Below are 41,068 nucleotides of genomic sequence, written 5' to 3'. Positions count from 1 at the left end.
GCGCAGCGCCGGCGAACGCCTGGGTGATCGGTGGCAACGGCCACTCGCCTGGGATCGCCGCATCGGCGGCGGGCAACTTCGGCGCCAGGCTGACGCAGCCGGTCATGGCCAGCGTCACCGCGAGCGCCAGGGCATGGATGGCGAACTTATTCATGGCTCTGCGCTCCTTCCGCGGCAGGCTGCGAGGGCGCAGGGGTGTCCTTGGCCGCATGTTTCTTCTTTCTCACGAACAGCTTCTCGACCACCACGAAGAACAGCGGCACGAAGAAGATACCCAGGAAGGTGCCCACGACCATGCCGCCGAGCACGCCGGTGCCGATCGCGCGCTGCGCGCCGGAACCCGCGCCGCTCGCCAACGCCAGCGGCAACACGCCGAGACCGAATGCCAGCGAGGTCATGATGATCGGGCGCAGACGGTCGCCGACCGCGGCCAGGGTCGCCGCGATCAGGTCCATGCCCTTCTCGAGGTTTTCCTTGGCGAACTCCACGATCAGGATCGCGTTCTTGCTCGACAGGCCCACGGTCGTGAGCATCGCCACCTGGAAGTAGACGTCGCGCTCCATGCCGCGCATCCAGGTCGCCAGCACGGTGCCGAGGATGCCCATCGGCGCGATCAGCAGCACCGAGGTCGGGATCGCCCAGCTTTCGTACATCGCGGCCAGACACAGGAACACGATCAGCAACGACAACGTGTACAACAGCGGCGTCTGCGCACCGGCCTGACGCTCCTGGTACGACAGGCCGGTCCATTCCAGACCGATGCCCGCCGGCAGTTGCGCGACCAGCTTCTCGACTTCGGCCATCGCCTCGCCCGAGCTCACGCCCGGCTTGGCTTCGCCGTTGATTTCCAGCGCCGAAACGCCGTTATAGCGCTCAAGACGCGGCGAACCGAACTCCCAACGCGTGGTGGCGAACGCCGAAAACGGCACCATCTCGCCCTTGTCGTTGCGCACGTACCAACGGTTGAAGTCGGTCGGCGCCATGCGGAACGGCGCATCGGCCTGGATGTAGACGCGCTTGACCCGGCCGCGGTCGACGAAGTCGTCGATGTACTGGCCGCCCCAGGCCGCCTGCAGGGTCGAGTTGATGTCGGCGATGTTCAGGCCCAGGGCCGAAGCCTTCTGGTTGTCGACGTCGACGCGGAACTGCGGCGTGTCTTCCATGCCGTTCGGACGCACGTTCTGCAGCAGCGCGCTTTGACCGGCCGCGCCGAGGAACTGGTTACGCGCGGCGACCAACGCATCGTGGCCGAGCGCACCGTTGTCCTTGAGGTAGAACACGAAACCGTTGGAGTTGCCGAGTTCGAACACCGCCGGCGGCGCCAGCGCGAACACGAACGCGTCCTTGATCTGCATGAAGCTGCCCATGGCGCGGCCGACCACGGCGTTGACGCTGTTGTCCGGCATCGGCGTCTTGCCGAAGCTGGTCAACCAACGCCAGCGGTCGCCCCAGGTCGCTTCGCGCTCTTCCCACGACTTGAGCTGCGAGAACGCCATACCGGCATTCTGGCCGTTACCGGCGAAGCTGAAGCCCTGCACGGTGAACAGCGAGTCCACCGCCTTGTCGCCGAGGAACTGCTCTTCGACCTTCTTGAGCACTTCGCCGGTGCGTTCCTGGGTGGCGCCGACCGGGGCCTGCACGATGGTGAACAAGAAGCCCTGGTCTTCCTGCGGCAGGAACGAAGACGGCAGACGGAAGAACAACACCGCCATCAAGGCCGCCATCGCCGCGAACACCATCATGAAGCGGCCGGTGCGGGTGACGATGCCGTGCACCGCGCCCTGGTACTTCTTGTTGCCGCGGTCGAACTTGTCGTTGAACCAGCCGAAGAAGCCCTTGTCGGAAGCGTGGTGCCCCTTCTCGATCTGCTTGAGCATGGTCGCGCACAGCGCCGGGGTCAGCACGATCGCGACCAGCACCGACAGCGCCATCGCCGAGACGATGGTGACCGAGAACTGGCGATAGATCACGCCCGTCGCGCCGCCGAGGAAAGCCATCGGCACGAACACCGCCGACAGCACCAGGCCGATGCCGACCAGCGCGCCGGTGATCTGGTCCATCGATTTGCGCGTGGCTTCGATGGGCGACAGCCCTTCTTCGCTCATCACGCGTTCGACGTTCTCGACCACGACGATGGCGTCGTCGACCAACAGGCCGATCGCCAGCACCACCGCGAACATGGTCAGCATGTTGACCGAATAACCGAACAGCGCGAGCAAGCCGAACGTACCCAGCAACACCACCGGCACCGCGATCGTCGGGATCAAGGTGGCGCGGAAGTTCTGCAGGAACAGGTACATGACCAGGAACACCAGCAGGATCGCTTCGAGCAGGGTCTTGACCACTTCCTCGATCGCCACGCGCACGAACGGCGTGGTGTCGAACGGGGTCACCGCCTTCAGGCCCTGCGGGAACGAGGGCTTGAGCTGCTCGAGTTCGGCCTGGATGGCCTGCGCGGTGGCCAGCGCATTGGCGCCAGTCGCCAGCGAAATGGCGATACCGGTGGCCGGCTTGCCGTTGAAGCGGGCGATGGTGCTGTAGTCCTCCTGGCCCAGTTCGACCCGGGCCACGTCGGACAGCTTCAACACCGCGCCGCTGCTGTTGGCGCGCACGACGATGTTCTGGAACTGTTCGGCCGTCTGCAGGCGATCCTGCGCGGTGACGGTGGCGTTGAGCTGCTGGCCCTTCACCGACGGCGTGCCGCCGAGCTGGCCGACCGCGACTTGGGCGTTCTGCGCACGCAGGGCGTTGATGACGTCGGTCGGGGTCAGCTTGTAGGTGTTGAGCTTGTCCGGGTCGAGCCAGATGCGCATCGCGTACTTGGTGCCGAACAGCTGGGTGCTGCCGACGCCGTCGACGCGGGCGAGCGGATCGACCAGGTTGGCGGCGACGTAGTCGGCGATGTCGGCGCCGCTCATGCTGCCGTCTTCGGACACGAAGCCGATCACCAGCAGGAAGGCCGAGTTCGCCTTCGACACGCTCACGCCCTGCTGCTGCACGATCTGCGGCAGCAACGGCGTGGCCAGCTGCAGCTTGTTCTGCACCTGCACTTGGGCGATGTCGGGGTCGGTACCGCTTTCGAAGGTCAGGGTGACGCCGGACTGGCCGTCGGACGAACTGGTCGCCGACATGTACATCAGGCCGTCGATGCCCTTCATGTTCTGCTCGATGATCTGGGTCACCGAGTTTTCGACGGCCTTAGCCGAGGCGCCGGGGTAGGACGCGTTCACCGATACGGTCGGCGGCGCGATGGTGGGGTACTGCGAGATCGGCAGCTGGGTGATCGCAATCGCGCCACCGAGCATGATGATGATCGCCAGGACCCAGGCAAAGATCGGGCGATCGATAAAGAACCGTGCCATGAATTTCTCCGATTACTGCTTCGGCGCGGCGGCGGCCGCGGCCGGCTTGGCCGGCGCTGCGCCCTTTTCGGTCGCGTCGACCGGCATGCCGGGGCCGATTTTCTGCAGGCCTTCGACGATGACCTTGTCGCCGGCCTTCAGGCCGCCTTCGACCAGCCACTTGTCGCCGATGGCCTGGCTGACCTGGACCTCGCGCGGCTCGACCTGACCCTTGGCGTTGACGACCATCGCGGTCGCCGCGCCCTTGGGATCGCGCGAAATGCCCTGCTGCGGCACCAACAACGCGTTCTGGCGCACGCCGGTACCGACCAGGGCCCGCACGTACATGCCGGGCATCAGGATGTTGTCGGGGTTCGGCACCACCACGCGCAGCAGGAAGCTGCCGGTGCCTTCGTCGACGGTGACTTCCGAGAACGCCAGCTTGCCTTCCAACGGGTACTTGCTGCCGTCTTCGAGCAGGATCGTCACCGGCGTGACCGCCTCGGTCAGGGTGCCGGCGGCGATCTGCTTGCGCAGGGCGAGCAATTCGGCGCTGGACTGGCTGATGTCGACGTGGACCGGATCGAGCTGCTGCACCACCGCCAGCGGTTCGGCTTGGTTGGCCGTGACCAGCGCGCCCTGCGTCACCGCGGACTTGCCGATGCGGCCGCTGATCGGCGAGGTGATGCGCGCACGGCCGAGGATCACGCTGGCGCTCTGCACCGAAGCGCGGCCGGCGGACACGTCGGCCTGGCTCTGCTTGAGCGTGGCGACCGCGGTTTCATCGTCCTGCTTGCTGACCGCGTCGATCTTGACCAGGTCGCTGGAGCGGCGCGCGTTGAGGCGCGCCGAATTCAACGCCGCTTCGCCGCGGGCCAGGGTGGCCTTGGCGGTTTCGAGGTCGGCGGCATAGGTCTTGTCGTCGAGCTGGTACAGCGGCTGCCCGGCGCGGACCAGGCCGCCTTCGGTGAACAGACGCTTCTCGACGATGCCGTTGACCTGCGGCCGGACCTCGGCGATCAGCGAAGCGCTGGTGCGCCCCGGCAGCTCGCGGGTCAGGGTGATGGTCTCGGGCTTTAGGGTCACCACCGTGACCTGGCCCTTCTGGCCGCCGGGACCGCCTGGGCCGCCTTGTTGATCGCCGCCCTTGCCGCAGGCGGCGAGCGCCAAAGCGAGCACGGAGACAGTGAGAATTGCCTTATAGGACATGGACTTGCGCGACGGCATGGGGGAGCCTCAGGACGTTGTGGCGGTCGGACGGACCGCGGCCACTTCAAAGAATGAACGATCATTCTCTTTTCTAAGCCAACCGAGGTCAACCCGCCCCCAGCCCGTTCAGGCGGGTTTTCCATGCGTTTTTCGGGCTTCCGGCGCGTTTTTGTGCAGAGCAGCGCCGAAAACGCTCGATCTGCAAGGTCAGGCGGTCGCGAGGGCTTGGGCTTTCGGCCGAGTCGGCAAAGGCCGGATTGCGGCGGAGCAGACATGCCGGCATCGGACGCCGTGACGCGGGACCGCGGGCGACTACCGGCGGCGAGCCATCAACTCAGTGAACGGTCGAGCGCGTCAGCGCGCTCGCGCCGCGCGAGCAGGACATGCATGACGACGGGATTGATCAACAGACAGAGCACGAGCAAGTGCGTGTCGATCAGCCCGAACAGCGGCGAGGTGTAGGACGCGCCGATCAACAAGGACCACAACCGGCTTGGTCGTTTCAGCCGAGGCAGCAATCGTCTTGCCACGAGCTCGGCCAAAGCGGCGACGAGCATGAAAGGCAGAGCCACGATAGGCGCAAAGACGATGAACATGATCGGCGACATTTCGGGTTGCCGGTCGATTGCGAAGTAGTAGAGCGTCCTCGCAATGGACAGCACGACCGTAGCCGTGGCTACGCCAAGCATGAGCAACAGGTAGTAGTTGATGGAACGTAGGCGCACTACGCAAATCCGTCTTGGGCCACTGCCGACGAAGTCATCGGTATGCGGGTGTCTCGCCCTAGCCCCCAGACAACGAAAAAAGAAGCTGGCAGGCGCGGAGCCGTGGCTGGCAAAGAGGGGATGCGACCCTGTTGATCGCGAGGCGCATGCTACGGATCGGACGGAATCAAGACAAGGCTTGATGGCATACACCCTCGCCACGAGCCGACGGTGCTTCGATGACCGGTACGACCTTGGCAGACTCGCTCAACCCGGCGCATCCCACCCCAGGAATCGGGATGGAGCTTGAATCAACGATGCTGGCGGTAATGGCGATAACGACAACGCGATCCCCGATAGCGCACGGGATGGCGCTGCCGGAGGATTCAACGAACCACAACGAACAAGGGCGCCATCGCGCCCCTGTCCGCCGATAACACCGGCGATCAGGCCTTGCCGGACACCGGCAAGCCCGCGATCTGCCGCAGCGCGGCTTCGAACTGTTCGACCGGCTGGCCGCCCTGGATCAGATGGCGGTCGTTGATGATCACCGAGGGCACAGCGCGGATGCCCTGGCTTTGGTAGAAGCGCTCTTGCTCGCGGACGTCGTCGGCGTATTCGTCGGACGCCAACACCGCGCGTGCGCGCGCTTCGTCGAGCCCGGCTTCGGTGGCGGCACGGGCGAGGATGTCGTGGGCGGACACGTCCTGGCTGTCGGTGAAATAGGCCTTGAGCAGCGCGTTCTTGAGCGCGTGTTCCTGGGCGGCGCCTTCGGTGGCGGCCCAGTGCAGCAGGCGGTGGGCATCGAAGGTGTTGTAGATGCGGTCGCGCGCGTTGAACTCGAAACCGACCGCGGCGCCGCGCTGGCGCAGGGCATCGCGGTTCTGGGCGAGCTGCTGCGGGGTGAGGCCGTACTTGTGCGCCAGATGCTCGTCGATGCTCTCGCCTTCGGGCGCCATCTGCGGGTTGAGTTCGAACGGCTGGAAATGCAGTTCGACCTCGACCTCGTCGCCGATCCTGGCGATGGCTTGCTCCAGCGATTTCAGGCCGACCGCGCACCAGGGGCAGACCACGTCGGAAACGAAGTCGATCTTGACGCGCGGCGCGGGTTGGAGGCGGGCTGGGTCATGGGAGGGCTGCGCACGAGGCGGTTGGAATGAACCTTCACGATGCGGCCTGAACCGATGAGGTTCAACCGGCTCCGTGCCGCACCAGCGGATCGGAGCGTTCCATCGGCTCAGCCCAGCGCGGCCTCCGTATAGCCCTTGCGCAGCTTTTCCTCGACCAGCTTGATGACTTCGCGCTCGGCGCGTTCCGGCGTGTCGAACTGCTTGATCAGTGTTTGCCCGCGCGTGCCGACCCGGCCGAACACCACGGTCATCTCGCCCTCGTGCTGACCGATGCGCCAGAACTTGTTCGAGCTGCCCTGTTGCAGCAGGAACTCGCGCAGGACCGGTGCGGCCGTCGGCGTCGACACGGCCGCCTCCGGCACAGCCGTGTCCATCGGCATCGAAACGGTCTCGACCTTGCTGGCGGTATCGTCGGCCACGGCTGCATCAGCGGCCGGCGCTTCCTCGGCCGCACCGTGATCGGCCTGCATGCTGGCTTCGATGCGTTCCAGCATCGCCTGCGGGTTGCGCAACCACTCGCTCGATGGCAGGTCGATCACCCGCCAACCGAAGGCGCGCAGGATGCCGGGGCGGAACACATAGCGTTCGCGCACGTCCACGGGCACCGCCTCGCCGTCGACATCGGGCGCATCGAGCAGGATCGCCAGCGCATAACCTTCGCCGCCCGGGTCGGCGATGCCCAGGTCGCAGCGGAACTGCGAGCGCCCGACATGTTCGTGGACGACATGGCCGCGTTCGCGCAGGGCGCGCAACAGCGCGGCGCGGAAGGCGTCGCGCTTCGGCGCACTGGCGAAGGCCCGCTCGGCGCCGGGGTTCAAGGCGCCCAGCACGGTCTGCGAGCGTTCGGATTCGCCGCGCGCGCTGGCCTCTGCGAACTGCAGGAAGGCGCGCAAGGCGGCGGCGCCGTCGTTGTGGGTGTTGGTGATCGCGTCGGCGCGGATCGTGCTGACCACCGCCATGCGGTGCTTGGCACGGCTGAAGATCACGTTGAGGCGCTTCTCGCCGCCGCGCTGGTTGATCGGACCGAAGTTCATCAACATACGGCCGTCGGCGCCGGGCGCGTAGCAGATGCTCAGCAGGATCAGGTCGCGTTCGTCGCCCTGTACGTTCTCCAGGTTCTTGACGAACAAACCGCAGAACTGGTCGTCGTCTTCGCGCAGGTACTCGCGCTCCAGGCGCACGGCGAAGTCGGCGTCCTCGGCCGCCAAGGCCTCCAGCGCCGATTCGATCTCGCCCTGTTGCGCTTCGGAAAAGGCGACCACGCCCAGGCTCAGGCCGGTCTCGCGGCGCAGCAGCTCGCGCACCAGGCCTGCGATGTAGCGCGCCTCGGCCAGGTTGCAGCGGTTGGCGTAGACGCCGTCCTCGACCCGGTGGTGGCTGATCGGCCGCGCCAGCAGCGCGTCGACGCCGGCCACCGCGGCCTGCGCTTCGGCGGCGCGTACGCTCAGGGACTCGTCGACGCGCGCGTCGAGCCGGCGATCGGGGATGGTGATCAGGCGGCCATCGTAGAAAGCGGCGTTGGAGAAACTGATGAGCGCCTCGTGACGGCTGCGGTAATGCCAGGCCAGCAAGGTCGCCGGCAGGTTGCGCGCGGCCTGGTTGAGCAGGCTGTCGGCGTCGAGATTGATCGCGATGCGCTCACCGTCCTCTTCGGCGACGACCTGCATGTCGTCCTCGTCGCCGGCCGTGGAGAAGAAGCTGGTCGGCGGCAACTGCATCTCGTCGCCGACCACCACCGCCTGGCGCGCGCGGCTCAGCGCCGGCACCGCTTCTTCGGTCGGGATCTGGCTGGCTTCGTCGAAGATCACCACATCGAACAGATCGGCGGCGAGCGGCAAGGTGTCGGATACCGACAACGGGCTCATCAGCCAGATCGGTTTCAGGTCGTTGACGACCAGCCCGGTATCGCCGCCGGCGAGTTCGCGGATCGAGCGGTAACGCATGCTCTTGCCGAACTCGTGTTCGAGCTCGCGCCGGCCGGTCGCGTAGCGTTTTTTGAACAGCTTGCCGTCGCTGTCGAGCTGGCTGGCCGACAGCGAGGACTGGCGCACGTGTTCGAGGAAGCTGCGGTGCAGGGTCGCCCGCACCACCGCGGCATTGCGTTCGAGCAACTGACGCTCGGCGCGGGCGACGCGCTGCGCTGCGTCGGCCAGGGTACGGCCGTCGAAGCGCGCGAGTTCGGGTTGCTCACGGTACAAGCGGGCCAGCGCCTCGTCGGCGACCAGGGCTTCGAGTTGCGGTGCCGGCAGATCGACCTGCTGCATGGCGTGCGCATAGGCCGGACCGGCCTGATGGACCGCGCGCAGCGACGGCAGGAAATCCGGCAAATCGTCGAGGCTCTCGCGCAGGTCGCGGGTCCATTCCGCCAGCTCGCCGAGACTTACGTTGTTCGGCATGTCGAGGCGACCGTCGACGATCTCCTGCAGGCGCACCAGCGGGGCGGCGTACTCGGCTTCGCGGGCGGCATGGGCGAGCGGGTCCGGCGCCGCGCGTAAGCGTTCGAGCAACTCGCGCAGCACCGGCGAGGCCGCCGACGCGCTGGTCCATTGGTCGAGCGTGGCCAGACAGGCGGCCGCCGCGGGCGTGTCCAGGCGTGCGCGCAGGCGCTCTTCGGCCTGCACATAAGCCGCGTCCGCCTGATGGTGAGCGGCCTTGGCCTGCAGCACCTGGCTATAACTCGGATGCACCGCGTGCTGGGCGAAGTCGTAGCTGCGCGACAGCACGCCGCGCAGGCGCCACCACGACGGCTTGAGCCAGCGCAGCAGCGAGGCTTCGTCGCGGCGCGCGATCGCCAAGGCCGCCTCGGTGTCCTGCACCGAGAACGGCGCGCGCCAGTGCACGGTGCCCTGCCCGGCTTCGGCGCGGCGCCGGTCCAGGCCGTCGAGTTCGTCGCGCTCGCGCCGCAGTTGCGCGCTTGCGGTCGAACCGGCATCGAGCAAATCCGGATGCGCCGCCAATCGGGCATCGCGCAGTCGCCGGGCCATCGACGACGCCTGCACCGCGTCGGCCAGACCCCGCTGAGGATTCAACAGGCTGCTCTCGTCCTCGAATGCGGCATCGAGGCGGTCGAGCAGCGGCTCGCACTCGTCGAGGCAGGCCACGGTCTGTGCATAGGCGCGTTCGTCGCCGAGCAGACCCGCCGACAGGCGCGCGAACGGATGACCGGCGAGGCGATCGAGGCCGAAGCGCTCCTGCAGCAAGGCGCGCAAGCGCTCGCCGGATTCGCGATTGCGCTCCCACACCGCGTAGTCGGGCAGACGCTCGCGTTCGGCCGCACCGATCTCGGCCTGCATCGGCGGCAGCTCGATCGAACGCCGCAACAGGCTGCGCACGCTGCAGGCCAAGCGTTCCGGCATCTGCGTCATGCCGCGCTCGTAGCCTTCGATCCGGCCGAGTTGCCCGGCCAATTCGTCCAGGCTCGCGGCGCGCGACTGACTCAGGCGCTCGTGCTGATGCGGCTGGGCGACCCAGCGTTCGTAACCCTCGCGCAGGTTCTGCACGAAGGCCTTCTTGTCGGTCTGCGAATCGTGGATCAGGCAACACAGCTCATCCAGGCCGGCCTGCTTGAGACGATGGAACACCACGTCCAGCGCCGCGCGCTTCTCGCACACGAACAGCACGCGCTGGCCGCGGCCGGCATAGTCGGCGATCAGGTTGGTGATGGTCTGCGACTTACCGGTGCCGGGCGGCCCCTGGATGATGAAACTGCGGCCGCCGCGGGCCAAGGCCACCGCGGCGGTCTGGGTGGCGTCGCTGGCGATCACGTTCCACTGCTCCGCCGGCGCAATCGGCGGCGGCGCGGCGATGTCGACCTCGCGCGGCTCGATCGAGAACACCTTGTCGAAGGCCGGGTTGGCGGCGCCTTCTTCGATCAGTTGCGCGTAGTCGCGCACCAGCGACATCTTGCGGTAGTTGAAATTGGCCAGGGTGACCTGGGTCAGGTCGAAATCCCAGGCGTAGGCATGGCCGTTGTCGTCCTGCAGGGCGTAAGTCGTGTGCTCGACCTCGTCCGCACTCGCGCTCATGTGCAGCGGAGTCGGCGTCGGGGCCGCACCGACCGCGCCGCGCAGCGGCAAGGGGCTCGGCTGGACGTGCTGGCGGAACAAGGCCAAACCCAGCGGACGGTAGTCGTCGCGTTCGTAACTGAAGTCCGGGCGCTGACCGTCGCTGCGCACGCGTCCGCCGCTGCGACGCTGATACTGCTGCAGGCGTTGCACCGCCTTGCGGCGGATCAGCTCGATCGCCGGCTTGCGTTGCAAGCGCAGCTCGACCCCGGGCTCGGAGGCGCGGATCTGCGCGGCCAGATCGGCATGGATCGATTCCAGCGAGACCTTCTGCAGGTCGACGGTCTCGGGCAGGCGGATGTCGTAGAGCTGGCGCAGGTAATGGCGCAGGGCCGGGTTGAACTCGGCTTCGCCGTCTTCGCACTGGATGACGTACTGATCGCGCACGCCCTTCTTGCGCACCAGCTCGACCGGCAGCCACAACAGCGGCGAGACCATGCGCTGTTCGGGATCTTCCTTGAGGTTGTGCCAGCGCAGGAACGCGACCACCAGGCGCAGATGACTGAAGCCGTACTCGGCGCGGTCGCGCCGGGTTTCCTGGGCGATGCGGTCGAGCGCGCCCGGCAGATACGGCTGGTCTTCGAAACGCAGCCAGCGATGCAGGCTGACCGCCTTGCCCGCGATCACTTCGTCGGCGAACTCGCCGCTCCAGGTGCACAGCTGTTCGGGACGGATGCTGCCGAGCTGCAGCACGATCGGCACGCTGGCGATGGTCAGGTTGACGCTGGCCTGGGTCGGGCGGAACTGCAGCAGGCGATTGCGCCGCGACAAGTCGAACAAACGGTCGCGCAGATGCGACAGCACCGCGACGCGGCGCGAGACCTCGCCCTGGGCGCCGGACAGGACGCGCTCGACATCCAGGCTCACCGGCTGATCGCGATAAGTCTCCAGGCGGCGCACGATCGAGGCCAGGTCGGTAGCGCGTTCGTGGCGATTCAGGGCGGTCATCTCGACCACGATCGCGGCGAGCACCGGGTTCAGGCGCGGGTTGATCCGGAACAGGTTCTGCCGTTGCGCGGCGAACAGTTCCAGGTCGTCGCCGTCGTCGAAGTCGAGCCCGCAAGCCAGGCTGGCGAGCACTTGCCCGAGTTGGAAGATGTCGCCGATTTCGTCGTGATGGCCGAGCGCCAGTTCCCACGAGGTATAGCCCGGCAGGTACACCGGATGCTCGATCGGCTGCGCGGCATCGCGCTGGGTCTGCAGGTTCTCGACCCGTGCGCCGTGTGCGGCGTCCTGGGTGACGCGCAACTCGCCGACGATGTTCAAGGTCGAGCCCGGCGGCGGTTGCAGGCGTCGTATCGCGTCCAGTTCGAGCCGCGGCAGGCGTCCGTCGGCTGCGCGCAGGCTCAGGCCCTGGCCGGCGACCTGGACGATATCGTCGGCGCCCAGCGCGGCGACGCGTCCGTGCGCATGCAACTGCGCGACCGTACGGAACAGCGGCAAGGCCAGGAACAAAACGTCGTCGGTGGCCAACCCGGCACCGCGCTGGGCTTCGACCACCGCACGCAGGCTGCTCGCCTGGGTCGGCAAGGCCGGCTCGTTCGCCGGTCCGTTTAGCGTCTCGTTCTCGGGCTCGTTCATGCGCTCGGTTCCTTGTCGAGGCGGCGCGCGAGCTTGTCGAGTTCGCGTTTGCCGAGCCCCGCGTCGCGCTTGAGCGCAGCAATGAACTCGCTGCGGCCGCCCATCGTTTCGGCCAGGCGCGCCGCCTCGAATACCGCCGCTTCGCGCTGCGCTTCGTCGATCAGGGCGAAATCCAGCATCACGCAGTGCAGGTAACGGCGCACGCTGTCGTCGATGCGTTCGGCGCTCAGTTCATCGTCGCTGGCGGCCGCTTCGTCGGCGCCCCAATCGGGAAAATAGGCGCGTGCCTGCTGTTGCGCGAGTTCGCCGCCCAAGGCTTCCAGCCGCAGCAGACGGGCGATGAAGCGCCGGGTGAGCGCGCTCAATGCGAGTTGGTCGAGCAGATCGAGACGATCGGCCGACAGCGGGCCTTGCAGGCGCCGGCGCAGCCAGGCATCGGTATCGGCGGCTCCATGCCACCAGCGTTCGACCGCCTGCGCGCGCAGATAGCTTTCCGGATGCGAATGGCCTTCGCAGCGGCGCCCGTCGGTCGATTCGAGCTCCTCGGCCTGGCGCAGGTAGGCCGCCGGATCGACGCTGCCCAGGCCGGTGTGCACCTTGACCAGGATCGCGATCGCCGGCGTCGCCGACTGCGCGGCGATCGCCGCGCCGCGGTCGGCGTAGATCTCGGTGTAGAGGCTGTACAGGCGCGCGCTCTCGGCATGGCTGGCGGCGGCCTGAGGGTCGGCCATACAGTGATCGAGGATGCGCTGCGCGGTGTAGTAGTCGCCGCCGTCGAGCGCCCACAGCCGGTAATGCGCGAGCTCGTGACCGAGCAAGGCGCTCAGTTCGGTCGCGTCGAGACGTTCGAGCACCGGCCCTTGCAGAACCACATGCGCTTCGCCGGGCAGGTACCACAGGCTGGCGCCCATCGCGCCGTCGCTGGCTTGGTACAGGGTCGTCGCCGCCTCGATGCCGAGCCGTTGCATGACCGTGGCGCAGATCGCATGCGCCTGCGGGTGCGATTCCGGCGTCAGGCGGTAGGTCTTGCGCAACAGTTCGGCGCGCAGTCCCTGGGCGTGCTGGGCCTGCACGCTGAGCGAGGACGCCCAGGCCCAAACCTCGGCTTCGGCGCGCTTGAGATGCGCGACCAGGGCCGCGTGATAAGGCAGCGGCGCCAGCGCGGGCGCTGCCGGCGGCACCGTCGCACTGTGCGTGTTGCCGCCGTCGGCTGTGCCGATGCCGTCCTGGACCTCGTTGCTTGCCACCACGATCCCGCGCTCCCTCGAATGTCTGAACGCCGCCCCGCGGATCGCGCCGCAGGGGCGGCGGCCCGATCACGATACCTCGCCTCGATGCAGGATGGTCGCCGCAGCGCAGCGCGCGTGACGGGGCTGCGAAGCGGGCGCGACTTTGCCGCAACTGACCGTTGCCGCGGCGGTGCTGGCGCCGGCGGGTACGACTGGCCACACTGTCCGCTCACCATCGCCTGTCCGCGGCTGCGGACGCGCCGTCCACGACGGCGCCGACGATTCCAGTTTCCCGCGCGGCCGCATGCATCGCATGCCGGCGCGTTTTCTCCGACGAAGCTTGCCATGAGCGCCACCGCCGCCGTTTCCGCCCCGATCGCACGCCCGCTGTGGCAGGGACGCGCCTGGGTGCTGGTCGGCATCGTCCTGTCGGCGTTCACCCTGCGCACCGCGGTCACCTCGCTGACGCCTTTGCTCGACGCGCTCGGCCGCGAGTTCGGCTTCGGTTCGACCATGACCGGCGTGTTCGGGATGGTGCCAACCGCTGCGTTCGCACTGTTCGGCGTGGCGACGCCGGCACTGGCCCACCGCATCGGCCTGGAACGCGCCGCCCTGCTGGCGATGGCGATGGCCGCGCTCGGCCTGCTCGCGCGCGCCTTCGTCGGCAGCACCGGGCAATTGCTGATCGCCTCGGCGTTCGCCTTGGCCGGCATGGGCATCGGCAACGTCGTGCTGCCGCCGCTGGTCAAACGCTATTTCGCCGATCGCGTCGGCACGGTCAGCACCGCCTACATCACCGTGCTGCAGCTCGGCACGATCCTGCCGGCATTGGCGGCGGTGCCGCTGGCCCAGGCCGCCGGTTGGCGCACTTCGCTGGGCTCGTGGTCGCTGGTGGCGGTGGCCGCGGCGCTGCCGTGGATCACGGTGTTGTGGATGGAGGCGCGCGGCCGCTCGGCGCAAGCGCGCGCGCTGGCGCGGGCCCACGACGATGCGGTCTGCGTCGGCGACGAAGCGCCCGAACTCGGCACGCCCGCGGCCACCACCCCGCCCGGCCGGGTCTGGCGTTCGCCGGTCGCCTGGGGCATGGCGCTGATGTTCGGCATGACCTCGCTGGTCACCTATTCGATGTTCACCTGGCTGCCGAAGCTTCTGATCGAAGCCGGCGGCAGCCCCGCGCTCGGCGGCAGCATGGTCGCGCTGTTCTCGACCCTGGGCATGATCAGCGCGCTGTGCATGCCCGCGCTCGCGGTGCGCATCGCCAATCCGTTTCCGATCGTCATCGCCTGCATGCTGGCCTACCTGGGCGGCTTCGCCGGCCTGCTGCTGGCGCCGATGCACCTGACCTTCCTCTGGGTCGGGCTGATCGGCCTGGGCCCGAGCACCTTCCCGCTGTCGCTGACCCTGATCAACCTGCGCACGCGCACACCGGCCGGCTCGGCCGCGCTGTCGGGCTTCATGCAGGGGCTCGGCTACACCCTCAGCTGCCTCGGCCCCTTGTTGTTCGGTTGGCTGCACGACCTCAGCCACGGCTGGGCGTGGCCGTTCGCGATGCTCGGCGCCTGCCTGTTGGTGCTGGTCATCGGCGGGCGCCTGGCATGCAAGCCGCGGATGCTCGAAGACAGCTGGTAACGCGCACGTTGCGGTTCCGGCCGTGACGCCGGGCCTCGATCGCCGCGAACGCTGTTTCGAGCACTGCGCGCACCGCAAGGCGCGCTGACGACGGCGCTCCGTTTCGTACTCTCACCACGCATCGCGATCCCAAGGCGAGCGCCGGACGGCCGCTGTCTGGCCGTCAACGAATGGCATTGGTGCGCAGCGAACGCGGCGCCGTTTGATAACGAGACGGCGCTGCCGGTCTGAACCGGCGGCGGCTGAAGCGCACACCGGGCGCGGCTTGTTTCCACGCGAATTCCTCAGCGAACGAAGCGCTTCAACGAAGTCGAGGCGCTCCGGTGAATCGATCCTGCCCGTGCCAGCCATCGGTGCGACCGCCGCCGGTGATCCTCATGCATGACGCATGGCGCCGCATCGGGCCCGGCAGCGCAACGCATTCATCGCAGTGAAATATTCGCGTCTACAGCGCACCACAGCGCCGGACTGGAAGCGTCGGCACAGATCGACGCATCGCAACGCGCCGGTTTCCGGCAACGGGTCACGTAAACCCTGCGGTTGCTCACGACAATGAACGAACGGGATCCATACGCGGCTTTCCACGGACTACACACTCCGAAGGAGATCGTTCGATGCATGTGCACTCACTCGCCGCAGCCCTCGGCTGTTCGCTGCTGCTGACCTCGGCGCTGGCCGTCGCGGCCGACCGTCCCGACCTCGAGGTTCTGCGTTTCGAATTCGACAAGACCCAGGCGCAAGTGCTGGCGCAAGCCCGGCGCGCGTCCTATCCCGAGTATTTCCGCCGCGCCTATGCGCGTTATCCGAACCTGCCGGCCGGCTCGCTGGAAGCGATCGCTTATGCCGAAACCGGCTGGAACCACGTCGCCCCCGAAGCGCAGAACCCGCGCGATGTGCACATGCCGCGTTCCTACGGCGTCATGGGCCTTTATCACGGCGGCGGTTTCGCCGATCAGGTCGGCGAAGGCGCGCGCCTGATCGGGCGCAGCGCGCAGCAGGTCATCGACGATGCGCAAAGCAACATCCTCGCCGGCGCCGCCCTGCTCGACCGCGCGCTCGCCGCCAGCCAGGGCGAACGGCGCAGCCACGCCCTCGCCCAAGCCGAGGATCTGGCCCCGGTGCTGGCACGCTACGCCGGCTACGGCGCCTCCACTGGCGGCATCGCCGACTACGCGCGACAGAGCTTCGCTTATGGCGTGCTGCAGACGCTCGAACGCGGCGTCAACGACCAAGGCGTCGAGATCCCGGCGCAACCGCTGCGGCTCGAACGCGCCTTCGGCGCCGGTCAGTTGCAGAAACTGCGCGCACCGACCTTGTTGATCGATGCCGGCGCCGACAGCGTCCGCGTCGACCGTACACTCGCCGATCAGTTGGCCCGGCCGGCGATCGATGCCGGCGCCAAGGCCGTCGATTTCGGCGAAGCGATCTGGAATCCGGCCAGCCCGAGCAACTACAGCACCGCCTCGAACGCGATGAGCGCGGTGATCCTGCACACGATGGAAGGCTCCTACGCCGGCTCGATCGCCTGGTTCCAGAACCCGAGCGCGCAGGTGTCGGCGCACTATCTGATCCGCAAGTCCGACGGCCAGATCACCCAGATGGTGGCGGAAAACCGCCAGGCCTGGCATGCGAAGTACCACAACTACTACACGGTCGGCATCGAGCACGACGGCCGCGCCGCCGATGCCGGCAACTGGTCGGCGGCGATGCTCAACGCCTCCGCGCGCCTGACCAAGAGCATCTGCGCGCGCCGCGGCATCGATTGCCGCACGGCCTGGAACGGCCCCGGCTACGACAGTTGGCATCTGGTCCCCGACAGTGTGCGGGTCAAGGGCCACGGCATGCTGACCCAGAACGAGAACCGCTACGACCCCGGCAAGTACTTCCCGTGGTCGAGCTATTACGGCCTGATCAACGGCGGCGGCACGCCGAACCCGCCGGGCAAGTACTGGGTCGACACCTTCGCCAACGCCACCGGCTACAAATGGCCGTCGACCCTGACCCCGGTCGGCACCCTCTACCAAGGCACCAATTACGTCTACTGCAAGGCGTGGGGCCAGGAAGTGCGCGTCGGCACCAGCTACAACCACTACTGGCTCAAGACCGATCTCGACGTCGGCCCGGCCGGGGCCTGGGTGTCGGCGTATTACCTGAGCCGCTGGGGCAACGACGAGGCGCGCGACAACAACGGCGCGGTAATTCCGGACTGTTGATCCAACCGGCGAGCGCATCGCCGCGGCGCCCTCGTCCCGATCGGGCGAGGGCACCGCAACGGCATGAACTCCGCGCCACTGCGCGAATGGCCGCACCCGAGCTTTCCCGGCCAGCTGCGCCCTCGACGGCGCGCCTGGCGATTCACCCGATCGCGAGAACACGATGAAACGAAAGATGATGCTGTGCGAGCGGATCATGTACGTCGACCGCGAAACCCCGTTCACCCTGGTCCAGGCCGCGCGCATCCGCGGCCGGCTCGATCCGGAGCAGTTGCGCCACGCCCTCGACCGCATCCAGCTCAAGCACCCCATGCTGCGCTGCGCCGTGCTCGACGGCGACTCGCCGCAGATCGTGCTCGAGGACGATCCCGCGCCGATCCCGCTGCGACTGGTCGCGCGCGAAAACGACCAGGACTGGCTGCGCGAATCGCATATCGAACGCGAGACCGCGTTCGCCAGCGACCGTGCGCCGCTGATGCGCGCGGTCTGGATCCACGACGAAGACGGCGGCGAGTTGCTGCTGACCTGCCACCACTGCATCTGCGACGGTTTGTCGATGGTGACCCTGCTGCGCGAGACCCTGGCCCTGTGCGACTGCCCGGACCTCGATATCGGGCGCCATACCAGCGTCAACGGCATGGAGGACTTGCTGCCCGAGGAAGTCCTGAACGATCGCCGCGCCCACCGCAACGCGCGCTGGAAGGCGATGGCGTTCCGTCTGTTCTTCGCGGTGCGGCGCAAACGCACGCCGATACCGCAGGGCGAGTTTTATGTGTTGCGCTGGAAGCTGCCGCGCGAAGCCAGCCAGGCCCTGGCCGAGCGCGCGCGCGCCGAAGGCGTGACGGTGTTCGCCGCCATCGCGGTCGCGTTCTCGCTGGCGTTCCGCACCATCCGCAGCGACCGCGCCAACGGCAAGGTGTTCGTGCCGGTCGACATCCGCAAGTTCCTGCCGCGGCTCAGCGCCGACAGCCTGTTCGCGTCCGCGCCCGGCGCCATCGTCGCGCTCGACAACCGCACCCCGCCGGACCAGATCGACGAACTCGGCTACTGGAATCAGGCGCGCGCGTTCAAGGCCCGACTCAATCAGCGCATCGAGCGCCTGACCCGCAACGTCTACGAGTTCTTCATCGGCCTGGAACTGCTGCATTCGGTGTTCGACCAGTTCATCGCCGAGCGCCGCTCCGACCTCGACGCCTACGACGTCACCCTGTCCAACGTCGGCCGCATCGAGATGCCGCGCGACTACCACGGCTTCCACCTGGAAACCGTATACAGCCCGAGCCTGCACCTGCCCTGGCGCACCACCACCTCGGTGCTGATGTCGGGCTTCGCCGGCGAGCTGGATTTCAGCTTCATGTCCGACCAGCACTCGCTGCCGCGCGAGCAGGCCGAAGCCATCCGCGACCACGTCATCGCCTCGCTGTGGGAACGCGGACGCACCGCCAACCCGGCCGAGACCGACATCCTGTCGGTGCGGGAAGCCGCATGAAGGTGGACCGCGACCTGGGCGCGGACGCGCCCTACGGGCCGCCGCCGCCCGGCGACACCGCCGTCGAACCGGCCAGGACCCCGCGCGCGATCGATCCGCGCGCCTTCGGCGTGGTGTTCGTGCTCTGGCATCCGGACGCCTCGCACCTGATCCATCTCGACGATGCGCATGCCGCTTGCCGCCACGTGGTCGCCGTCGACAACTCGCCCGAGGCCGACGCCGATTTGCACGAGCGCCTGCGCGGCGCCGGCATCGAGGTGGTGTTCAACCGCAACGCCGGCGGCATCTCCGGCGCCTACAACCGCGGCGTCGAGGCCTTGCTCGCGCGCGGCTGCCAGGTGGTGTTCCTGCTCGACCAGGATTCGCAGCTCGGCCCGGAATTCTTCGCCCGGATGATGCAGGCCTGCGCCCAGGTCGGCAGCCAGGCCTTCGTGCTCGGGCCGAAAGTGTTCGAGGCCAACCTCGGCCGCTATCTGCCGGTGTTCTCGCCGGCCGGGCGGATGCCGCGGCCGGAACGGATCGACGACCGCGTCGACGGCCTGATCCCGACCCTGTTCGTGATTTCGTCGGGTTCGGCGATCTCGGCCGCGGCCTATCGCGAGCTCGGCGCGTTCCGCGAGGACTACTTCATCGAGTACGTCGACATCGAGTACGGCCTGCGCGCGACCCGCCAGGGCATCCCGGTCTACGTCAACGCCGCGGTCGAGATGCGCCAGCAGGTCGGGCGCTTCGTCAAGCGCGGGATATTTTCGACCAGCAATCACGTGGCCTGGCGCCGCTACTACGCCTCGCGCAACGCCGTCCACGCGCTGCGCTCCAACGCCTCGCGCTGGTCGGTGCATTGGCTGATCGAGTTGCTGACCCTGCACCAGGTGCTGTGCGTGCTGGTGTGCGAGGAGCACAAGCTGCGCAAGATCGTCGCCATCGCGGTCGGCTATGTCGACGGCGTGTTCGGCCGGCTCGGGGCGTTCGAGGAACGCCATCCGCGGCTGGCGGCGTTCTGCCGGCATTGAAGTGCGGGCGCAGCAGATGAGCGGCCGAGGCGGGCGTCGGTCGTGCCAGGGCGTGGTCGCGGCTTGCGCCGCTCATACCCTGAAGCGGAGCGGTAGGAACGCTCAGCCGCCACCCGTGGATCAGTAAGCGTCGCTGCCCAGACGGATGTCGATGCCGAGCGCGGCGGCGACCGCTTCCATGTTCTCGTCGTCGCGACGCAGGGTGATCCAGCCGGCGTACATGTCGCTGCCGGTGTCGCGGTTCCACAAGGTGTAGCCGTGTTCGCGCAGGCGCACGAAGGCCTTGGCCATCAGCTCGGGCACGTCGGTGGCGTCGAGGAAGTCCTCGTCGGTGGGATCTTCCACGCCCCAGTCCACGCTGAGGTTCCAGCGCGAGGCCAGTTGCGCGATCGAATCGATGAAAGAACCGGTGTCCTTCCAGTCGACGCGATAGCCGGAGGTCCAGTCGATCACCTCCTGGATGGTCTCGGCCGGTTCGGCGTCGGCGTCGTCCTCGCACGTTTCGCGGTAACGCGCGAACTGCTGCAGCGCGGTGTCCTCGTCGCCGGGGTTGATCAGCAGCATCAGCTGCCAGACCAGGGCCTCTTCGTCGAGTTCCTCGTCGCTGTCGCCACCGGCGAATTCGATCTCGTCGCCTTCGTAGTCGGATTCGTTGTCGGGTGCGCTCATGGGGTGGCGTCCGTAGGGGAAGGGAAATGGTGCGACCTGGCGGCCGGATTGGAAAGCCGGGGCGACGGACGGATGCGATCGGCCCGGCGTAGCTGGGCCAAAAAACGAAAAAGCACGGCGCGGCCGGGCCCAAGCATGCAGAAGCCCGCCACCGGCGAGCCCCAAAACGAAGAAGCCCGGCTTGCGCCGGGCTTCTCGATGCCACCCTGCCTTGCGGCGCGGGTAGCGAGGTCAGCGTTGAACCCGAGGGTTCAGACCGCCTGCACCTGGTCGGCTTGCAGGCCCTTCTGGCCCTGCGTCACGACGAAGGAGACCTTCTGGCCTTCCTGCAGGCTCTTGAAGCCCTGGCCCTGGATCGCGCGGAAATGCACGAACACGTCATCGCCGCTCTCACGGCTGATGAAACCAAAACCCTTGGCGTCGTTGAACCACTTGACAGTACCGATCTCACGATCCGACATGTTGCTTACTCCTTGAAACGTTGTGTTGGAATGCCGCTTTCACGGCGTTGGGGCTGGTTGCAAGGAGGAAGCGAGGTGGAACGATGGAGTGGATCAGCGATCTACGGCATCGGGTCACGACCTACGGTGACCCTTGACGAACTCAGCTCGTACACCGTAGTGGCCCGCGATGGGAAAATCAATTGGAGAAACGCACCCGCGTTCATTCGATTAGGCGATCCAGTGCACGGTTTGGAACATGCCGCTTGCAGCCGGGCGGTGCCAAAGGCACCCGGCAGGCTATCGCCCCAGCTTCATCCAATTGATTTCATTGAATTTTACGATTTTACTTCTGGCGATTGGACGACTGGGCGCCGGATAAACCGAATCCGCTCGCTGCATCGAACCTGAACGGCGTTCATATTCGATCGTCCCGGACCGATGCCAAACCGGGGTCGATCCAGGCCCCAGGCGGCCCGCGGAACCCCGATCAGCGCCGATCCGCCCCGCGACCCGGGCCGGCGACCACCCGGTTCGAGGCCTCATCGGCCCTCGCCGCCTTCCTCGTCGGACTGCGCCTGGGCGCGACGCCAGATGCCGTACTCGGCGCGATTGAGGCGGAACTGCTGCAGCGCGAACGTCGCCGCGCCGCGATCGGCCACGCTCGCCTCGGGATCCGCGGCGATGGCGAGCAAGGCTTCCTTGAGGCGCTCGCTGCGGATGCCCGAACCGAGCACACCGGCGATCGCTTTCGCGCGTACCTCCGCCGAGTTGTCGAGGATCGCGCGGTGCAACAGGTCCTCGACCTGTTCGCCGTCGTCCCATTGCGCAAGTTGCAGCACCGCCTGTGCGCGCAGATTCGGATCGGGGTGACGCGCCAGCGCCGCCAGTTCGGCGACCACCGGCGCGGCGTCCTCGCTCGGCATCGTCGCCGGGGTCAGCATCGCCACCAATTCGCCCATGCGCTGCGGGTCGCCGCCGCGCTCGAGCTTGGCCAACAACGTCTGCCGCACTTCAGGGCGGTCCATCGAATACGCGCGCAACAGCTCCAGGCCATCGCGCTCGTCCTCGGGCCGGGTGCTGGCGCTGAGCGACAAGGCGAAACGCAGCACCTCCTCGCCCGACACCGCATTGAGCAAGGACAGCAGTTCGCCGCGCGCGGCGAGGTCGCGTTCGTTGCGGTAGCGCTGCAGCAGACTTTGCAGGAAAGCCGGATCGCGGCTGGCGCGTTGCCGCAACGACTCGAAGCTGATCCGCTCGTTGCCGAGCACCAGGTATTCCGGACTCGTCGCCGCATCGACCCCGGCCGGCTGCTGCGGCACCGGTGTCGAGGGCAGCGCCGCCGCCGGCGGTGCGGCCGTTACCTCGCGACGCGCCACATAGGCGCCGAGCGCGGCGCCCAAGACGGCGGAGATAAGGGCGACCAACAGCACCTGGCTGGATTTCATACGCGTTTCAAACCGGCGGAACCTCGTCGCAGGATAACGCGGCGCTTGTTCCGCGCTGCATTCCGCGCCTGCGAAACGAATCCGCCGGCACAAGCGCAACAAAGCCCCTCTCCCGTGGACGGGAGAGGGGTTACTGAGGGCAATCGGACTACGACCGCCCTCGGCGCATCAACAAGGCGGTGCGACGCGACCGTCCGAGCCGGTGTAGGTGTAGGCATCGGGAATGAAGCGACCGCTGCCGATCCGGTTCCAGATGTTGCTGGTGCCGTAGGTGCCGGTGACCGAGGTACCGGTGGTCTGGCACTGGATCGTCACCGCGGTGCCGTCGGCCAGGCTGCCGACGATCGAGTACGAAGTGCCGGGACCGGAACGCACGTTCAGCGGGGTGCCGTTGGTATTGACCGTGCCCGAACCGGTGCCGCCGCCACTGCAGCTGTTGCGGCTGGTGTAGTTGGTGCTGTTGCCGCTTTCGTCGAAGTACTTGATCAACGCGCCGTTGAAACGGATGCGTTGGGCACTGCCGTTCAAGCGCTCTTCGAAGTGCAGGTGGGCGCCGAACGAGCCGCCGGTGTTGCCGACGGTGCCGATCGCCTTGCCGGCGGCGACGCTCTGGCCGACCGAGACCGAGTACGAATTCAGATGCGCATACAGGGTGCTCCAGCCGCCGCCGTGATCGATCACCACGTACTTGCCGTAGCTGGTGTCGCCGAGGTTGCGCACCACGCTGACGGTGCCGCCGACCGAGGCGACCACGGTGTCGCCCTCATCGTTGGCGCGATTGAAGTCGACCGAGTTCTGCGGGCGGTGGTTGGAGCGGGTCTGGCCGGCCCAGGTTTGGCCGCAGGGAAACGGCATCTGGAAGTTCGGCGCGGCTTCGGCGGCCGTGGCGAACAAGGCGGCGAAGGCGAACAGCGCGGACAGGCCGCGAAGTCGGATACGTCTTGCGTTGACTGCGTTCATGGCGGGGATACTCCATCGGTGATGGCCGCGCCGTTGCCGGCGGCGCGACGCGGTTGAAGGGGGTCAGTGCAGGATCTGGACGTCGTCCAGATAGAGGTTGACGTCGTAACTGGTCTGCTCGCGCAGGAACCACACCGCATCCAGGCGCACGCTGGCGGCGTCGATCGTGCCGTTGCTGGCGCCGGCCCAGGCGTTCCACTGCGCGGCATCGCCGAGCGACCATTCCAGCCAGGTCCATTGCCCGCTCGGAATCGCGCGGCTGATCGCGCGCTCGGTGCCGTCGCTGTCGTCGATGCTCAGGCTCGCGCTGAGCCCGCTGGCGCCGGTGTAGACCCAGAAGCCGACCTTGCCGCCATTGCGCACCAGCTCGACGTTGTTGGCCGGTGTGCCGCCGCCCGACAACAGGCGCACCGCCCAGGCGCTGGCGACGGCGGGGTCGTCCTTGAGCAAGACCCGCAACGAGCAACTGCCGTTCTTGCGCGTGGCGCAGTCTTGCTGGGCCAAGGATGCGGTCGACACGCCGATCGTGCTGCCGGACGCGGTCGGCGCGCTGGCGAAACGGCCGACGCCGCTCTCGAAGCCGTCGAGCACGATCGCGCCGCCGCCCGGCCCGCCGCCGCCCTCGTTGGCGAGGAAGGCATTGCGCATGCCGCCGGGGCTGTTGTTGTTGTTGAAGTAGTGGTTGGCGATCCAGCGCCAGTCGCGGCCGTGGTTGGCGGCCCAACGCTGCGTGCCCCATTGGCTCATGCCGCGTCCGTGGCCGAAGCAACCGCGGTTGCGCCCGACCTCGTCGGACAGGCACGGCCAGTTATTGCGCGGCGAACCGTTGCGGCCGTTGCCGCAGCTCAGGTCGTTGTTGACGCAGGACAGGCCGTCGCTGGGACTGTCCCAGGCGTTGTTCTCCGAGGAGTACTCGCTGAAGGCCGCGGTCTTGCCGTCGCGGGTCAGCAGCACGCCGCGCGTGGCCGCCGCGGCCGCGACCGTCGCCGACACGCTGTCGGCGTTGAAGGCCTGGCAGGAGGTGCTGTTGCAGATGTCGTAGCGGCTGTTGACCGGGTGGGCGACGTAATACGCCGCATAGCTGCGGTAGGCGACGGCACCGGCGGCAAGCGAGTCGGCGTCCCAGGACGGGATCCACTCCTCGTCGAGGCCGCGGCCGACGTAGTCTTCGAAACCGTAGACCGACACGCCGCTGCAGGAACGCCCCGAACAATTAGTGCCGACGCGGATGCTCGACGGCACCGGCACGCTGACCGCCTGCGCGATCAGGCGCTGCGCGATCGCGACCGAGGCCGGGCGCCGCGGGTCGAGCGCGGCGTCTTCGTCGGCAGTGGCGTCGGATTCGGCCTGCAGCGCATCGGCGGCCGAGTGCGGCCGTTGCTGGTCTTCGCGCTGGCGCGCACGCACTTGCACGTGGCTGCGATCGATCACCACGGTCGAACCGGCGCCGGCTTCGAGATCGACGATCAGGTGACGGCTGTCGTTGAGCAGCGGCAGCCCGGTCAGGCGCTGGCTGCGATAACCCTTGGCGCTGACGGTGATCTCCACCGTCGCCGGCAAGGCCTCGCTGTCGCGCGCCAGGGCCCGCGGCAGGTGCGCGGACAACTCGAAATAACCCTCGCCGTCGGCGGTCGTGCCTGCGCCTTGGCTGCTGCGCACCTGCGCGCCGGCGACCGGACGGCCGCTGCGATCGTAGACATGGCCGCTGAACACCGCGCACTGCGCGCAAGCCGCTGCCTTCAGCGCCAACAGATCCAGGGCTTCGGACGGCATCGACGGCGACAGCCACACGGTCACCGGCAATACCGGCGCGGCGTCGATCTCGACCCGGGTGCTGAGGCTGTCGTAGCCCGGCGCGCTGACGATCAGCTCGTAGCGGCCTTCGGCCAGGGCGGCGACGCGGCCGCCGCGGGTGGTGATGCCGAGGTCGTGCACGCGCGCTTCGGCGCCGCGTGCGATTACGACCAGGTGCGAATCCAGCGCGCGGCCGCTGACGCTGTCGCGTACGCGGATATCGAGCGCGCGGCTGGCGGATGCGCTGTTCGAAGCCGGCGTGGTCGAGCCGGCGCGGCTGGCTCGATGCGCCGCGCCCGGCGTGCGCAGCCATTGCGCGAATACGGCGCCGGCCAGCAGCAGGGCCAGGACCGCCAACCAGGTCGGCAGGCGACGCGGCGATCTCGATGGGCGCGGCGCTTCGGGCGCTTGCGGGTGCTCGGACATGGACGATCCCCTGGGAGTGACGAAACCGTCCGCAGGCGCGCTTCACGCCGATCGGCGGTGCGAAGTGGTGCGCGTGCGGCCGCGATGATCCGAAGCGCGCAGGCCGGTTGNCGGCCTGCGCGCGGAGGGATCGGTGGTGAAACTCTCGGATCAGTGCTTGGTCGGATCAGTACTTGACCTGGACGTCGTCGAGATAGAGGTTGACGTCGTAGCTGGTCTGGTCGCGGTACAGCCAGATCGCGTCGAGCTTGACCGTGCTGGCGGTGATCGCGCCGTTGGCGTTGCCGACCCAGGCGTCCCACTGGGCGGCGTCGTCCAGGCGCCACTCCAGGTAGGTCCAGGTGCCGGCCGGGATCGCACGGCTGATCGAACGCTCGGTGCCGTCGCTGTCGTCGACGCCGAGCGCGGCGCTCATGCCGGTCGCGCCGGTGTAGACCCAGAACCCGACCTTGCCGTTGGCGCGCGTCAGCGCGGCGTTGCTGGCCGGCGTGCCGCTGGCCGACAACAAGCGCACCGCCCAATCGCTGGCGCTGGCGGTGTCGTCCTTGAGCAGCACGCGCAGGGAGCATTCGCCGTTCTTGCGGGTGGCGCAGTTGCGCTCGCCGAGCGAAGTCGCGGCGATACCGGTGGTGCTGCCCGAATAGGCCGGGCCGGTGTCGAAGTGGCCGACCGTGCTCTCGAAGCTGTCGATCACGGTGCCGGTGCCGCTGCCCGGGTTGAGCAGGTTGTAGTAGCGCGCCCAGTCCCAGTTGATGCCGGGGTCGGTGTGGTCCTGGCCGCTGTAATGCTGGTGGCCCTTGACCTTGACGCTGGTCGGCAACACGTTGACGCCGCTGCCGCCCGGGCCGCGGAACGCGCTGGCGCAGCTGATCGCGCTGTAGCGGGCGCAGAAGTGCCGGGTCAGCGCCGCCGAGGCGTTGTACATCGCGCTGGTGTACCAGCTGGCGTTGTTGATGAAGCCTTCGTGCTCGATACCGAGCGTGGTTTTGTTGTGGATGCCGACGTGATGCGAGGCGCGGTCCTCGCGCACCATCTGGGTGATCTGGCCGTCCGAGCTACGGATCAGATAGTGCGCGCTGACACTCTTGGGGTTGTTCTGGAACCAGGAAATGCTGCCGGCGTAATAGCCCTGCATCGTATGGATGGTGACCGAGTCGTACGAGGTGCGGGGCGAGTGATACGGCGACGCCACCCACAAGGCCGGACCGTAGTCGGTGCTCTTGGTGTCGGCGCTGTCGAGGCCCGGCGCGGTCAGGGTTTCGCTGAGCGGGTCGATGGCGTAGTCGCCGCTTTTCAGGCCCTGCGTCTCGACCCGATCGCGGGCCAGGTCCAGGCGCACGAACGGTGCGCGCAGTTGCACCAGCTTGCGCGCGTCGAAGGCGCGCTCCCAGGCCACCGGACGCTCCGGCACGACGATGCCGCGGTCGTTGACGCCCTTGTCCTGGGCCAGCAGCACGTCGAAGGCAAAACTCGAACGCGCGTGGTCCTGGATGGCGCTGCGCGCGAGCGCGTTGTCGCCGCGGGCGAAGCCGGCATAACGCTCCAGCGCCGGGCGCGTGGCCTCGGGCGTAGCCTTCGCTCCGACGCCATCGGCGCGCAGCTCGCGATCGAGCAAGGCGGCGGCAGCGAGGATGTTGCTCAAGGGATCGCGCTGCACCCGCGCCGCCGGCACGCCGAGCAGCCGGGCGCCCTCGCCGACCTGGTCGGCGAAGCCTTCGCCGCGGTACAGGCCCATGACGCCGTAGGAGCGCGGCATGTGTTGGTGCTGCTCGCCGTATTGGGCTGTGCTCGGCTGCAGGTGCTGCCAGCGGCTCATGACGTAGGCGACCGATTCGAGCGTGCCGGCCGGGATCGCCGGATAGCGCGCATAGGCCTGGCGGAAGTAGTCGGCGTAGACGGCGCGGTCGACCCGCGCCAGCGATTCCTCGACCTGCAGACGCTGGGCCAGGCCCCGGTCCTCGGGCGCCGGTCCGGCGATGGCGAGCCAGGGCGCGGCGAGGGCCAACAGGCCGACCACGGCGAGCGACAGCGACGACGGCAGGCAGGCGGCGAACCGGCGTTCGGAATATTTGTTCATTTTTGTTTCCCCATGAGAATTAAAAATTCCCCGCGGGGTCCTTGTACTGCATTTGCCTGACTGGCAAGTGCTGTTCGAGGCGGTTTTGCGTAGCAAAATCGCGATTCGCGACTTCCATCACCCCTGAACTGCGCCGGTTGGCGTCTGGTCTCACGACCGTCGATCCGGCCTCTCCCGCTGCAGGAAGCAAGCTGCGCTGCACCGCGTCATCTTCCTCCGGCGGCCGGCGGCCTTCATCCTCGGGCTGACCCCAGTGGGGTCTCCCGGCTCCGCGCCTGCCCAGCCCGACCGCCCCGCCGCGGCCCGGAAACGTACGAGGCCCGGACATGCCGGGCTACGAAACGCACAAGGCCCTGACATGCCGGGTTTCGGAAACTACAAGGCCCGGACATGCCGGGCCTTGCGAGGGCGAAACCAGGTGCGGGTGCGGCGGCGTGTTGCCGCGAACGGCCAGCGAACTCAGTTAGCCGGCGCGAACTTGATGTCCGACGGCGCCACCGCTTCGAGCGTTTGCACGGTCTTGCCGAGCCTGCCGTCGGCGGGATCGCGCTCGATCACCACCAGGTTGCCGCTGTGTTGGTTGGCGACGATCAGATGACGGCCATCGGGCGAGAGCGCGAATTCGCGCGGCCCGCGGCCTTCGCTGCTGCGACGCTGCAGCGCCGACAAACGCCCGCTGTCCGCATCGACCGCGTACACGGCGATGTGGTTGTCCTCGCCGCGGTTGCTCGCATACAAAAAGCGGCCGTCGGCGGACAGATGCAACGCCGCGGCGGCATTGCCGCTGCTCCGGCCCGGGTCCATCGCCAGCGTCTGCACCGGTTGCAGGCGGCCATCGGCGTAGTCGAGCACCACTACCTCGCCGCTCATCTCCAGCGTCAGATACGCATGCCGTCCGGAGGCATCGAACAGCAGATGACGCGGGCCGCTGCCGGGCGGCAGTTCCAGGAACGGCGTCGCCGCCGCGCGCAGCGGACGTTCGCCGCTGCGCGCCGGGTCGTAGCGATAGGCATAGACCTTGTCGGCGCCGAGGTCGGCGGCGAACACATGCCTGCCGTCCGGCGACGGCACCGCGGCATGCACATGGGTCGACAGCTGGCGTTCGCGATCGGCCTGGCTGGCGCGATGGGTCAGCACCTGCACCGCCGACTGCAGGCGGCCGTCGCCGTCGACCGGCATCACCGCGAGCGTGCCGCCGGGATCTGCGTTGACCGAATAGTTGGCGACGAACAAATAGCGCCCGTCCAGGCTCAGCGCCGCATGCGCGGGCTCGTCGCCGAGACAGTTGGCCTGCGACAGCGGCCGCGAGCGGTCGTCTCCGCGCGCGAGGGCGAAGCTGCTGGCGCGGCCGACCGGGTCGTCCGACTCGGGGCCGTTCTCGTTGACCGCGAACAAGCGGCGGCCATCGGCGGAAAAGGCGAACCACGAGGGGTTGTCGGTCTCGATCACTTCCAGCGGCTGCGGCTCGATGCGCCCCTGGGCGGGGTCGAAACGATAGCGGCCGATGCCCTTGCAGACCGCACCGGTGTAGCAGCCCACCAACAACTCGGGCTGCGCGCGCTGTTCGGCGGCGGTGGCGGGTGCGGTAACAAGCGTCATCGACAGGCTCCAGGCAAGCAGGGGGGATCGCAGGATCATCGGGCTCTCCGGCGCCGGCGGCGCGACGCCCGATCCTGCACCAGCGCGCCGCGATGGCCAAGCCTGGACGGTCGCGGCGCTTACCCTGTAATTTCACCGCAGCCGTCGCGGCCGGCAGTGGGGCGAATTCGCCCGCGGTTTCCCGCGTTTGTCCGGGCGCCGGACTTTCACGGCGCCCCGAGCTCACCGCCGGCATCGACGCGGCCGCGCAGGCACCGCGCCAAAACCCGCCGCCGCGCGGACTGGGCCGGGCACGACGGTGCGCGTATCCTGAGCGCCGAATCTCCAACGCCCCGGTCGCCCCGCGCCGGGTCGGCCTCGTACCACGTCAGTTCACTACCGAAAGAGCGCCAGCATGACCGACACCCCGCCCGACCGCCTCTCCAACGACACGCGCAGCCCCTATTACGACCCGGCCGTGCTCGAACGCGGGATCGGCCTGCGCTTCAACGGCGTGGAGAAGAACAACGTCGAGGAATACTGCGTCAGCGAAGGCTGGGTGCGCCTGCCGGTCGGCAAATCGCTCGACCGCCGCGGCAACCCGATGACGATGAAGGTCAAGGGCCAGGTCGAGCCCTATTACCTGACCGAAGCACCGCAGGCCGACTGAGTCCGCCTGCCCGCGCCGCGCCGTTGCCCATCGGGGCACGGCGCGTCGCCATGTTGTTTGCTGACATTTTTTTCGCGGGCGATGTCTTAAACCCGCCTCCTGGATCGTCGATACAGCAACAGCCCCCGAATGCCGCGCCCGCGGCGGGGCGCACCGCTACGACCTTCCGGAGATCCGCATGTCCCTCGCTGCCAGCCTGTTGTTGTTCAAGCTCGTCTTCATCGCCGGTCTGGCGTTGTGGCTCACCGTGGTCGCGTTCAACAACCTCATCGCCTTCCGCAATGGCGTGTTCGCGCTCGGTTCGATCATGCGCATGGCGCCGTTCGAGCAAGCCCCGGCGATCCAATCGCCCCTGCTGTCGCGCAGGATCGAGCAAACTTCCTGGCACCGCGCCGCATTCTCGATCGTGCTCGGCGCCGAGATGGTCACGGTCGTGCTGTTGTGGGCGACGGTCGCCGCCTTGGCCGGCCTCGCCACCTCCGCCGACGCGATCATCCTGGCCAACCTGGCGCTGACCGCGCTGATGGCGACCAGCTTCCTGATGGCGGTCGGCGGCAGCTGGTTCGCCTATTACATCCGCCAGGACAACCTGCAACTGATCCACTTCGTCCTGGTCGCGGTGGCCGTGCTCGGCCTGCTCGCGGTCAATCTGCGCCCCTGAGCGCAGCGCCCGGGCCTGCTCAGGCGGTGGCGGTCTCGCGCCACTGTTCGCACAGCCGGCGCATGTCGCCGGCCAGGGCCGGCACCGGTTGCGGCAAGCGCAGCGCCGCTTCGAGCACGGCGCAGGCGCGGTCGCGGTCGCCTTCGGCCGCGGCCGACAGGCCGCGCGCATAAGCGCCGAGCGGATCGGCCTGGGCCAGCACCGGCGCCAGCCATTCGCACGCGTCCTTGGCGGTGCCGCGCATCAACAGCAACTGCGCCAACTGGAAACGGGCGACGACGAATTCCGGCAACACCGCCAGCACCGCGCGCAAGCGTTCCTCGGCGCGATCGAACAAGCCGAGCTGGGCGTGTTGGATCGCCAGCAGGTACTGCACGTGCAGATTGTCCGGTTCGCGTTCGAGCACGCGCTGCAGCAGGCGCACGGCCTCGACGTCGCGCGCCTGGTGGATGGCGTCGAGCGCGAGCCGCAGCAGGTCGGCGGTGGCGAGCCGGTCGGGGGTCATCGGGGCCTGGCGCCTCCCCGGCGCCGGCATTCGTAATGAACGCAGATTGTGGACCAAGCCGGGCCAACGGAAAACGACGGCGGTCATAACGAAAAGCGAAGACGCACTTGCCTAGTGTGGCCATCGCCGTCGCCTCGACCCCATCGCGCGCCGGCCGACGTTCCCAAGACGCACAACCCGATCAACGGAGGATCACCATGTTGCTGCGCAATCGCCCTACCCCCACCCGCTTGCCCGCTGCCGCCCTCGCCTGCGGCATCGCCTTCGCCCTGCTGCTGGGCGCCTGCAGCAAGAAAGTCGAACGCGCCGACGCGCCGGCTTCGGCCGAAGCGGTGTCGATGCCGATGCCCGCGAAAGTCCTGATGGCCGAGCCCGACCAGTCGGCCCCCGCCAACACCGAGAAATACGCCGAGATCGAACCCAACTCGATCCACCGCGCCGCCGAGCAACCGGTCTCGACCTTTTCCATCGACGTCGACACCGGCAGCTACGCCAACGTCCGCCGTATGCTCGCCGCCGGCGAACTGCCGCCCAAGGACGCGGTGCGGGTCGAGGAGCTCATCAACTATTTCGACTACGGCTACCCGGCGCCGGACTCGAAGGACACGCCGTTCAAGGTCAGCACCGAGCTCGCGCCGGCACCGTGGAACGCCAAGCACGTGCTGATGCAGATCGGCATCCAGGGCTACGACGTCGACCGCAGCGAATTGCCGCCGGCCAACCTGGTGCTGTTGATCGACACCTCCGGCTCGATGGACGAGCCCGACAAGCTGCCGCTGCTGAAGAAAGCCTTCGCCCAGTTGGTCAAACAACTGCGCCCGCAGGACCGGATCTCGATCGTGGTCTATGCCGGCTCGGCCGGCCTGGTGCTGCCGCCGACGCCGGGCGACCGCGGCGGCGAGATCCTCGATGCGCTCGAACGCCTGCAGGCCGGCGGCTCGACCAACGGCGGCGACGGCATCCAGTTGGCCTACGCCACCGCGCGCCAGGCCTTCATCCCCGACGGCATCAATCGTGTCCTGCTCGCCACCGACGGCGACTTCAACGTCGGCACGGTCGACCAGAAGGCGCTGGAGACCCTGGTCGCCGACCAGCGCAAGTCGGGCATCGCCCTGAGCACGCTCGGTTTCGGCAGCGGCAACTACAACGACGCCATGGCCGAGCAGTTGGCCGACGTCGGCAACGGTAACCACGCCTATATCGACAGCGCCCTGGAAGCACAGAAAGTGCTCGGCGAAGAACTGGGCTCGACCCTGCTGACCATCGCTGGCGACGTCAAGATCCAGGTCGAGTTCAACCCGGCGGTGGTCGCCGAGTACCGTTTGATCGGCTACGAAAACCGCCTGCTGCGGCGCGAGGACTTCAACAACGACCGCGTCGACGCCGGCGAGATCGGCGCCGGCCACGATGTCACCGCCTTGTACGAAGTGGCCCTGGTCGGGTCCGGCGGCGAGTCGGTCGATCCGCTGCGTTACGCGGCGGCCAAGCCGGCCGGCGAGGCCAAGGCCGACGACGGCGTGCGCAAGGACGAACTCGCTCTGCTGCGCCTGCGCTACAAGCGTCCCGGCGAGAACGACAGCCGCCTGATCGAGACCCCGTTGCGACGCCAGGACATCGCCGCGCAAGCGAGCGAACGCCTGCGCTTCGCCGCCTCGGTGGCCGGTTTCGGCGACCTGCTGCGCGGCGGTACCCACGTCGACGCGAACTTCGGCTGGGACGGCGTGATCAAACTCGCGGCGGATGCGCGCGGCGACGACCGCAACGGTTATCGCGGCGAATTCCTGCGGCTGGCGGAAACGGCGCGCGGGCTGCAGGCCTCGGCGCCGGCGCGCGGTGCGGCGGTTGGCGGGGAATGAACTGCGGGCATTCCCTGGCTAGGGTGAGGGCGCTCTTTGCTTTGCCTTGAATAACTAGCTACGGCCGCACCAGCGTTACGCGCCCTCATCCACCCCCTCTCCCGCACGCGGGAGAGGGGCTTCGAGCGGCAGCGATCAGGCGCCCTGCGCCACCGCGGTGTCGCGCTTGTGGAAGCCGACCGCGTAGTACAGCACTACCAGCAGGATCAGGAACGCGGGGCCGACATACAGCGCCACGCGCGTATCCGGGAAGTACGCCATCAGGCCGACCACCAGCACCAGGAAGGCCAGCGCGACCCACGAAGCCACCGGATACATCGGCATCTTGAAGGCCAGGCGCGCGCGTTCCTCGGCGCTGAGCGCCTTGCGGAAGCGCATGTGCGAAACCAGGATCACCGCCCAGGTCCAGATCGCGCCGAAGGTCGAGATCGAGGTCACCCAGACGAACACTTCCTTCGGCGCCAGGTAGTTCAGCAGCACGCCGAACAGCAGCGCCACCACCGACACCAGGATCGCCGCGCGCGGCACGCCGCCGCGCGAGGTGTTGGCGAAGAACGCCGGCGCCTGCTTCTGCTGGGCCAGGTTGTAGAGCATGCGGCCGGTGCTGAAGATGCCGCCGTTGCACGAGGACAGCGCCGCGGTCAGGACCACGAAGTTGATGATGCCGGCGGCCTCGCGGATGCCCAGGCGCTCGAAGGTCATCACGAACGGGCTGCCGGTGGTGCCGAGCTCGTTCCAGGGGTACAGCGACAGGATCACGAACAGTGCGCCGACGTAGAAGATCACGATGCGCCAGAACACCGAGTTGATCGCATCGGGAATCGACTTGCCGGGGTTGGCGGCCTCGCCGGCGGTCAGGCCGATCATTTCCACGCCGAGGTAGGCGAACATCACCATCTGCAGCGACATCAGCACGCCCTGCGCGCCGTTCGGGAAGAAGCCGCCGTGCGCCCACAGGTTGCTGATGCCGATGGCCACGCCGTTGTTGCCGAAGCCGAACACGATCATCGCCAGGCCGGCGAGGATCATCACCACGATGGTCACGACCTTGATCATCGCGAACCAGAATTCGAACTCGCCGTAGGCCTTGACCGTGATCAGGTTGACCGAGCCCATCGCGATCAGCGCGGCCAGCGCCCAGATCCACTGCGGCGTATCCGGGAACCAGACCTGCATGTAGATGCCGACCGCGGTGATCTCGGCCACGCAGGTCACCAGCCACAGGAACCAGTAGTTCCAGCCGGTCAGATAACCGGCGAGCGGCCCGAGGTAGTCGCGGGCGTAGCGGCTGAAGGAGCCGGCGACCGGGTTATGCACGGCCATCTCGCCGAGCGCGCGCATGATGATGAAGATCGCCGCGCCGCCGAGCAGATAGGCCAGCAGGATGCCGGGGCCGGCCAACTTGATGGCATTGGCCGAGCCGAGGAACAGGCCGACGCCGATCGCGGCGCCGAGCGCCATCAGGCGGATATGGCGTTCGCTCAGACCGCGATGAAGTTCCTGCTGGTTCGTCTGCATCGGCGAGGCTCCCGGAATCGGTCCGGCACGACGCCCGCGCTGCGCTCAACGCGGCCGGACCGGAATCGGCGAAGCATACCCTGGGGTGAGGCGGTGCGGCAGGCGGGCTGAAGCGACTCCCGGCCGAAACCCCAAGCCGCCTCGATTCCCCTTCTCCCTTTCGATTGAAGCCCCTCTCTCGCTTGCGGCGACCGCAGGGAGTGCAAGGCTGAGAGGGGTTGGGGTGAGGGCACGCGAGGCAATTATGGCAACACGCCTGCCCTCATGCGGCCCTTCGGGCCACCTTCTCCCGCTTGCGGGAGAAGGGAAAGGCAAATGCCCGCTTGCGGGAGAAGGGAAAGGCAAATCCCCGCTTGCGCGAGAAGGAATGGCTCGCGGGAGAAGGGCAGGCCCGCCTCATCCCGCGCACACCTCAACTCTTCAACTTGTACCCGGTCCGGAAGATCCACCACACCGCGACCAGGCACAGCAGCATGAAACCCGTGGTCATGCCGACGCTGAGGACGATGTCGACATCGGACTTGCCGTAGAAGCTCCAGCGGAAGCCGTTGACCAGGTAGACCACCGGGTTGAACAGCGAGACGCTGCGCCAGAACGGCGGCAGCATGTCGATCGAGTAGAAACTGCCGCCGAGGAAGGTCAACGGCATCACGATCATCATCGGGATCATCTGCAGCTTCTCGAAGCCGTCGGCCCACACCCCGATGATGAAGCCGAACAGGCTGAAGGTGACCGCGGTCAGGACCAGGAACACCGCCATCCAGACCGGGTGCACGATCTCGAAATCGACGAAGAAGCGCGCGGTGATCAGCATCAGGATGCCCAGCATCACCGACTTGGTCGCCGCCGCGCCGACGTAGCCGGCGATCACCTCCAGGAACGACACCGGCGCCGACAGCAGCTCGTAGATCGTGCCCGACCATTTCGGAAGGTAGATGCCGAAGGAGGCGTTGGAAATGCTCTCGGTCAGCAAGGCCATCATGATCAGGCCCGGCACGATGAAGGCGCCGTAGCTGACCCCGCCGATCTCGACCATGCGCGAGCCGATCGCCGAGCCGAACACGATGAAGTACAGCGAGGTCGACAGCACCGGCGTGGCGATGGACTGCATCAGGGTGCGGAAGGTGCGGTGCATCTCGAAGAAATAAATCGCCTTGATCGCGTGCCGGTTCATGCGCGCACCTCCGCGCCGGCCTGGCGCGGCGATTTGACCAGGTTGACGAAAATCTCTTCCAGCGAGCTCTGGCTGGTGTGCAGGTCCTTGAAGTCGATGCCGTGCTCGCCCAGGCGCCGCAGCAGGGCGGCGATGCCGGTCTCCTCGGATTGAGCATCGAAGGTATAGACCAGCTCGTGGCCGTCGTCCGACAGGCTCAGCGCATCGCTGGCCAGGGCCTCGGGCAGGGTCGACAAGGCGGTCTGCAACTGCAGGGTCAGCTGTTTCTTGCCGAGCTTGCGCATCAGCGCGCGCTTTTCCTCGACCAACACGATCTCGCCGTGGTTGATCACCCCGACCCGGTCGGCCATTTCCTCGGCCTCGTCGATGTAGTGCGTGGTCAGGATGATGGTGACGCCGCTGTCGCGCAGCTGCGACACCATCGCCCACATCTCGCGACGCAGCTCGACGTCGACGCCCGCAGTCGGCTCGTCCAGGAACAGAATCGTCGGCTCGTGCGACAGCGCCTTGGCGATCAACACGCGCCGCTTCATGCCGCCGGACAGGGCCATGATCTTCTCGCCGCGTTTTTCCCACAACGACAGGTCGCGCAGGACTTTTTCCAGATACGCCGCATTCGGCGCCCGCCCGTACAGGCCGCGGCTGAACTTGACCGTGTCCCACACCGTCTCGAAGGCATCGGTGTGCAGCTCCTGCGGCACCAGCCCGATCGCCGAGCGCGCGGCGCGGTAGTCGCGGACGATGTCGTGGCCGTCGGCGAGCACCTGGCCGCCGCTGGGATTGACGATGCCGCAGACGATGCTGATCAGGGTGGTCTTGCCGGCGCCGTTGGGCCCGAGCAGGGCGAAGATCTCGCCGCGTCGGATGTCGAGGTCGACGCCCTTGAGCGCCTGGAAACCGCCGGCATAGGTCTTGGTCAGGCCCTTGATCGAAACGATCGCGGGCGCGTCGCTGCGCGCATGCGCGGACAGCGGGGAAGCTTCGGAAACGGACGGCATGGACACTCCGCGGAGGCGATGACGCGGACGACGGCGCGAGAGTCGCGCCGGGCGCGTGCGGTCGCCCAGTGTACGACCGCCGCGCGCCGGCGGTGCAGGCCGGCGCGCGATGGCGTGCACGCTTCGAGCGTCAGTGCGCGGACACCAGCGCGTCCAGGCGTTCGAAGCATTCGCCCCAACCCGGGATGACTTCCTGCTGCTCGGCTTCGACGCGCTCGGCGATCGAACCGAAGCGCATCTCCAGGGTCAGCAAGGTCTTGCCGGCACCGTGTTCGGCGAAGGTCACGGTGACACGCGACTGCTGCGAGGGCTTGCTGTCGTCGTCCCAATCGTCGATGTAGACCAGGCGCTCGGGCGCGACGATCTCCTGATAGGTGCCCTTGATCGGGTACTCGGCGCCGTCGGACGCGACCATGCAGATGCGGAACATGCGGCCGACCGCGACGTCCATCTGACGCACTTCGCTGTTGAAGCCGTGCGGCCCCCACCACTTCGCCACCTGCACGGGGTCGGTCCAGGCCGCGAACACCAGTTCGCGCGGGGCGTTGAGGACGCGCTGCAAGGTGATGCTGTGGTCGTCGACGCTGTGGGTGGTGCGGTCGGCGGAAGCGGTGTCGGCGGTGCTGGAGCCATCGAACGTCATAGGAATTCCTCGGGCGAAAGGGGAAGCCGCTCGCCCCGAAGGGCGCCGGGCCTTGCAGGGCCTACATCTAAACCAATTAGCTAATTAACCTAAACGGAAATTACAGCGACAGACCGTAGCGGTCAAGCCCTTCGTTTCGATCGATTCGCGGCCGCCGCCAGACGAGCCGCCAGGCCTCAACCGGCCTGGCCGCCCGGGGGTTTGCGCGGGCGCTTCGGCCCCGGCGCCGATTGCCGGCCCTGCGCGGCGTCGATCTCGTCGATCCAGCCGGCGCGCGATCCGGCGAAGGCATCGGCGTAAGGCACGTAGGGTTTGATGTCGAGCACCGGGGTGCCGTCGAGCAGGTCCACGCCGCGCAGGATCAGCGCACCGGGTTCGACCGCGACCAGCTCCACCGCCGACAGCCCCAGCGGATTGGGCCGGTGCGGCGAACGCGTCGCCAACACCCCGCGCTTGGGCCCGCCGCGCGGCGGTTTCACCTGCGCCTTCCAGCCCTGGCTGCGATGAAACGCGAAGATCAGCCAGATGCGTTCGAACCCGGCCAGGTCGGCATAGGCCTCCGGCGCCAGGTCGTCGACGAATTCCAGCCGAGCCTCGACCACCTCGCCGCTCTGCGTGCCCTGCACCACCGTCGATTGGTGCGGCGCATCGATGCGCTGCGCATACGGCGAGCGCAGGTAGGCGATGGGGCGGCAAGCGAAAACTTCGGACATCGGGCGTGGCCAAGCGTTGCGGAACCTCGGCATTGTCGCCGCAGCCCTCGCCGCACGTCGATCACCGCAGAGATAGGCGTCGTCGCTGCAGCCGGGATCGCAGGCCCTGCGACGGCCGCCCGGCAGAGTGCCGCACCGATGCGGTGGTGCCCTGCGCATTCATCCGGCGAACGCCACGAGCGGATGCGATGCATGAGTTTCGTCACTGATGCATCGCGCGGCCACGGCGTTATGCTCGGCGCCGCAGTCCTCGCGGCGCGCTTCCCAGCCCTCGCCGCTACCGGACCCATCGACGAACGCCTTCCTGCCTGCCCCAGAGGACGCCATGAAATATCTGGTCATGATCTACAACGACGACAGCCTGATCGAAGCCCTGCCCGAGGGCGAGTTCGGCACGATGATGCGCGGCTGCCTCGCCCACGCCGATGCGATGCGCGACGCCGGCGTGCTGCTGGATTCGCAGATGCTCGCGCCGCCGGCGCAGGCGACCACGCTGCGCACGCGCAACGGCCGCACCACCTTCATGGACGGCCCCTTCGCCGAAGCCAAAGAGTACCTGGGCGGCTTCAACCTGATCGAAGCGGCCGACATGGCCGAAGCCGTGCGCATCGCCGAGTCCTTCCCCTGGAGCCGCACCGGCCGGCTGGAAGTACGGCCGGTCATGGATTTCGACGACGTGCGGCGCGAGTTCGCGTCCTGAGGCTAGTGGCCCCATGGGTAGGAGCGGCGCAAGCCGCGACCGCGCCATTTCCCGTTGCCGCGCCTCCTACCGCAGAGCCGTACAGCAAAATCTGGAGCTTCCGTCCGCTAAAGCGGCCGGGTTACTTTCTTTTGCTGAGCCCAAAAGAAAGGTAACCAAAGAAAAGGGCTCTCCTTGACGAAGCTCCCCTGCGAGTTCGCAGCGCGCGTCGGGATTTTCCGATAAGACATCCTTGTCTTATCGGAAAACGCCGCACGTCCTGTGCGGCGCCCTCCGGGTCTACGGTTGCATCGCAAGTTCGGAACTGCGCCAAGCTTTCACGGCAACGGCAACGGCAACCGAATATTGTAGGAGCGGCGTGAGCCGCGACCACGCTGTCTCCGCCGGGACGCATCCGGCCGTATCTCGTTAACGCAACGGCAACCGCAAAGCTTCCGTCCTCTGACCTTGGATACCCTCGGCTGCACGCTCAAGGCTTGGCCGCTTTCCCGTCCCGGACCCGTTGGGTTCGAGACGGGGGACTCATCATGCGCGCTCATTCCATCGCGCTCGGCGCCGCACTGGCGCTGAGCGTCGCTTCGCCCGCCTGGGCTCACGGCGGCGGCCTCAATGCCGAGGGCTGCCATAACGATCGCAAGCACGGCGGCTACCACTGCCATCGCGGCCCCGCCGCCGGCGGTGACGGCTTGCGACCGGCATCGCCGCGTGCGCCCAACCGCGCTTCGTCGTGGGCCGCCGACAACACGGACTCGGCAGCCGACGACGGCGGCGCTTACGCCAACTGCAGCGCCGCGCGCGCAGCCGGCGCCGCACCGGTACGACGCGGCGATCCCGGCTACGGCCGGCATCTGGATCGCGACGGCGACGGCGTCGCCTGCGAATGAAGCACCCGCGAACGCGGCGAAGATAGTGAATTGGCGGCAACGGAATCTCCCGCATACGCGGGTTTAACGCCTTATCGCTGGCGGCGATACGGCGGCAGGCGGAGAATCGGACCGTATCCCCACCGCATCGGAGCCCGTCATGAACCTCCGCATCGCCTTCGCCGTCCTGCTCTCGGCCGCCGCGCTGATGGCCGGGGACGCCGGCGCGAAGTCCCGCAACGTCACCGATCCCGATGCGCCACGCGCCCTGCCCGAACAAGGCCCGGTCGCGGTGCGCTGGGAGGACCCGGCACAGTTCACCGAAATCCGCTACAGCCGCAACCGCTTCGAGGCCGTGCGCGGCAATTGGGTCGAGCAACTGGCGCAGCACTTGCGCACCCGCGCGCAGAAGCGCCTGCCACAAGGCCAACGCCTCGAAGTCGACATCGCCGACATCAAGCGCGCCGGCGACTTCGAGCCCTGGCACGGCCCGCAGTTCGACGACACCCGCTTCATCCGCGAGATCTATCCGCCGCGCATCGTCCTGAACTTCAAGCGTCTGGACGCCAACGGTCAGGTCGTCGCAGAAGGCGAGCGCACCCTGCGCGACATGGGCTTCATGATGGGTGCGCGCAGCGTCAGCGACAGCGACCCCTTGCGCTACGAGAAGCGTCTGATCGACGACTGGCTGTCGCAGGAACTGAAGGCGCCGGGCGCCTGAGCGTTCGCGCCTTGAGCGTGGCCCCGCCTGAAACGACGGTCGCCCCGGATGCCAGGCATCCGGGGCGATTTTTTGATCCGATGTCGGTGCCGGCCACTGCCAAGAGCCTCGATGGCAGTCGGCAGCTGGGCATCGACCGACTGGCTATGCCCTGCGCAGGGGCTTACTCCTGGGCGGCGTGCGGTTCCGCATTCGGGTCCATGTAGAACACTTCCCAGGTGTGGCCGTCGAGGTCTTCGTAGCTGCGCTGGTACATGAAACCGTAGTCCACCGGGTCCTTCGGGATGACCGCGCCGGCGGCGATAGCCTTTTCGACCAGTTCGTCGACCTTCTCGCGGCTTTCGGCCGACAGGCCGAGCAGGGCCTCGACACTCTTGGAGGTGTCGCAGATCGACTTCTTGGTGAAGGACTGGAAGAACGGCTCGACCAGCAGCATCACGAAGATATTCTCGCCGACGATCATGCAGGTGGCGTTTTCGTCGGTGAACTTGGCATTGAAGGTGTAACCCAGCTGGGTATAGAAAGCGACCGCGCGGTCGAGGTTCTTGACGGCGAGGTTGACGAAGATCTTGGGCTGCTCGGACATGGCGAATCCTTGGTCGGTTGGAGGGAGGTTCGGCGGGCGGGGGGATAAGATCCGTTTCCTGCCTGCTTATGACAACGACGAACCAGGATCGGCGCAATCGACACGGCCGCGAAATTATTTTTTGGGGCCCATGCGGCCCATCTGCCCTTGGCTCTCGGGCTCTGCCCTCGCCCCTCCCCCTGTAGGAGCGGCGTGAGCCGCGACCAAGGGACGCGCAGAGACCGCACCGCTGGCGTCATCGATCGAAGCCGTGAGCTATAGCGGGTAGGAGCGGCGCGAGCCGCGACCCGCGTTGCCCCCCTTTGCGACGCATCCGGCCGTATGCCGCTGAAGCACGACAACAACAACAGCAACCGCAACCGCAACCGCAACCGCAAAGCTTCCGCCCGCTGACGCGGCCGGGTTACTTTCTTTTGCTAAGCCCAAAAGAAAAGTAACCAAAGAAAAGGGCTCTCCTTGCAAGGGC

Annotated in this window: 30 protein-coding genes; 10 read left to right on the top strand and 20 right to left on the bottom strand. The window is 67.6% G+C overall.

All coding sequences use genetic code 11. From position 1 onward, the window contains the following. Positions 1-146: 146 nt before the first annotated feature. The 6 genes from ACTJJK_RS04795 to ACTJJK_RS04770 form a co-directional block, all read right to left on the bottom strand. Positions 147-3,362 carry an efflux RND transporter permease subunit gene (locus ACTJJK_RS04795; protein WP_440729635.1) on the bottom strand — a complete coding sequence of 1,072 codons (3,216 nt, stop codon included), beginning with the start codon at positions 3,360-3,362 and terminating at the stop codon, positions 147-149. Positions 3,363-3,374: 12 nt separating this feature from the next. Then, positions 3,375-4,550, bottom strand: coding sequence for an efflux RND transporter periplasmic adaptor subunit (locus ACTJJK_RS04790; protein WP_440729634.1), 1,176 nt, complete (start codon positions 4,548-4,550; stop codon positions 3,375-3,377). Between the two features lie 329 nt (positions 4,551-4,879). Then, entirely contained in the window at positions 4,880-5,275 is a 396-nt protein-coding gene (locus ACTJJK_RS04785; protein WP_440729633.1) for a hypothetical protein, read from the bottom strand. A 425-nt stretch (positions 5,276-5,700) separates the two neighbouring features. Further along, the gene (locus tag ACTJJK_RS04780; protein ID WP_440729690.1) at positions 5,701-6,345 is read right to left on the bottom strand and encodes a DsbA family oxidoreductase; all 645 of its coding nucleotides are present in this window, start codon (positions 6,343-6,345) and stop codon (positions 5,701-5,703) included. A 146-nt stretch (positions 6,346-6,491) separates the two neighbouring features. Beyond that, entirely contained in the window at positions 6,492-12,029 is a 5,538-nt protein-coding gene (locus tag ACTJJK_RS04775) for an AAA domain-containing protein (RefSeq protein WP_440729632.1), read from the bottom strand. Beyond that, entirely contained in the window at positions 12,026-13,279 is a 1,254-nt protein-coding gene (locus ACTJJK_RS04770) for a hypothetical protein (RefSeq protein ID WP_440729631.1), read from the bottom strand. The genes ACTJJK_RS04775 and ACTJJK_RS04770 overlap by 4 nt, the downstream gene beginning before the upstream one ends. Before the next feature lie 324 nt (positions 13,280-13,603). On the opposite strand from ACTJJK_RS04770, the gene ACTJJK_RS04765 reads away from it, so the two are divergent. From ACTJJK_RS04765 to ACTJJK_RS04750, 4 genes are all read left to right on the top strand, one after another. Beyond that, complete coding sequence (locus ACTJJK_RS04765) at positions 13,604-14,887, top strand: MFS transporter (protein ID WP_031371065.1); 1,284 nt, start codon at positions 13,604-13,606, stop codon at positions 14,885-14,887. Positions 14,888-15,501: 614 nt separating this feature from the next. Beyond that, on the top strand, positions 15,502-17,100 hold the full coding sequence (locus tag ACTJJK_RS04760; protein ID WP_440729630.1) for an N-acetylmuramoyl-L-alanine amidase: 1,599 nt from the start codon (positions 15,502-15,504) through the stop codon (positions 17,098-17,100). 163 nt (positions 17,101-17,263) lie between these two features. Beyond that, positions 17,264-18,589 (top strand): condensation domain-containing protein, encoded by a 1,326-nt coding sequence (locus ACTJJK_RS04755; protein ID WP_440729629.1) that lies wholly within the window; start codon positions 17,264-17,266, stop codon positions 18,587-18,589. Next, positions 18,586-19,602, top strand: coding sequence for a glycosyltransferase (locus ACTJJK_RS04750; RefSeq protein ID WP_440729628.1), 1,017 nt, complete (start codon positions 18,586-18,588; stop codon positions 19,600-19,602). Before ACTJJK_RS04755 ends, ACTJJK_RS04750 begins: the two co-directional genes overlap by 4 nt. A 120-nt stretch (positions 19,603-19,722) precedes the next feature. Here ACTJJK_RS04750 and ACTJJK_RS04745 read toward each other — a convergent pair whose 3' ends face one another. The 7 genes from ACTJJK_RS04745 to ACTJJK_RS04715 all read right to left on the bottom strand — a co-directional run bounded on the left by ACTJJK_RS04745 (position 19,723) and on the right by ACTJJK_RS04715 (position 29,054). Further along, the gene (locus tag ACTJJK_RS04745) at positions 19,723-20,271 is read right to left on the bottom strand and encodes a DUF6630 family protein (protein ID WP_031371061.1); all 549 of its coding nucleotides are present in this window, start codon (positions 20,269-20,271) and stop codon (positions 19,723-19,725) included. A 251-nt stretch (positions 20,272-20,522) separates the two neighbouring features. Next, positions 20,523-20,732: a cold-shock protein gene (locus ACTJJK_RS04740; protein ID WP_031371060.1), complete on the bottom strand. Its 210-nt coding sequence runs from the start codon at positions 20,730-20,732 to the stop codon at positions 20,523-20,525. A gap of 521 nt (positions 20,733-21,253) precedes the next feature. Next, the gene (locus ACTJJK_RS04735; RefSeq protein WP_440729627.1) at positions 21,254-22,159 is read right to left on the bottom strand and encodes a HEAT repeat domain-containing protein; all 906 of its coding nucleotides are present in this window, start codon (positions 22,157-22,159) and stop codon (positions 21,254-21,256) included. Positions 22,160-22,327: 168 nt separating this feature from the next. Next, positions 22,328-23,119, bottom strand: coding sequence for a M23 family metallopeptidase (locus ACTJJK_RS04730; protein WP_051884580.1), 792 nt, complete (start codon positions 23,117-23,119; stop codon positions 22,328-22,330). A gap of 63 nt (positions 23,120-23,182) precedes the next feature. Then, entirely contained in the window at positions 23,183-25,339 is a 2,157-nt protein-coding gene (locus ACTJJK_RS04725) for a SpoIID/LytB domain-containing protein (protein WP_440729626.1), read from the bottom strand. Between the two features lie 166 nt (positions 25,340-25,505). Next, complete coding sequence (locus ACTJJK_RS04720) at positions 25,506-27,416, bottom strand: N-acetylmuramoyl-L-alanine amidase (RefSeq protein WP_440729625.1); 1,911 nt, start codon at positions 27,414-27,416, stop codon at positions 25,506-25,508. 459 nt (positions 27,417-27,875) lie between these two features. After that, positions 27,876-29,054, bottom strand: coding sequence for a lactonase family protein (locus ACTJJK_RS04715; RefSeq protein ID WP_440729624.1), 1,179 nt, complete (start codon positions 29,052-29,054; stop codon positions 27,876-27,878). Between the two features lie 355 nt (positions 29,055-29,409). On the opposite strand from ACTJJK_RS04715, the gene ACTJJK_RS04710 reads away from it, so the two are divergent. Together ACTJJK_RS04710 and ACTJJK_RS04705 are read left to right on the top strand one after the other, a co-directional pair. Then, positions 29,410-29,664 (top strand): DUF3297 family protein, encoded by a 255-nt coding sequence (locus ACTJJK_RS04710; RefSeq protein WP_031371055.1) that lies wholly within the window; start codon positions 29,410-29,412, stop codon positions 29,662-29,664. A gap of 178 nt (positions 29,665-29,842) precedes the next feature. Continuing rightward, positions 29,843-30,325: a DUF2165 family protein gene (locus tag ACTJJK_RS04705; RefSeq protein ID WP_031371054.1), complete on the top strand. Its 483-nt coding sequence runs from the start codon at positions 29,843-29,845 to the stop codon at positions 30,323-30,325. A 19-nt stretch (positions 30,326-30,344) separates the two neighbouring features. Here the strand turns inward: ACTJJK_RS04705 and ACTJJK_RS04700 are convergent, their stop codons facing one another. After that, on the bottom strand, positions 30,345-30,830 hold the full coding sequence (locus ACTJJK_RS04700; RefSeq protein WP_051884577.1) for a tetratricopeptide repeat protein: 486 nt from the start codon (positions 30,828-30,830) through the stop codon (positions 30,345-30,347). Between the two features lie 338 nt (positions 30,831-31,168). Between ACTJJK_RS04700 and ACTJJK_RS04695 the strand changes: the two genes are divergently transcribed. Continuing rightward, positions 31,169-32,686, top strand: coding sequence for a vWA domain-containing protein (locus tag ACTJJK_RS04695; RefSeq protein WP_440729689.1), 1,518 nt, complete (start codon positions 31,169-31,171; stop codon positions 32,684-32,686). A 135-nt stretch (positions 32,687-32,821) separates the two neighbouring features. On the opposite strand, the gene ACTJJK_RS04690 is transcribed toward ACTJJK_RS04695, so the two are convergent. The 5 genes from ACTJJK_RS04690 to tsaA form a co-directional block, all read right to left on the bottom strand. Next, positions 32,822-34,204, bottom strand: coding sequence for an amino acid permease (locus ACTJJK_RS04690; protein ID WP_223621392.1), 1,383 nt, complete (start codon positions 34,202-34,204; stop codon positions 32,822-32,824). Positions 34,205-34,616: 412 nt separating this feature from the next. Then, positions 34,617-35,378, bottom strand: coding sequence for an ABC transporter permease (locus tag ACTJJK_RS04685; protein WP_031371050.1), 762 nt, complete (start codon positions 35,376-35,378; stop codon positions 34,617-34,619). Then, positions 35,375-36,376 (bottom strand): ABC transporter ATP-binding protein, encoded by a 1,002-nt coding sequence (locus ACTJJK_RS04680; protein ID WP_440729623.1) that lies wholly within the window; start codon positions 36,374-36,376, stop codon positions 35,375-35,377. The genes ACTJJK_RS04685 and ACTJJK_RS04680 overlap by 4 nt, the downstream gene beginning before the upstream one ends. A 130-nt stretch (positions 36,377-36,506) precedes the next feature. Next, on the bottom strand, positions 36,507-37,019 hold the full coding sequence (locus ACTJJK_RS04675; RefSeq protein ID WP_223621394.1) for an SRPBCC domain-containing protein: 513 nt from the start codon (positions 37,017-37,019) through the stop codon (positions 36,507-36,509). 176 nt (positions 37,020-37,195) lie between these two features. Beyond that, complete coding sequence (tsaA, locus tag ACTJJK_RS04670) at positions 37,196-37,732, bottom strand: tRNA (N6-threonylcarbamoyladenosine(37)-N6)-methyltransferase TrmO (RefSeq protein ID WP_440729622.1); 537 nt, start codon at positions 37,730-37,732, stop codon at positions 37,196-37,198. A gap of 325 nt (positions 37,733-38,057) precedes the next feature. Between tsaA and ACTJJK_RS04665 the strand changes: the two genes are divergently transcribed. The 3 genes from ACTJJK_RS04665 to ACTJJK_RS04655 all read left to right on the top strand — a co-directional run bounded on the left by ACTJJK_RS04665 (position 38,058) and on the right by ACTJJK_RS04655 (position 40,016). Further along, positions 38,058-38,432: a YciI family protein gene (locus tag ACTJJK_RS04665; protein WP_223621396.1), complete on the top strand. Its 375-nt coding sequence runs from the start codon at positions 38,058-38,060 to the stop codon at positions 38,430-38,432. A 527-nt stretch (positions 38,433-38,959) separates the two neighbouring features. Beyond that, the gene (locus ACTJJK_RS04660) at positions 38,960-39,316 is read left to right on the top strand and encodes an excalibur calcium-binding domain-containing protein (RefSeq protein ID WP_440729621.1); all 357 of its coding nucleotides are present in this window, start codon (positions 38,960-38,962) and stop codon (positions 39,314-39,316) included. A gap of 139 nt (positions 39,317-39,455) precedes the next feature. Beyond that, positions 39,456-40,016, top strand: coding sequence for a DUF3016 domain-containing protein (locus ACTJJK_RS04655; RefSeq protein WP_440729620.1), 561 nt, complete (start codon positions 39,456-39,458; stop codon positions 40,014-40,016). Positions 40,017-40,179: 163 nt separating this feature from the next. Here the strand turns inward: ACTJJK_RS04655 and ACTJJK_RS04650 are convergent, their stop codons facing one another. Next, positions 40,180-40,602 (bottom strand): VOC family protein, encoded by a 423-nt coding sequence (locus ACTJJK_RS04650; RefSeq protein WP_408951092.1) that lies wholly within the window; start codon positions 40,600-40,602, stop codon positions 40,180-40,182. Positions 40,603-41,068: the final 466 nt, after the last annotated feature.

Source organism: Lysobacter sp. 22409, from assembly GCF_052045105.1.
Classification (GTDB): domain Bacteria; phylum Pseudomonadota; class Gammaproteobacteria; order Xanthomonadales; family Xanthomonadaceae; genus Lysobacter; species Lysobacter antibioticus_B.
This window is presented reverse-complemented; position numbering and strand designations above follow the sequence as displayed.

Coding starts and splice junctions, on each gene's coding strand:
- ACTJJK_RS04725 (WP_440729626.1), bottom strand. CDS start 25,339: ATGTCCGAGCACCCGCAAGCGCCCGAAGCGCCGCGCCCATCGAGATCG.
- ACTJJK_RS04790 (WP_440729634.1), bottom strand. CDS start 4,550: ATGTCCTATAAGGCAATTCTCACTGTCTCCGTGCTCGCTTTGGCGCTC.
- ACTJJK_RS04795 (WP_440729635.1), bottom strand. CDS start 3,362: ATGGCACGGTTCTTTATCGATCGCCCGATCTTTGCCTGGGTCCTGGCG.
- ACTJJK_RS04740 (WP_031371060.1), bottom strand. CDS start 20,732: ATGTCGGATCGTGAGATCGGTACTGTCAAGTGGTTCAACGACGCCAAG.
- ACTJJK_RS04745 (WP_031371061.1), bottom strand. CDS start 20,271: ATGAGCGCACCCGACAACGAATCCGACTACGAAGGCGACGAGATCGAA.
- ACTJJK_RS04730 (WP_051884580.1), bottom strand. CDS start 23,119: ATGAACGCAGTCAACGCAAGACGTATCCGACTTCGCGGCCTGTCCGCG.
- ACTJJK_RS04750 (WP_440729628.1), top strand. CDS start 18,586: ATGAAGGTGGACCGCGACCTGGGCGCGGACGCGCCCTACGGGCCGCCG.
- ACTJJK_RS04695 (WP_440729689.1), top strand. CDS start 31,169: ATGCCGATGCCCGCGAAAGTCCTGATGGCCGAGCCCGACCAGTCGGCC.
- ACTJJK_RS04720 (WP_440729625.1), bottom strand. CDS start 27,416: ATGAACAAATATTCCGAACGCCGGTTCGCCGCCTGCCTGCCGTCGTCG.
- ACTJJK_RS04710 (WP_031371055.1), top strand. CDS start 29,410: ATGACCGACACCCCGCCCGACCGCCTCTCCAACGACACGCGCAGCCCC.
- ACTJJK_RS04660 (WP_440729621.1), top strand. CDS start 38,960: ATGCGCGCTCATTCCATCGCGCTCGGCGCCGCACTGGCGCTGAGCGTC.
- ACTJJK_RS04715 (WP_440729624.1), bottom strand. CDS start 29,054: ATGATCCTGCGATCCCCCCTGCTTGCCTGGAGCCTGTCGATGACGCTT.
- ACTJJK_RS04680 (WP_440729623.1), bottom strand. CDS start 36,376: ATGCCGTCCGTTTCCGAAGCTTCCCCGCTGTCCGCGCATGCGCGCAGC.
- ACTJJK_RS04765 (WP_031371065.1), top strand. CDS start 13,604: ATGAGCGCCACCGCCGCCGTTTCCGCCCCGATCGCACGCCCGCTGTGG.
- ACTJJK_RS04705 (WP_031371054.1), top strand. CDS start 29,843: ATGTCCCTCGCTGCCAGCCTGTTGTTGTTCAAGCTCGTCTTCATCGCC.
- ACTJJK_RS04755 (WP_440729629.1), top strand. CDS start 17,264: ATGAAACGAAAGATGATGCTGTGCGAGCGGATCATGTACGTCGACCGC.
- ACTJJK_RS04665 (WP_223621396.1), top strand. CDS start 38,058: ATGAAATATCTGGTCATGATCTACAACGACGACAGCCTGATCGAAGCC.
- ACTJJK_RS04690 (WP_223621392.1), bottom strand. CDS start 34,204: ATGCAGACGAACCAGCAGGAACTTCATCGCGGTCTGAGCGAACGCCAT.
- ACTJJK_RS04655 (WP_440729620.1), top strand. CDS start 39,456: ATGAACCTCCGCATCGCCTTCGCCGTCCTGCTCTCGGCCGCCGCGCTG.
- tsaA (WP_440729622.1), bottom strand. CDS start 37,732: ATGTCCGAAGTTTTCGCTTGCCGCCCCATCGCCTACCTGCGCTCGCCG.
- ACTJJK_RS04675 (WP_223621394.1), bottom strand. CDS start 37,019: ATGACGTTCGATGGCTCCAGCACCGCCGACACCGCTTCCGCCGACCGC.
- ACTJJK_RS04650 (WP_408951092.1), bottom strand. CDS start 40,602: ATGTCCGAGCAGCCCAAGATCTTCGTCAACCTCGCCGTCAAGAACCTC.
- ACTJJK_RS04685 (WP_031371050.1), bottom strand. CDS start 35,378: ATGAACCGGCACGCGATCAAGGCGATTTATTTCTTCGAGATGCACCGC.
- ACTJJK_RS04735 (WP_440729627.1), bottom strand. CDS start 22,159: ATGAAATCCAGCCAGGTGCTGTTGGTCGCCCTTATCTCCGCCGTCTTG.
- ACTJJK_RS04775 (WP_440729632.1), bottom strand. CDS start 12,029: ATGAACGAGCCCGAGAACGAGACGCTAAACGGACCGGCGAACGAGCCG.
- ACTJJK_RS04760 (WP_440729630.1), top strand. CDS start 15,502: ATGCATGTGCACTCACTCGCCGCAGCCCTCGGCTGTTCGCTGCTGCTG.
- ACTJJK_RS04700 (WP_051884577.1), bottom strand. CDS start 30,830: ATGACCCCCGACCGGCTCGCCACCGCCGACCTGCTGCGGCTCGCGCTC.